The following is a 55,215-nucleotide window of genomic DNA, read 5'->3' on the forward strand; positions in this document are numbered from 1 at the left end:
TTTCAATGCGTTCCTTCCCAAATAAATTATGTCATCAACACCAGATTTACAAGCGAAAGAGGATATATTGTTGAGAGCAAACGCGGGGGCGGCGGTTACATCAGAATCATTAAAATTAAAATGAACAATGAAGTTGTCCTGATCAATAATATAATTTCTCAAATTAATACCCATTTGTCTCAAGCAGCCTCTGATGACATTATTTTAAGGCTATTAGAAGACAAGGTAATTTCAGAAAGAGAAGCAAAAATGATGGTCAGCGTAATGGACCGCTCAGTTTTACACATTGACTTACCTGAACGTGATGAATTAAGAGCGAGAATGATGAAGGCAATGCTGACTTCTTTAAAATTAAAATAAGCGGGTGAAAAGATTGATTTGTCAAGAGTGCCACGAGAGACCAGCCACTTTTCACTTTACAAAGGTTGTTAACGGAGAAAAAATAGAAGTTCATATTTGTGAACAATGTGCCAAAGAAAATAGTGATTCATATGGTATAAGTGCAAATCAGGGTTTCTCTATTCATAATTTACTTTCGGGTTTACTGAACATGGATTCTTCATTTCAAAATGCAGGAACTCAAATGTTCAGTCACTCGGAGCAAATATCTGCTTGTCCGAAATGCGGAATGACTTTTCAGCAATTCAGAAAAATTGGCCGTTTTGGATGTTCTGAATGTTACAAAACATTTCATAGCAACATTACACCAATCCTACGTAAAGTGCACAGCGGAAACACTGTGCATGCAGGTAAGATACCGAAACGAATAGGCGGCAATCTTCATGTCAGACGGCAGATTGATATGCTAAAAAAGGAATTAGAATCCTTAATCCATCAAGAAGAATTTGAAAATGCAGCTCATGTAAGAGATCAAATTCGTTTATTAGAACAATCACTCAAAAGTACAGATAGTGAGGAGGAACAGGAGTAATGTCGCTAAAGCATTTTATTCAGGACGCACTAAGCAGTTGGATGAAGCAGAAAGGACCTGAAAGTGACATTGTACTCAGCAGCCGCATACGTTTAGCAAGAAACTTTGAGCATATTCGGTTCCCTACGCGGTATTCCAATGAAGAAGCCTCATCCATCATACAGCAATTTGAAGATCAGTTTTCAGAGCAAGAAATTCCCGGAATCGGCAAATTTGTTTTGATTAGAATGAATGATGCACAGCCTTTAGAAAAGCGTGTACTTGTTGAAAAACATCTAATCAGCCCGAATTTGACAGAGTCTCCTTTTGGCGGCTGTTTGCTTTCTGAAAATGAGGAAGTAAGCGTCATGCTAAATGAAGAGGACCATATTAGAATTCAGTGTCTTTTCCCTGGATTTCAGCTTTTAGAAGCAATGAAAGCCGCAAACCAGGTCGACGACTGGATTGAAGAAAAAGTTGATTATGCATTCAATGAGCAAAGAGGATACTTAACCAGCTGTCCTACAAACGTAGGTACTGGTTTAAGGGCTTCGGTCATGATGCATCTGCCGGCGCTGGTTTTAACTAGGCAAATAAATCGAATTATACCGGCAATTAATCAATTAGGCTTAGTTGTTAGAGGAATTTATGGGGAAGGCAGCGAAGCAGTAGGGAATATCTTTCAAATTTCAAATCAGATCACGCTTGGTAAGTCAGAGCAGGATATTGTAGAGGATCTTAACAGTGTTGCTGCTCAGTTGATTGAACAAGAACGATCTGCCCGAGAAGCGATTTATCAAACTTCTAAAATCGAACTTGAGGATCGGGTATATCGGTCATATGGGGTCTTGTCTAATTGCCGGATGATAGAATCGAAAGAAACTGCAAAGTGCCTTTCAGATGTTCGGTTAGGCATAGACTTAGGCATAATAAAAGGACTTTCAAGCAACATACTTAACGAACTTATGATTTTGACGCAGCCAGGGTTTTTACAGCAATACTCGGGAGGCGCTTTGCGACCGAACGAAAGGGACATTCGAAGAGCGGCTCTCATCAGAGAACGGCTTCACTTAGAAATGAATGGGAAAAGACAGGAGGATGAATCGATATGATGTTTGGAAGATTTACAGAACGAGCTCAAAAAGTACTGGCGCTAGCACAGGAAGAAGCACTTCGGTTAGGTCATAATAACATTGGCACTGAGCATATTTTATTAGGACTGGTAAGAGAAGGAGAGGGCATTGCTGCTAAAGCTCTTCAAGCGCTTGGACTCGGTTCAGAAAAAATTCAGAAAGAAGTAGAAAGTTTGATCGGGCGCGGGCAGGAAATGTCTCAAACGATTCATTATACTCCTAGAGCTAAAAAAGTCATTGAGCTTTCAATGGATGAGGCAAGAAAACTCGGTCATTCTTATGTGGGAACAGAACATATTCTTCTTGGTCTGATTCGTGAAGGAGAAGGTGTTGCTGCGAGAGTTCTGAATAATCTCGGTGTCAGCTTAAATAAAGCAAGACAGCAGGTGCTCCAGCTTCTAGGAAGTAATGAAACAGGATCATCAGCGGCAGGAACAAACAGCAATGCGAATACGCCTACGCTTGACAGCTTGGCAAGAGACTTAACTGCTATTGCGAAGGAAGACAGCCTTGACCCTGTAATCGGCAGAAGCAAGGAGATCCAGCGTGTCATTGAAGTGTTAAGCCGCAGAACGAAAAACAACCCTGTTCTCATTGGGGAACCAGGTGTAGGTAAAACGGCTATCGCAGAAGGTTTGGCACAGCAAATTATCAATAATGAAGTACCCGAAATTTTGCGTGATAAACGTGTGATGACATTAGACATGGGAACAGTTGTTGCCGGCACAAAATACCGCGGAGAATTTGAGGATCGCCTGAAGAAGGTCATGGATGAAATTCGCCAGGCAGGAAATATCATTCTATTCATCGATGAGCTCCATACATTAATCGGGGCAGGCGGAGCAGAAGGTGCTATTGATGCATCTAATATTTTAAAACCTTCACTTGCTCGTGGCGAACTCCAATGTATTGGTGCAACGACTCTTGATGAGTACCGTAAATATATTGAAAAAGATGCAGCACTGGAACGCCGTTTTCAGCCGATTCAGGTTGATCAGCCATCTGTAGATGAAAGTATTCAAATTTTACAAGGTCTGCGTGACAGATACGAAGCCCACCACCGCGTTTCTATCACTGATGATGCCATTGAAGCTGCGGTTAAGCTTTCTGACAGATATATTTCTGACCGCTTCCTTCCGGATAAAGCAATTGACTTGATCGATGAAGCGGGTTCAAAGGTGAGACTGCGCTCATTTACAACGCCTCCTAACTTAAAAGAGCTTGAGCAGAAGCTTGATGAGGTTCGTAAAGAGAAGGATGCGGCAGTGCAAAGCCAAGAGTTTGAAAAAGCTGCTTCCTTGCGTGATACTGAACAACGCCTGCGCGAGCAAGTAGAGGATACGAAGAAATCATGGAAAGAGAAGCAAGGGCAGGAAAACTCAGAGGTTACTGTGGATGATATTGCGATGGTTGTATCCAGCTGGACCGGTGTGCCTGTATCTAAAATCGCCCAAACTGAAACTGATAAGCTTCTCAATATGGAAAACATTCTTCACTCCCGTGTCATCGGCCAGGATGAAGCAGTTGTAGCGGTTGCAAAAGCCGTCAGACGTGCAAGAGCAGGATTGAAAGATCCTAAACGCCCAATCGGCTCATTCATTTTCTTAGGCCCTACAGGTGTAGGTAAAACAGAACTTGCACGAGCACTTGCTGAATCCATTTTTGGCGATGAAGAATCCATGATCAGAATTGATATGTCTGAATACATGGAAAAACATTCAACTTCAAGACTTGTTGGTTCACCTCCGGGTTATGTGGGATATGATGAAGGCGGTCAATTGACAGAGAAAGTCAGAAGAAAACCTTACTCTGTCGTGCTTCTTGATGAGATCGAGAAAGCGCACCCTGATGTCTTCAATATCCTTCTGCAAGTTCTTGAAGACGGACGATTGACTGATTCTAAAGGACGCACAGTCGATTTCCGCAATACCATTCTGATCATGACATCAAACGTCGGAGCAAGTGAGCTAAAACGCAATAAATATGTCGGCTTTAACGTTCAGGATGAAACTCAAAATCATAAAGACATGAAAGATAAAGTGATGGGTGAATTAAAACGAGCGTTCAGACCTGAGTTCATCAACCGTATTGATGAAATCATTGTCTTCCATTCACTTGAGAAAAAACATCTCACTGAGATTGTGTCATTAATGTCTGATCAATTAACGAAACGCCTGAAAGAACAAGATCTTTCTATCGAATTGACAGATGCTGCAAAAGCGAAAGTCGCGGAAGAGGGCGTTGACCTGGAATACGGTGCCCGTCCGTTAAGAAGAGCGATCCAAAAACATGTCGAGGATCGTTTATCTGAAGAACTCCTCAGAGGAAATATTCATAAAGGACAGCATATTGTTCTTGATGTAGAAGATGGCGAATTTGTCGTAAAAACGACTGCTAAAACGAATTAATATAGAAGACGGAAATGAGGCATACAGCATGTAAGTGTATGCCTCACTTTCATATCAAGAAATAGAACAAGGGAGAGGTCTTACACTATATATGGCTAAAACAAAATCGAAGTTCATCTGCCAATCCTGCGGCTACGAGTCTCCAAAATGGATGGGGAAATGTCCGGGCTGTGGTGCTTGGAATACAATGGTGGAAGAAATGATTAAAAAAGCACCGGCCAATCGGAGAGCGGCTTTTTCTCATTCTGTTCAAACTGTACAGAAACCTTCACCTATTACATCAATCGAAACATCAGAAGAACCCCGCGTCAAAACCCAGCTTGGCGAGTTTAACAGAGTACTCGGCGGAGGTGTCGTTAAAGGCTCCCTCGTTTTAATTGGCGGTGATCCTGGTATCGGAAAGTCAACGCTATTACTGCAGGTTTCCGCTCAATTATCAGGCTCATCAAACAGTGTCCTGTATATTTCGGGAGAAGAATCTGTAAAGCAAACGAAGCTGCGAGCAGACCGTCTCGGCATTAATAATCCGTCACTGCATGTTTTATCTGAAACCGATATGGAGTATATTTCGTCTGCTATACAAGAGATGAATCCATCGTTTGTCGTTGTTGACTCTATTCAAACGGTTTACCAAAGCGATATTACATCTGCTCCAGGCAGTGTGTCACAGGTCAGAGAATGTACCGCTGAGCTGATGAAAATTGCAAAAACAAAAGGTATTCCGATTTTTATCGTAGGGCACGTGACGAAAGAAGGGTCTATTGCAGGTCCGAGACTGTTGGAGCATATGGTTGACACTGTTTTATATTTTGAAGGAGAACGCCACCATACTTTCCGTATTTTGCGGGCTGTAAAAAACCGTTTCGGATCTACAAACGAAATGGGCATTTTCGAAATGCGGGAAGAGGGGCTCACTGAGGTTTTGAATCCTTCGGAAATTTTCTTAGAAGAACGCTCTGCTGGTTCCGCAGGCTCGAGTATCACTGCCTCTATGGAGGGCACTAGACCGATTCTCGTTGAAATTCAGGCACTCATCTCGCCAACAAGTTTTGGCAACCCAAGGCGTATGGCAACGGGAATAGACCATAACAGGGTTTCTCTGTTAATGGCTGTGTTAGAAAAAAGAGTTGGACTGCTGCTGCAAAATCAGGATGCTTATTTGAAAGTGGCTGGCGGCGTTAAGCTTGATGAACCGGCAATTGATCTTGCGATTGTGATTAGTATTGCATCAAGCTTTAGAGACACACCTCCAAATCCTGCAGATTGTTTTATTGGAGAAGTGGGATTAACCGGAGAAGTCCGGCGGGTTTCAAGAATTGAACAGCGTGTGAAAGAAGCGGCAAAGCTTGGTTTTAAACGCATGATCATACCCGCGGCAAATCTGGATGGATGGACAAAACCAAAAGGGATTGAGGTTATCGGAGTAGCAAATGTTGCAGAAGCGCTTCGTACTTCATTAGGAGGATAATAGATGGAAAAAGAGAAAAAAGGGGCGAAACACGAGTTAGACCTGTCATCTATATTGCAGTTTGTTGCTCCGGGTACACCGCTCAGAGCGGGGATGGAAAACGTCTTGAGAGCAAATACAGGCGGTCTGATTGTTGTTGGATATAATGATAAAGTAAAAGAAGTGGTGGACGGCGGCTTTCACATAAACACGGCTTTTTCTCCGGCGCATTTATATGAGCTGGCTAAAATGGATGGAGCGATCATTTTAAGTGATTCTGGTCAAAAGATCCTATACGCGAATACTCAGCTGATGCCGGATGCCACAATTTCTTCATCAGAAACAGGAATGCGGCACAGAACTGCCGAAAGAGTAGCTAAGCAAACTGGCTGTCTTGTAATCGCCATTTCTGAAAGAAGAAATGTCATAACGTTATATCAGGAAAACATGAAGTATACACTAAAAGACATAGGATTTATTTTAACCAAGGCGAACCAAGCCATTCAAACACTTGAAAAATATAAGACAATCCTCGATAAAACGATTAATGCACTGAACGCGTTAGAGTTTGAGGAACTTGTTACCTTCAGTGATGTCTTGTCTGTCATGCATCGTTATGAAATGGTACTGAGAATCAAAAACGAAATTAATATGTATATCAAAGAGCTGGGGACAGAAGGGCATCTGATCAAACTGCAAGTCATTGAATTGATTACGGATATGGAAGAAGAGGCCGCTTTATTTATTAAGGACTATGTAAAAGAAAAGATTAAAGATCCGTTTGTTCTCTTGAAGGAGCTGCAGGATATGTCCAGTTATGATCTGCTGGATGATTCCATTGTGTATAAGCTTCTCGGTTACCCTGCTTCTACTAATCTTGATGATTATGTATTGCCGAGAGGATACAGGCTGTTAAATAAGATACCGCGTCTTCCGATGCCGATTGTTGAAAATGTTGTAGAAGCATTTGGAGTCCTGCCAAGGATTATTGAGGCGAGTGCAGAAGAATTAGATGAAGTAGAGGGAATCGGTGAAGTACGAGCCCAAAAAATCAAAAAAGGATTAAAACGCCTGCAAGAGAAGCATTATTTAGACAGACAACTGTGATTTCGGTTAAAACCTTATGAATACGGGTATATTAATGTTGGTTTTTGTTTATTCTGATATTCGTAGGATGCATAAGACTTTGTGAAATTAAAATGTTAAAAAAGGAGGTGGGGGTATGTTAAAACGAATAGTTCAGGCGTTCTTCATTATTTTTGGCGGCGTTGTTGGTATATTTTTGATACCTGAATTGTTTGTACTGTTAAATATACAGGACATACCTTTAATAACAAACGCATATACGTCTGCGGCAATAGGAGCAATTATCTTTTTTCTCATCAGTATATGGGGTACAGAATACGTTGTGAACTGGGTGAAGTGGATAGAGGATTCATTGTTAAAAGCGCCGGTTCCAGATTTGTTATTTGGAAGTCTTGGCTTAGTTTTTGGACTTATAATTGCTTATCTTATCGTAAATGTTATTCCTTTAGACAATATACCTTACCGCATATTCAGCACAATAATTCCTGTATTTTTGGCTTTCTTCCTCGGTTATCTCGGCTTCCAGGTGGGCTTTAAGAAAAAGGATGAATTGATCAGCCTGTTTTCCATTTCCGCCAGAATGCAAAAGAAAAAAGGAACAGCTGATGAAGAACATGAGGTTCAAGACAAGAAGCTGAAAATTTTGGACACTAGTGTTATTATTGATGGGAGAATAGCAGATATTTGTCAGACTGGTTTTTTAGAGGGAGTTATCGTGATTCCGCAGTTTGTCCTTGAGGAATTGCAGCATATTGCAGACTCTTCAGATGTTTTAAAACGAAACAGAGGACGCCGCGGTCTTGATATCCTGAACCGCATTCAGAAAGAATTAGACATTGAAGTTGAAATTTACGAAGGCGACTTTGAAGATATTCAGGAGGTTGACAGCAAGCTCGTCAAACTTGCTAAGCTGACATCCGGGGTCGTTGTGACGAATGATTTTAATTTAAATAAAGTGTGCGAGCTTCAGAAGGTAGCAGTATTAAACATTAATGACCTTGCCAATGCGGTTAAGCCTGTTGTGCTTCCTGGCGAGGAAATGAATGTTCAGGTCATTAAGGACGGGAAAGAGCATAATCAGGGAGTTGCCTACTTGGATGACGGTACGATGATTGTCGTTGAAGAAGGACGGAATTATATCGGCAAGCATATTGATGTACTCGTCACAAGTGTGCTGCAGACAGCAGCGGGACGAATGATTTTTGCGAAGCCTAAGCTGTTGGAGAAGGCGCTGTAAAGGGAGAAGAAACAATGAGTTATGATGTGGTGATTCCTGCAGCCGGACAGGGAAAGCGGATGAAGGCAGGGAGAAATAAACTGTTCATTGAGCTGAAGGGAGACCCGGTGATCATACACACGTTAAGAGTGTTTGACAGCCACCGGCAGTGCGATAAAATCATTTTGGTGATTAACGAGCAGGAGCGGGAGCACTTTCAGCAATTGCTGTCCGATTACCCGTTTCAAACTTCAATTGAGCTTGTTGCAGGCGGAGATGAGCGACAGCACAGTGTGTATAAGGGGCTGAAAGCCGTAAAGCAGGAAAAGATTGTCCTTGTACATGACGGTGCCCGTCCATTTATAAAACATGAACAAATTGACGAACTGATCGCAGAGGCGGAACAGACAGGAGCGGCCATCCTTGCTGTTCCGGTAAAAGATACGATTAAACGCGTTCAAGATTTACAAGTCAGTGAGACGATTGAACGTTCAAGCTTGTGGGCTGTCCAAACGCCACAAGCTTTTCGTCTTTCTTTATTGATGAAGGCTCACGCTGAGGCCGAGCGCAAGGGATTTTTAGGGACGGATGACGCCAGCCTCGTTGAACAGATGGAGGGCGGTTCGGTCCGTGTTGTAGAAGGCAGCTATACAAATATTAAGCTGACGACGCCAGACGATTTGACGTCAGCTGAAGCTATCATGGAATCAGAAAGTGGGAATAAACATGTTTAGAATTGGACAAGGATTTGATGTGCATCAATTAGTGGAGGGCCGTCCTCTCATTATTGGCGGAATTGAAATCCCGTACGAAAAAGGGCTGCTTGGCCATTCTGATGCAGACGTATTGTTGCATACCGTCGCTGACGCCTGCCTGGGAGCTGTGGGTGAAGGAGACATAGGCAAGCATTTTCCTGACACAGATCCCGAGTTCAAGGACGCAGATTCTTTCAAATTACTTCAGCATGTCTGGGGAATCGTGAAACAGAAGGGGTATGTCCTTGGGAACATTGATTGCACCATCATAGCGCAAAAGCCGAAGATGCTGCCGTACATAGAAGATATGAGAAAAAGAATTGCTGAAGGCCTTGAGGCAGATGTTTCTCAAGTAAATGTAAAAGCAACAACGACAGAAAAGCTTGGATTTACAGGCCGGGCGGAAGGAATAGCGGCTCAGGCGACAGTACTGATACAAAAAGGCTAACTTGTTTTGATGCCGGGTCTATTTGGTGGTAGAATAGATTCATACATTTTTGCCTGAGGCCATACATGACATGAAAGGAAGTATTTGAAAATGGGAAACGAAGTACGCGTCCGTTATGCACCGAGTCCAACCGGACATTTGCATATTGGAAATGCCAGAACGGCGCTTTTTAATTATTTATTTGCCCGCAATCAAGGCGGTAAGTTTATCATTCGAGTTGAGGACACAGATAAAAAGCGCAATATTGAGGGCGGAGAACAAAGCCAGCTGAATTATCTGAAGTGGCTAGGTATTGACTGGGATGAGAGTGTGGATGTCGGAGGAGAGTACGGTCCATACCGTCAGTCAGAGCGTAACGATATCTATAAAGTGTACTATGAAGAGCTTCTTGAAAAAGGGCTTGCTTATAAATGTTACTGTACGGAAGAAGAGCTTGAAAAAGAGCGTGAAGAACAGATTGCCCGCGGAGAAATGCCTCGTTATTCCGGAAAACACAGAGACCTGACTCAGGAAGAACAGGAGAAATTTATCGCCGAAGGCAGAAAACCAAGTATTCGTTTCCGTGTGCCGGAAGGAAAAGTCATCGCCTTCAACGACATCGTAAAAGGCGAAATTTCTTTTGAATCAGATGGCATCGGCGACTTCGTTATTGTGAAAAAGGACGGAACGCCTACTTATAACTTCGCGGTAGCTATTGATGACTACTTAATGAAAATGACACACGTGCTGCGCGGTGAGGATCATATTTCTAACACACCGAAACAGATTATGATCTATCAAGCATTCGGGTGGGATATTCCTCAGTTCGGACACATGACGCTGATTGTAAACGAAAGCCGTAAAAAGCTCAGCAAACGTGATGAATCCATTATTCAATTCATCGAGCAGTACAAAGAGCTTGGCTACCTGCCAGAAGCGCTGTTCAACTTTATCGGCTTGTTAGGCTGGTCACCGGTTGGAGAAGAAGAGCTTTTCACAAAAGAGCAGTTTATTGAAATTTTTGATGTAAATCGTTTATCTAAATCACCAGCTTTGTTTGATATGCATAAGCTAAAATGGGTTAACAACCAATATGTGAAGAAGCTGGATCTTGATCAGGTTGTTGAACTGACGCTTCCGCATTTGCAAAAAGCCGGCAAAGTTGGCACTGAGCTTTCTGCTGAAGAACAAGAATGGGTTCGTAAACTGATTTCCCTGTATCATGAGCAATTAAGCTACGGTGCGGAAATTGTTGAGCTGACTGATTTGTTCTTTACGGATGAGATCGAGTATAATCAAGAAGCGAAAGCTGTTCTGGAAGAAGAACAGGTTCCTGAAGTGCTCAGCACATTCGCAGCGAAGCTTGAAGAGCTTGAGGAGTTCACTCCGGATAATATCAAAGCATCGATCAAAGCAGTGCAGAAAGAAACTGGCCATAAAGGGAAAAAACTGTTTATGCCGATTCGTGTTGCTGTAACAGGGCAAACTCACGGTCCGGAACTGCCGCAATCAATTGAATTGATCGGTAAAGAGACTGCAATTCAGCGTTTAAAGAATATCTAAATAAATGATTGTTGACAGGGAAGAGTATAAAGCTTTAGGCCATTACAGAAAGGATCTTCATTGGCTGAGAGAGATCCATGAGCCGGGTTTTAGAAGTGCGCCCTTAAGACCTTTGAAGAACGTTTTTTGAAATCAGTATTCAAAGGCGGCCGCCGCCGTTACAGGCTGAAGTTGGGAGAGCAGAAGTCTGCTTTTCAAACAGAGTGGAACCGCGCGGTTAAAGCGTCTCTGTCATGTTTACATGCAGAGACGCTTTTTTTATTGGGTAGAGGAAATCAGATAGAGAAACGGGGGGAAGCATGTGTTTTTTAGAATGCTCAAAGAAGACATTGATACTGTGTTCGATCAAGATCCCGCAGCAAGAAGCTATTTTGAAGTGATTTTAACTTATTCCGGTTTACATGCTATATGGGCGCATCGGATTGCACATGCTTTATATAAACGAAAATTTTATTTCCTTGCACGCCTTATATCTCAAGTAAGCCGATTTTTTACCGGGATAGAAATCCACCCCGGCGCTACAATCGGGAGAAGATTTTTCATAGACCACGGCATGGGGGTTGTCATTGGGGAGACATGTGAAATCGGCAATAACGTAACCGTTTTTCAGGGGGTTACCCTCGGGGGAACGGGAAAAGAAAAGGGAAAAAGGCACCCAACGATTAAAGATGACGCATTGATAGCCACAGGTGCTAAAGTGCTCGGTTCTATTACGGTCGGTGAAGGCTCAAAGATTGGCGCTGGTTCAGTAGTGCTGCATGATGTTCCTGATTTTTCAACAGTTGTCGGTATCCCTGGACGGGTCGTTGTACAAAATGGCAAGAAAGTAAGACGCGATTTAAACCATCAGGATTTGCCCGATCCAGTTGCTGACCGCTTTAAGTCTTTGGAACAGCAGATTTTAGAGCTGAAGGCAGAACTTGAAGACAGAAAAGAAAGGATCAATCAAAAATGACAATCACACTTTATAATACATTGACTAGACAGAAGGAAACATTCGTTCCTCTTGAAGAGGGAAAAGTGAAAATGTATGTATGCGGACCCACGGTTTACAATTACATTCATATCGGGAACGCGCGTCCGGCAATCGTTTACGATACGGTTCGAAACTATTTAGAGTATAAAGGCTATGATGTGCAGTATGTCTCTAACTTCACAGACGTAGACGATAAATTAATTAAAGCGGCAAATGAACTCGGTGAGGATGTACCCACCATTTCAGAGCGTTTTATTAAAGCATACTTTGAAGACGTAGGTGCGCTCGGCTGCCGAAAAGCCGACCTTCATCCGCGAGTAATGGAGAACATGGATGCCATTATCGAATTCGTAGATCAGCTCGTGAAAAAGGGCTACGCATATGAATCAGAAGGTGACGTATATTTCAAAACCAGAGCATTTGAAGGGTACGGAAAGCTTTCTCAGCAATCAATCGATGAACTAAGATCAGGTGCACGCATCCGGGTCGGCGAGAAAAAAGAAGATGCTCTTGATTTCGCACTGTGGAAAGCGGCAAAAGAAGGAGAAATCTCTTGGGATAGCCCTTGGGGGAAAGGGCGTCCGGGCTGGCACATTGAATGCTCAGCAATGGTGAAAAAGTATCTCGGTGACCAGATTGATATCCATGCGGGCGGACAGGATTTAACATTCCCTCACCATGAAAACGAAATTGCGCAATCTGAGGCGCTGACAGGCAAAACGTTTGCGAAGTACTGGCTTCATAATGGTTATATCAATATTGATAATGAAAAAATGTCAAAATCACTAGGCAACTTTGTGCTTGTGCATGACATCATTAAACAGCATGATCCGCAGCTTTTGAGATTCTTTATGCTATCTGTTCATTATCGCCATCCGATTAACTATTCAGAAGAGCTTCTGGAGAATACGAAAAGCGCGTTCAGCCGTTTAAAAACAGCGTACAGCAATCTTCAGCACCGTCTGAACAGCAGTACGAATTTAACCGAAGATGACGATCAATGGCTTGAAAAGGTTGAAGAACACCGCAAAGCATTCGAAGAAGAGATGGACGATGATTTTAATACGGCGAATGCCATTTCAGTCTTGTTTGACTTAGCGAAACACGCCAATTATTATCTTCAGAAAGATCATACGGCTGATCATGTGATTACGGCGTTTATTGAGATGTTTGACCGCATTGTTTCTGTCCTCGGTTTTTCGTTGGGTGAGCAGGAACTTCTCGATCAAGAGATTGAAGACTTAATCGAAAAGCGAAATGAAGCGCGCCGGAATCGCGATTTTGCATTGTCAGACCAGATCCGCGACCAGCTGAAAAGCATGAATATCATTCTTGAAGATACGGCTCAAGGCACTCGCTGGAAACGGGGAGAATAACAGATGCTTGAATTTGATACGATAAAAGATTCTAAGCAGCTTAACGGTCTTGCGCTTGCTTATATAGGTGATGCCATTTTTGAAGTGTATGTCAGGCATCACCTGCTTAAGCAGGGCTTTACCAAACCAAATGATCTTCATAAGAAATCAAGCCGGATTGTTTCAGCAAAGTCACAGGCTGAGATCCTATTTTTTCTGCAGAATCAATCATTTTTTACGGAAGAAGAGGAAGCGGTGCTGAAAAGAGGCAGAAATGCCAAGTCAGGGACAACACCTAAAAATACAGATGTTCAGACGTACCGCTACAGTACAGCATTTGAAGCGCTTCTGGGCTACCTTTTTCTAGAGAAAAAAGAGGAACGACTTAGTCAGCTCGTAGCCGAAGCTATACAATTCGGGACGTCAGGGAGGAAAACAAATGAGTCAGCAACATGATTACGTCATAGGGAAAAATGCAGTGATCGAGACGTTAAAATCTGATCGGAAGCTGTATAAGCTGTGGATGGCGGAAAACACCGTAAAGGGACAAGCACAGCAAGTGATTGAGCTTGCCAAAAAGCAGGGAATCACGATTCAATACGTCCCGAGAAAAAAACTCGATCAAATGGTGACAGGACAGCATCAGGGCGTAGTGGCACAGGTTGCAGCGTATGAATATGCAGAACTGGACGATTTATATAAAGCAGCCGAAGAAAAAAATGAACAGCCTTTCTTCCTCATTCTGGACGAGCTTGAAGACCCTCATAATCTTGGTTCCATTATGAGGACAGCAGATGCGGTCGGCGCTCATGGCATCGTCATTCCAAAACGGAGAGCTGTCGGGCTGACAACAACAGTGGCAAAAGCTTCAACAGGAGCAATTGAGCACATTCCTGTAGCAAGAGTCACCAATTTGGCACGGACGTTAGAAGAGATGAAAGAGCGGGGAATCTGGGTTGTCGGAACGGATGCGTCCGCGCGTGAGGATTTCCGTAATATGGACGGCAATATGCCTTTGGCTCTAGTCATCGGAAGTGAAGGAAAAGGGATGGGCCGCCTTGTGAAGGAAAAGTGCGATTTTCTCATTAAACTCCCGATGGCCGGAAAGGTAACTTCACTAAATGCATCTGTCGCGGCTGGTCTTTTGATGTATGAAGTCTACCGGAAACGAAACCCTGTGGGAGAATAAAGACCCATGGATATCCTGTTAGTAGACGGGTACAACATGATTGGAGCCTGGCCGCAGCTGAAGGATTTAAAAGCGAACAGTTTTGAAGAGGCGAGAGACGTACTGATTCAGAAAATGGCGGAATATCAATCGTATACAGGAAACAGGGTTATTGTTGTTTTTGACGCGCATCTCGTAAAAGGGCTTGAGAAAAAACAGACCAACCATAGAGTTGAAGTAATTTTTACAAAAGAAAATGAGACGGCTGATGAGCGGATAGAAAAGCTCGCTCAGGCTTTGAATAATATTGCGACTCAAATTCACGTTGCGACCTCTGACTATACTGAGCAGTGGGCGATTTTCGGACAGGGGGCATTGCGGAAATCGGCCCGGGAGCTTCTGAGAGAGGTAGAAACGATTGAAAGGCGAATAGAGAGACGGGTAAGAAAAATCACTTCCGAAAAGCCGGCGGGTAAAATTGCTTTATCGGAAGAGGTTTTGAAAACGTTTGAAAAGTGGAGGCGGGGAGACTTAGATTAAGTTGACGCTTTTTTGCCCAATACTGTATAATATTTCTATCTACGTGCGCCGGGGGGATCGGAGTGAATCTACAGAACAACAAGGGAAAATTCAACAAAGAGCAGTTTTGCCAGTTGGAGGACGAGCAGGTCATTGAAAAGGTTCATGTTGGGGACAGTGATGCGTTAGATTACTTGATTACGAAGTACCGAAACTTTGTTCGGGCAAAAGCAAGATCCTATTTCTTAATAGGGGCGGACAGAGAGGATATTGTTCAGGAAGGCATGATAGGCCTCTATAAGTCTATTCGTGACTTCAAAGAGGACAAGCTTACCTCATTCAAAGCTTTTGCAGAATTATGTATTACCCGCCAAATTATTACCGCAATAAAGACAGCTACTCGCCAGAAACACATTCCTTTGAATTCCTACGTCTCATTAGATAAACCGATCTTTGATGAAGAATCAGACCGAACGCTGCTGGATGTCATTTCAGGAGCGAAAACCTTAAATCCTGAGGAAATGATCATTAATCAGGAAGAATTTGATGATATTGAAATGAAAATGGGAGAACTATTAAGTGATTTAGAGAGAAAAGTACTCGTCTTATATCTCGACGGGAGAAGTTACCAAGAGATTTCTGATGAACTGAACCGACATGTGAAATCGATCGACAATGCCCTTCAGCGTGTGAAACGCAAGCTGGAGAAGTACTTGGAAATTCGCGAAATCAGTTTGTAATAGGAATTTATGCTATATTGACAGTATTTTTCTGACTATGATATGTTACTAAAGATAAGAACTAATGTCTATTTAGAAAAAGGTGTAATGACATGAGAAAAAAGATTACGTTAGCATGCAAGACATGCGGAAACCGTAATTATACGACAATGAAGAGCTCTGCATCAGCGGCTGAGCGATTAGAAGTAAAGAAATACTGCAGTACTTGCAATTCACATACAGCTCATCTTGAAACAAAATAGTTTTTGCGCTTTTAAATTGTGGAGGTCTTTTACATGCGTATTATGAAATTCTTTAAAGATGTTGGGAAAGAAATGAAAAAGGTAAGCTGGCCTAAAGGAAAAGAGTTAACGCGTTATACCATTACGGTAATTTCAACAGTTATCTTTTTTGTTATCTTTTTTGCCCTCCTTGACACAGGAATTTCTCAATTAATTCGTTTAATAGTTGAATAATGATCAGCAATACGTGCTATAATAGATCATAATATTACTTGCCAAAACCCGTTCAGCGGGTTTTTTATTGTGGCTTAAAATGAAAGTTATCATAGGCTTGCCGCCTATTTTTTGAAGCGTTATGGTAATTCACTAAAACCAAATGCGGGGAGGGAAGGACTGGACAGTCCTGAATAGAATGGAAAAGAATTGGTATGTTGTTCACACGTACTCTGGTTATGAGAATAAAGTAAAAGCCAACTTGGAAAAGCGTGTTGAATCAATGGGGATGCAGGATAAAATTTTCCGTGTAGTCGTACCCGAAGAAGAAGAAACGGATATCAAAAACGGCAAGAAAAAAGTCGTGAAAAAGAAAGTATTCCCTGGTTATGTGCTTGTTGAAATTGTAATGACAGACGACTCTTGGTATGTCGTCCGCAACACGCCGGGCGTTACTGGATTCGTAGGATCTGCCGGGTCAGGTTCAAAACCGACGCCGCTTCTTCCGGGGGAAGCAGAAACCATTCTGAAGAGAATGGGCATGGATGAACGAAAAACTGATATTGACTTTGAACTGAAAGAGACAGTGAAAGTAATAGACGGACCTTTTGCTAACTTTACAGGATCAATTGAAGAGATTGATTATGATAAAAGCAAGGTCAAAGTTTTCGTTAATATGTTTGGCCGTGAAACGCCGGTTGAGCTGGAATTTACCCAAATCGATAAATTGTAATGTGAAAAAACTTGAAATTGCTATATATAAATGATAATATAGCAAAGGTACGTCTTGGACTTATCCAAGGCAACTAGCATGATATTTCGTCATTCATATAAAGAATGAAACCTTGAGTGGGAGGGTTTACCCTATTACCACATCACGGACTTAAGGAGGTGTGTCTCGTGGCTAAAAAAGTAGTTAAAGTTGTAAAATTGCAAATTCCTGCTGGAAAAGCTAACCCAGCACCACCAGTTGGACCTGCACTTGGTCAAGCCGGTGTTAACATCATGGGATTCTGTAAGGAGTTTAACGCTCGTACAGCTGACCAAGCTGGTTTAATCATTCCTGTTGAAATTTCGGTTTACGAAGACCGTTCATTTACATTTATTACAAAAACTCCACCTGCTGCAGTATTGCTTAAAAAAGCAGCTGGAATTGAGTCTGGTTCTGGTGAACCAAACCGTAATAAAGTGGCAACCGTTAAGCGCGATAAAGTACGCGAAATCGCTGAAACGAAAATGCCTGACTTAAACGCAGCAGACGTTGAAGCGGCAATGCGCATGGTTGAAGGTACTGCCCGCAGTATGGGTATTGTAATCGAGGATTAATTTGTTTCTTGTCGGGTTGCGAGTTTTAACAAGTTCGCAACCCTTATTCGTGGGAGGTTATTCCGCTATAACCACATAAGGAGGAAATTTTAAAATGGCTAAAAAAGGTAAAAAGTACGTTGAAGCTGCTAAGCTTGTAGACCGTTCTAAAGCTTACGACGTCTCTGAAGCAGTAGCTCTCGTTAAAAAAACAAACACAGCTAAATTCGACGCTACAGTTGAAGTGGCTTTCCGTTTAGGGGTTGACCCTCGTAAAAACGACCAGCAAATCCGTGGAGCAGTTGTGCTTCCAAACGGAACTGGTAAAACTCAGCGCGTTCTCGTTTTCGCAAAAGGCGAAAAAGCGAAAGAAGCTGAAGCTGCTGGTGCAGATTTCGTAGGCGATACTGACTACATCAACAAAATTCAACAAGGCTGGTTCGATTTCGATGTTATCGTAGCTACACCTGACATGATGGGTGAAGTTGGTAAAATCGGTCGTGTACTTGGACCAAAAGGTTTAATGCCGAACCCTAAAACTGGTACAGTTACTTTCGAAGTTGAAAAAGCTATCGGCGAAATCAAAGCTGGTAAAGTTGAATACCGCGTTGATAAAGCTGGAAACATTCATGTTCCTATCGGTAAAGTTTCTTTCGAGGATGAAAAACTTGTTGAGAACTTCACAACAATGTACGATACAATCCTTAAAGCTAAACCTGCTGCAGCTAAAGGCGTTTACGTGAAAAACGTTGCTGTAACTTCTACTATGGGACCTGGTGTCAAAGTAGACTCTTCAACTTTTAACGTAAAATAATATTGACATGACATCAACATTCTGATATTATTCAAAATGTTGTAAAATAGAATATCATTTATACCGTAGACAGTAGGGGCCTAACCGCTTAATTATCCTACCGAGGTGTATATTATCACAGCTATTACGTTACGTATGCTTGTATATACAGCCTCCATGTCTCATGGAGGCTTTTTATATGGAATCCGTCGTCTCAGTCGTGATCACCTAACGGTATAAGTGTTACACAAGAATCTACAGGAGGTGTAACCATGAGCAGCGCAATTGAAACAAAAAAAGTTGTTGTTGAAGAAATTGCTTCTAAACTGAAAGAAAGTAAATCAACGATCATCGTTGACTATCGCGGACTTAACGTTTCTGAAGTAACTGAACTTCGTAAACAGCTTCGCGAAGCTAACGTTGAGTTCAAAGTTTACAAAAATACGATGACTCGCCGTGCGGTTGAACAAGCTGAGCTTAATGGTTTGAATGATTTCTTAACTGGACCGAACGCGATCGCATTCAGCACTGAAGATGTTGTCGCTCCGGCTAAAGTTCTTAATGACTTCGCTAAAAATCACGAAGCTCTTGAAATCAAAGCTGGCGTTATCGAAGGTAAAGTTTCTACTGTTGAAGAAGTGAAAGCTCTTGCTGAACTTCCATCACGCGAAGGCTTGCTTTCTATGTTGCTTAGCGTACTTCAAGCTCCAGTTCGCAACCTTGCTCTTGCTGCAAAAGCTGTGGCAGAACAAAAGGAAGAACAAGGCGCTTAATCTAATCAGTTTTTCATAAATTAAAACAAAATGGAGGAATTACAAATGGCTTTAAATATCGAAGAAATCATTGCTTCCGTTAAAGAAGCAACTGTACTTGAATTGAACGACCTAGTAAAAGCAATCGAAGAAGAATTTGGCGTAACTGCTGCTGCTCCTGTAGCTGTAGCTGGCGGAGCTGCTGCAGGCGGAGCTGCTGAAGAGCAAAGCGAATTCGATCTTATCCTTGCTGGTGCAGGATCTCAAAAAATCAAAGTTATCAAAGTTGTACGTGAAATCACTGGTCTTGGCTTGAAAGAAGCTAAAGAACTTGTTGACAACACTCCAAAACCACTTAAAGAAGGTATTGCTAAAGAAGAAGCTGAAGAGCTTAAAGCTAAACTTGAAGAAGTTGGCGCTTCTGTAGAAGTTAAGTAATCTTCACTTACCTGTAGGGGAAGCTCGCTTTTATGAGGCGAGCTTTTTCTTTGCCATTCTTTAAGCCATGAAAAAAGGAGGTTCTAATAATGAGTGAGCACTATTATTCAGAAAAACCTTCAGTAAAAAGCAACAAGCAAACCTGGTCTTTTAGGCTTCGGAATAAAGATTTCACGTTTACCAGCGACAGCGGGGTTTTTTCTAAAAAAGAAGTTGATTTCGGCTCCCGCCTGCTGATTGATTCTTTTGAAGAGCCTGAGGTTGAGGGCGGCATTTTGGATGTAGGCTGCGGGTACGGCCCGATTGGTTTATCGCTCGCCAGCGACTTTAAAGACCGGACTATCCACATGATTGACGTTAATGAGAGAGCCGTAGAACTATCAAATGAAAATGCGGAACAAAACGGAATAACAAACGTTAAGATTTATCAAAGCGATTTGTTTTCAAACGTTGATTCTGCTCAAACATTTGCTTCTATTCTTACAAATCCCCCAATCCGAGCCGGAAAAAAAGTTGTCCATGCTATCTTTGAGAAAAGCGCTGAACACTTAAAAGCTTCAGGTGAATTGTGGATCGTCATACAGAAAAAGCAAGGCGCGCCTTCTGCCATTGAAAAGCTCGAGGAACTGTTCGATGAAGTTTCCGTCGTTCAAAAAAAGAAAGGCTATTATATCATAAAAGCAAAAAAAGTTTGACTCGGTATTTTAACTATGTTAATATTGTAAAATGCCAATGTATATATTTTGCTTGATATGATGAATTGTCAATATCTATGTATAAATTATACAAGTATGGAAATGCTAATAAAATCGGTATTTGTTTTTGGATGTGGTTTTCTTAATTAGAAACCCTTTTTTCTTTTGTCTTGTAAAAGTATTTTCTTTCTTTGGAAGAAATGCTTATTACACATATAATACGCATGATTTGAGGGGTGAATCAGTTGACAGGTCAACTAGTTCAGTATGGACGACACCGCCAGCGCAGAAGCTATGCTCGCATTAGCGAAGTGTTAGAATTACCAAATCTCATTGAAATTCAAACCTCTTCTTATCAGTGGTTTCTTGATGAGGGTCTTAGAGAGATGTTTCAAGACATATCACCAATTGAGGATTTCACTGGTAACCTCTCTCTTGAGTTCATTGATTATAGTTTAGGTGAGCCTAAATATCCTGTAGAGGAATCAAAAGAACGTGATGTGACTTACTCAGCTCCGCTAAGAGTGAAGGTTCGTTTAATTAACAAAGAAACTGGAGAGGTAAAAGACCAAGATGTCTTCATGGGTGATTTCCCTATTATGACAGATACAGGTACTTTTATCATTAACGGTGCGGAACGTGTTATCGTTTCCCAGCTTGTTCGGTCTCCAAGTGTATATTTCAGTGGTAAAGTAGACAAAAACGGTAAAAAAGGTTTTACCGCAACTGTCATTCCAAACCGTGGCGCATGGTTAGAATACGAAACTGATGCGAAAGATGTTGTTTATGTCCGCATTGATCGCACACGTAAGTTGCCGGTTACGGTTCTTTTGCGTGCTCTCGGCTTCGGCTCCGATCAAGAGATTCTTGATCTCATAGGAGAAAACGAATACCTGCGAAATACGCTTGATAAAGATAACACAGAAAACAGCGACAAAGCGTTGCTGGAAATTTACGAGCGTCTCCGTCCTGGAGAGCCGCCTACAGTAGAAAATGCGAAAAGCTTGCTTGATTCTCGTTTCTTTGATCCGAAACGATACGATCTTGCCAATGTAGGACGCTATAAAATTAATAAAAAACTTCATATTAAGAATCGCCTCTTCAATCAGAGACTTGCTGAAACGCTTGTTGATCCTGAAACAGGAGAAATCCTTGCTGAAAAAGGCCAGATTCTTGATAGAAGAACACTTGATAAAGTACTGCCATACTTAGAAAACGGAATCGGTTTTAGAAAGCTGTATCCGAATGGCGGCGTTGTTGAAGATGAAGTGACTCTTCAATCAATTAAAATCTTTGCTCCGACTGATCAAGAAGGAGAACAGGTTATTAATGTAATCGGCAATGCTTACATCGAAGAAGAGATTAAAAACATCACGCCTGCTGATATTATTTCTTCAATCAGCTACTTCTTCAACTTGCTGCACGGAGTAGGCGACACAGATGATATCGATCATCTTGGAAACCGCCGTTTACGTTCTGTAGGCGAGCTTCTTCAGAACCAATTCCGTATCGGTTTAAGCCGTATGGAGCGTGTGGTTCGTGAGAGAATGTCAATTCAAGATACGAATACAATTACGCCTCAGCAGCTGATCAATATTCGTCCTGTTATTGCGTCCATTAAAGAGTTCTTTGGAAGCTCACAGCTTTCTCAATTCATGGATCAGACGAACCCGCTTGCTGAATTAACGCACAAGCGTCGTCTGTCAGCATTAGGACCGGGCGGATTGACACGTGAGCGTGCCGGAATGGAAGTGCGTGACGTTCACTACTCCCACTATGGCCGTATGTGTCCGATTGAAACGCCTGAGGGCCCGAACATCGGTTTGATCAACTCACTATCATCTTATGCAAAAGTAAACCGTTTTGGCTTTATTGAAACGCCATATCGCCGCGTTGACCCTGAAACAGGGAAGGTAACGGGCAGAATCGATTACTTAACTGCTGATGAAGAGGATAACTATGTTGTCGCTCAAGCGAATGCTCGTCTTGATGACGAAGGCGCCTTTATTGATGACAGCATCGTAGCTCGTTTCCGCGGGGAGAACACTGTTGTTTCCAGAAACCGTGTAGACTACATGGATGTATCGCCTAAGCAGGTTGTATCTGCTGCGACAGCATGTATCCCGTTCTTAGAAAACGATGACTCCAACCGTGCCCTCATGGGAGCGAACATGCAGCGTCAGGCTGTGCCTTTGATGCAGCCGGAAGCTCCATTTGTTGGAACTGGTATGGAATACGTATCAGGAAAAGACTCTGGTGCCGCTGTTATTTGTAAACACCCTGGTATCGTTGAACGCGTAGAAGCGAAAAACGTTTGGGTTCGCCGTTATGAAGAAGTAGACGGTCAAAAAGTAAAAGGAAACCTGGATAAATACAGCCTGCTGAAATTTGTCCGCTCTAACCAAGGTACGTGCTACAACCAGCGTCCGATCGTAAGTGTCGGCGATGAAGTGGTAAAAGGAGAAATCCTTGCTGACGGTCCTTCTATGGAGCTTGGTGAACTTGCACTTGGCCGTAACGTAATGGTCGGCTTCATGACATGGGATGGCTACAACTATGAGGATGCCATCATCATGAGTGAACGCCTAGTGAAGGATGATGTTTATACATCTATCCACATTGAAGAATACGAATCAGAAGCACGTGATACGAAACTTGGACCTGAAGAAATCACTCGCGATATTCCAAACGTCGGTGAAGATGCGCTTCGCAATCTTGATGACCGCGGAATCATCCGTATTGGGGCAGAAGTAAAAGACGGAGATCTTCTTGTTGGTAAAGTAACGCCTAAAGGCGTAACTGAACTGACTGCAGAAGAACGCCTTCTTCACGCCATTTTTGGCGAGAAAGCCCGCGAGGTTCGTGATACTTCTCTTCGTGTGCCTCACGGCGGCGGCGGAATTATCCATGACGTTAAAGTCTTCAACCGTGAAGACGGAGACGAACTTCCTCCAGGTGTTAACCAGTTAGTACGCGTATATATCGTTCAGAAACGTAAGATTTCTGAAGGGGATAAAATGGCCGGTCGTCACGGTAACAAAGGTGTTATCTCTAAGATTCTTCCTGAAGAGGATATGCCTTACCTTCCTGACGGCACACCGATTGATATCATGCTTAACCCGCTGGGCGTACCATCACGTATGAACATCGGGCAGGTATTGGAACTTCACATGGGTATGGCCGCTCGTTACCTTGGCATTCACATTGCATCTCCTGTATTTGACGGAGCGCGAGAAGAGGATGTCTGGGAAACACTTGAAGAAGCCGGCATGTCTCGTGACGCCAAAACAGTGCTTTACGACGGACGTACTGGAGAGCCGTTTGATAACCGTGTATCTGTCGGTATCATGTACATGATCAAACTAGCTCACATGGTTGACGATAAGCTTCATGCACGCTCTACAGGCCCTTACTCACTTGTTACGCAGCAGCCTCTTGGCGGTAAAGCGCAATTTGGCGGACAGCGTTTTGGTGAGATGGAGGTTTGGGCACTTGAAGCTTACGGTGCGGCTTACACTCTTCAAGAAATTCTGACTGTTAAGTCTGATGACGTGGTTGGACGTGTGAAAACATACGAAGCCATCGTTAAAGGCGACAATGTTCCTGAACCAGGTGTTCCGGAATCATTCAAAGTATTAATCAAAGAACTTCAAAGCTTAGGTATGGATGTCAAAATCCTTTCTGGTGATGAAGAAGAAATAGAAATGAGAGATTTAGAAGACGAAGAAGATGCGAAACAAGCTGACGGCCTGGCATTATCAGGTGATGAAGAGCCGGAAGAAACAGCATCTGCAGACGTTGAACGCGATGTAGTAACAAAAGAATAATCTCTAGTTATAAAGGCAAGTGACATCGGTTAATCCGAAGATAAAAAGGGAGGTAGGCCCCTTGCTAGATGTGAACAATTTTGAGTATATGAACATCGGTCTTGCTTCACCAGATAAAATCCGTTCATGGTCTTTTGGTGAAGTGAAAAAGCCTGAAACGATAAACTATCGTACGTTAAAACCTGAAAAGGACGGTCTATTCTGCGAACGCATTTTCGGACCTACTAAGGACTGGGAATGTCATTGCGGGAAGTACAAGCGAGTTCGTTATAAAGGCGTAGTTTGTGACCGCTGCGGAGTCGAAGTAACACGGGCTAAAGTCCGTCGTGAGAGAATGGGGCACATTGAACTGGCTGCCCCAGTTTCCCACATTTGGTATTTCAAAGGTATTCCAAGCCGTATGGGTCTTGTGCTGGATATGTCACCTCGTGCTTTAGAAGAAGTCATTTACTTTGCTTCTTACGTTGTAACTGATCCGGCGAATACACCGCTTGAAAAGAAACAGCTTCTGTCTGAGAAAGAATACCGTGCTTATCTTGATAAATACGGTAATAAATTCCAAGCATCTATGGGTGCTGAAGCAATTCATAAACTTCTTCAAGATATCGATCTTGTAAAAGAAGTTGATATGTTAAAAGAAGAGCTGAAAACTTCACAAGGACAACGCCGTACTCGTGCGATCAAACGTCTTGAAGTTTTAGAAGCCTTCCGTAACTCAGGAAACAAGCCTTCTTGGATGATCCTTGATGTGCTTCCTGTTATTCCTCCGGAGCTTAGACCGATGGTTCAGCTAGATGGCGGACGTTTTGCGACTTCTGATTTGAATGACCTTTATCGTCGTGTCATCAACCGTAACAATCGTTTGAAACGCCTTTTGGACCTTGGTGCGCCTAGCATCATCGTTCAAAACGAAAAGCGTATGCTTCAAGAGGCTGTCGATGCCCTAATTGACAACGGCCGCCGCGGACGCCCTGTAACAGGTCCTGGAAACAGACCGTTAAAATCTCTTTCTCACATGCTGAAAGGGAAGCAAGGCCGTTTCCGTCAAAACCTTCTTGGTAAACGTGTCGATTACTCCGGACGTTCTGTAATCGTTGTTGGTCCTCATTTGAAAATGTACCAATGCGGATTACCGAAGGAAATGGCACTTGAACTTTTCAAACCTTTCGTTATGAAAGAACTTGTTGAAAAAGGTCTTGCTCACAACATTAAGAGTGCGAAACGCAAAATTGAGCGCGTACAGCCTGAAGTTTGGGATGTACTAGAATCAGTTATTAAGGAGCATCCGGTACTGCTGAACCGTGCCCCTACACTTCACAGATTAGGTATCCAGGCGTTTGAACCAACGCTTGTTGAAGGACGCGCAATCCGTCTTCACCCGCTCGTATGTACAGCTTACAACGCTGACTTTGACGGTGACCAAATGGCGGTTCACGTACCATTATCTGCTGAAGCACAAGCTGAAGCACGCATCTTGATGCTTGCTGCTCAAAACATCTTGAACCCTAAAGATGGTAAACCGGTTGTAACACCGTCTCAGGATATGGTACTAGGTAACTATTACCTGACACTTGAGCGTGCCGGTGCTGTCGGTGAAGGTATGGTCTTCAAGAATACAGACGAAGCGCTTCTTGCTTATCAAAACGGATATGTTCACCTTCATACGAGAGTAGCTGTTGCAGCTAACTCACTTAAGAATGTGACATTTACCGAAGAACAGCGCTCAAAATTGTTAATTACAACTGTCGGTAAGCTTGTCTTCAATGAAATTCTTCCGGAATCATTCCCTTACATGAATGAACCAACGAAGAGCAACATTGAAGAGAAAACACCTGACCGTTTCTTCTTAGAAAAAGGTGCTGATGTTAAAGCTGTTATCGCACAGCAGCCAATCAATGCGCCGTTTAAAAAAGGCATTCTGGGTAAAATCATCGCGGAAATCTTTAAACGATTCCATATTACGGAAACGTCTAAAATGCTTGACCGCATGAAAAACCTAGGTTTCAAATATTCAACTAAAGCTGGTATTACAGTTGGGGTTTCTGACATCGTCGTACTCGATGATAAACAAGAAATTCTTGAGGAAGCGCAAAGCAAAGTTGACAACGTTATGAAGCAATTCCGCCGCGGTCTTATCACTGAAGAAGAACGCTATGAGAGAGTCATCTCTATCTGGAGTGCTGCAAAAGACGTTATCCAAGGCAAACTGATGAAATCACTTGATGAACTCAACCCGATCTACATGATGAGTGACTCTGGTGCCCGTGGTAACGCATCTAACTTTACGCAGCTTGCCGGAATGCGCGGCCTGATGGCCAACCCGGCTGGACGTATCATTGAGTTGCCGATCAAATCAAGTTTCCGTGAAGGTCTGACAGTATTGGAGTACTTTATCTCCACACACGGTGCGCGTAAAGGTCTTGCCGATACCGCTCTTAAAACTGCTGACTCAGGTTACCTTACACGCCGTCTCGTTGACGTTGCTCAGGATGTTATCATCCGTGAAACTGATTGCGGAACTGACCGAGGCATTCTTGCTAAGCCTCTTAAAGAAGGAACTGAAACAATTGAGCGCTTAGAAGAACGCTTAATCGGACGTTTTGCAAGAAAACAAGTGAAGCACCCTGAAACAGGTGAAGTGCTTGTGAATGAAAACGAACTGATCGATGAAGATAAAGCACTGGAGATTGTCGAAGCCGGCATTGAAGAAGTGTGGATCCGTTCTGCCTTCACATGTAATACGCCTCATGGTGTATGTAAACGATGCTATGGCCGAAATCTTGCAACTGGCTCCGATGTTGAAGTCGGTGAAGCTGTCGGAATCATTGCTGCCCAATCAATCGGTGAGCCTGGTACACAGTTAACAATGCGTACATTCCATACAGGCGGGGTTGCCGGAGACGATATCACACAGGGTCTTCCGCGTATCCAAGAGCTTTTCGAAGCGCGTAATCCGAAAGGTCAGGCAACAATTACAGAAATCGACGGTACAGTCGTTGAGATCAATGAAGTTCGTGATAAGCAACAGGAAATTGTGGTTCAAGGCGCAGTGGAAACACGTTCTTATACGGCACCTTACAACTCCCGCCTGAAAGTAGCGGAAGGAGATAAAATTACTCGAGGCCAAGTACTGACAGAAGGTTCAATCGATCCGAAAGAACTTCTTAAAGTGACTGACCTGACGACTGTTCAAGAGTATCTTCTCCATGAGGTTCAAAAGGTTTACCGTATGCAGGGTGTTGAAATCGGTGATAAACACGTAGAAGTAATGGTTCGCCAGATGCTTCGCAAAGTACGCGTGATTGATGCCGGTGACACTGATGTGCTTCCAGGTACATTGCTTGATATTCACCAATTTACTGAAGCGAACAAAAAGGTATTGCTTGAAGGCAACCGACCAGCTACAGGCCGTCCTGTCTTACTCGGTATTACAAAAGCATCTCTTGAAACTGATTCATTCTTATCTGCTGCTTCCTTCCAGGAAACAACACGTGTCCTTACAGATGCAGCGATCAAAGGTAAGCGTGACGAGCTTCTCGGCTTGAAAGAGAATGTTATCATCGGTAAGCTTGTTCCAGCAGGTACAGGAATGATGAAATACCGTAAAGTAAAACCAGTATCAAATGTTCAGCCGACTGACGATATGGTCCCGGTTGAATAACTGATTTAACTCTGCTGAAAGACTGCAAAAACAGTCTTTCAGCAGATATATTTATGAAAAAGTCACTCTATGAGAAGAACGAATCTAAAAAATGTCATACCTTGTTGACATTCGTCTCCTAGAATGATAATATAACCAAGGTGCTCGAAATAAACCTGTTACTTTGGAGGATATGTTTATGTCTTATGATAAAGTATCACAGGCCAAATCAATTATTATTGGTACGAAGCAAACAGTGAAAGCTCTAAAGCGAGGTTCAGTAAAGGAAGTAGTCGTTGCAAAAGACGCAGATCCGATACTCACGTCAAGTGTTGTTTCACTTGCTGAAGATCAAGGTATCTCTGTCTCAATGGTTGAATCCATGAAAAAGCTCGGCAAAGCCTGCGGAATTGAGGTAGGAGCAGCCGCTGTTGCCATTATTTTATAACGTACTTTTGTTTTTGCGTAAGATTCCATCTTGTGTAAAGACATTGTTTTTTGCCTTTTGATGAACCACCTGGGTATGTGGGTTATAAAACGTAATGAAGGGAGGAAAAATTCATGCCTACAATTAATCAGCTAATTCGCAAAGGACGCGTGAGTAAAGTAGAAAACTCAAAGTCTCCTGCACTTAACAAAGGATACAACAGCTTTAAAAAAGAGCACACTAACGTATCTTCTCCACAAAAACGCGGGGTATGTACTCGTGTTGGTACAATGACACCGAAAAAACCGAACTCAGCACTTCGTAAATATGCTCGTGTTCGTTTGACTAACGGAATCGAGGTTACTGCTTACATTCCTGGTATCGGTCACAACCTGCAAGAGCACAGTGTTGTACTTATCCGCGGCGGACGTGTAAAAGACTTACCAGGGGTACGTTACCACATCGTTCGTGGTGCGCTTGATACTGCTGGAGTTGAAAACCGTGCACAAGGCCGTTCTAAATACGGTACGAAAAAACCTAAAGCAAAATAATATACGAAAATACGCATAATTGATGAAGGGAGGATATTCAGATGCCACGTAAAGGTCCTGTAGCAAAAAGAGATGTTTTACCTGATCCGATTTACAACTCTAAGCTTGTATCTCGTTTAATCAACAAAATGATGATCGATGGTAAAAAAGGTAAGTCTCAAACGATCCTATACAAGTCATTCGATATCATTAAAGAACGTACTGGCAATGATGCAATGGAGGTTTTCGAACAAGCATTGAAAAACATCATGCCTGTACTTGAAGTAAAAGCACGCCGTGTAGGTGGTGCGAACTACCAAGTTCCTGTAGAAGTTCGTCCTGAACGTCGTACGACTCTTGGACTTCGCTGGTTAGTTAACTACGCTCGTCTTCGTGGAGAAAAAACGATGGAAGAGCGTTTAGCTAACGAAATCCTTGACGCAGCTAACAACACTGGTGCTGCTGTTAAGAAACGTGAAGACACTCATAAGATGGCTGAAGCAAACAAAGCATTTGCTCACTATCGCTGGTAGGATTTATAGATTAACAAAACACAATTTCCTAATAAGGAAGGAGAAATTACCCAATGGCAAGAGAGTTCTCCTTAGAAAAAACTCGTAATATCGGTATCATGGCTCACATCGATGCCGGTAAAACGACTACTACAGAACGTATCTTGTTCTATACTGGTCGTATCCACAAAATTGGTGAAACTCATGAAGGAGCTTCACAAATGGACTGGATGGAGCAGGAACAAGAACGTGGTATCACAATCACTTCCGCTGCGACTACTGCACAGTGGAAAGGATACCGCGTAAACATCATCGATACTCCAGGACACGTAGACTTCACAGTTGAAGTTGAACGTTCTCTTCGTGTACTTGATGGTGCTGTTGCTGTACTTGACGCGCAATCAGGCGTTGAGCCTCAAACAGAAACTGTTTGGCGTCAGGCAACAACTTATGGAGTACCGCGTATCGTTTTTGTTAACAAAATGGACAAAATCGGTGCAGACTTCCTTTACTCTGTAGGAACTTTAAGAGACCGTCTTCAAGCAAACGCTCATGCAATTCAATTGCCGATCGGTGCTGAAGATAACTTCGAAGGTATCATTGACCTTGTAGAAAACGTTGCGTATTTCTACGAAGATGACCTCGGAACTCGTTCTGATGCAAAAGAAATCCCTGAAGAGTACAAAGAGCAAGCTGAAGAGCTTCGCAACAGCCTTATTGAAGCTGTATGTGAGCTTGATGAAGAGCTTATGGATAAGTACCTTGAGGGTGAAGAAATCACAATTGACGAGTTAAAAGCAGGAATTCGTAAAGGTACATTAAATGTTGAATTCTACCCTGTTCTTGTTGGTTCTGCCTTCAAAAACAAAGGTGTTCAACTAGTACTTGATGCTGTTCTTGACTACCTTCCTGCACCAACTGACGTTGCTGCAATCAAAGGTACACGTCCTGATACAAATGAAGAGATTGAGCGTCATTCTTCTGACGAAGAGCCATTCTCTGCATTAGCATTTAAAGTTATGACTGACCCTTACGTTGGTAAGTTGACGTTCTTCCGTGTGTACTCTGGAACACTTGATTCTGGTTCATACGTGAAAAACTCTACTAAAGGCAAACGTGAGCGTGTTGGACGTATTCTTCAAATGCACGCTAACAGCCGTGAAGAAATCTCTACTGTATACGCAGGGGATATCGCAGCTGCTGTAGGTCTAAAAGATACAACTACTGGAGATACTCTATGTGATGAGAAGGATCTTGTTATCCTTGAGTCAATGGAATTCCCAGAACCAGTTATCGACGTTGCTATTGAGCCTAAATCAAAAGCTGACCAAGATAAAATGGGTATCGCTTTAGCGAAACTTGCTGAAGAAGATCCTACATTCCGTACTCAAACAAACCCAGAAACTGGCCAAACGATCATCTCTGGTATGGGTGAACTTCACCTTGATATCATTGTTGACCGTATGAAACGCGAATTTAAAGTAGAAGCCAATGTTGGTGCTCCTCAAGTTGCGTACCGTGAAACATTCCGTACCGGTGCAAAAGTTGAAGGTAAATTCGTACGTCAGTCTGGTGGACGCGGTCAGTTCGGACACGTTTGGATCGAATTCGAACCAAACGAAGAAGGCGCTGGCTTTGAATTTGAAAATGCGATTGTCGGTGGGGTCGTTCCTCGTGAATACATCCCAGCTGTTCAAGCAGGTCTGGAAGATGCACTCGAAAATGGTGTACTAGCAGGCTTCCCGCTTATCGACATTAAAGCTAAACTTTTCGACGGTTCTTACCATGATGTTGACTCAAACGAAATGGCATTTAAAGTCGCTGCTTCTATGGCATTGAAAAATGCAGTCAGCAAATGTAACCCAGTTCTTCTTGAACCAATCATGAAAGTGGAAGTGGTTATTCCAGAAGAATATATGGGAGATATCATGGGTGATATCACTTCACGTCGCGGACGCGTAGAAGGTATGGAAGCACGCGGTAACGCTCAAGTTGTTCGTGCTATGGTTCCTCTTGCTGAAATGTTCGGTTACGCTACTGCACTTCGTTCTAATACGCAAGGTCGCGGTACGTTCACTATGCACATGGATCACTACGAAGAAGTGCCGAAGAGCGTCGCAGAAGAAATTATCAAAAAAAATAAAGGCGAATAATTGATTTTGCCGCTTAACTCAAGTATAACTACTATTGTAAGATGAGGAAGTGAAAGCTTTCTTTCACTTCCTATCACTCTATACATTACTAATTAAAAGCTCTTAAGGAGGATTTTAGAATGGCTAAAGAAAAATTCGACCGTTCCAAATCACATGCCAATATTGGTACAATTGGACACGTTGACCATGGTAAAACAACTTTAACTGCTGCTATCACAACAGTACTTCATAAGAAATCTGGTAAAGGTACAGCTATGGCGTACGATCAAATTGATGGTGCTCCAGAAGAACGCGAGCGCGGTATCACAATCTCTACTGCACACGTTGAGTACGAAACTGAAACTCGTCACTATGCACACGTTGACTGCCCAGGACACGCTGACTATGTTAAAAACATGATCACTGGTGCTGCGCAAATGGACGGAGCTATCCTTGTAGTATCTGCTGCTGATGGCCCAATGCCACAAACTCGTGAGCACATCCTTCTTTCTAAAAACGTTGGTGTACCATACATCGTTGTATTCTTAAACAAATGCGACATGGTAGACGACGAAGAGCTTCTTGAACTAGTTGAAATGGAAGTTCGCGATCTTCTTAGCGAATACGACTTCCCTGGTGATGATGTACCAGTTGTTAAAGGTTCTGCTCTTAAAGCTCTTGAAGGAGACGCTGAGTGGGAAGCTAAAATCTTCGAACTTATGGATGCGGTTGATGAGTACATCCCAACTCCAGAACGCGACACTGAAAAACCATTCATGATGCCAGTTGAGGACGTATTCTCAATCACTGGTCGTGGTACAGTTGCTACTGGCCGTGTAGAACGCGGACAAGTTAAAGTCGGTGACGAAGTTGAAATCATCGGTCTTCAAGAAGAGAACAAGAAAACAACTGTTACAGGTGTTGAAATGTTCCGTAAGCTTCTTGATTACGCTGAAGCTGGTGACAACATTGGTGCCCTTCTTCGCGGTGTATCTCGTGAAGAAATCCAACGTGGTCAAGTACTTGCTAAACCAGGTACAATCACTCCACACAGCAAATTCAAAGCTGAAGTTTACGTTCTTTCTAAAGAAGAGGGTGGACGTCATACTCCATTCTTCTCTAACTACCGTCCTCAGTTCTACTTCCGTACAACTGACGTAACTGGTATCATCCATCTTCCAGAAGGCGTAGAAATGGTTATGCCTGGAGATAACACTGAAATGAACGTTGAACTTATTTCTACAATCGCTATCGAAGAAGGAACTCGTTTCTCTATTCGTGAAGGCGGACGTACTGTTGGTTCAGGCGTTGTTTCTACAATCACTGAGTAATAGTATGGTTTTAAACGAGACCCCTGTGGGTCTCGTTTTTTGTTTGCTTATCTTTTTCTTGTATAATAGGATCTATCATATTCGAGGGGTTAATATTTATGATTCCTGAAAAGAAATCAATCGCAATCATGAAAGAACTAAGCATTGGAAATACAAAGCAAATGCTGATGATTAATGGAGTTGACGTGAAAAATCCATTGCTGCTTTTTTTACATGGCGGGCCGGGAACGCCGCAAATCGGATATGTTAGACATTATCAAAAAGAGCTGGAACAGTATTTTACAGTAGTTCATTGGGATCAGAGAGGATCGGGGCTTTCTTATTCTAAGCGAATTTCGCATCACTCTATGACAATAAATCACTTCATTAAAGATACAATCCAAGTCACTCAATGGCTTTTAGCTCATTTTTCAAAATCAAAACTTTACCTAGCCGGTCATTCTTGGGGATCAATACTGGCGCTTCATGTGCTGCAGCAGCGTCCTGATTTATTTTACACGTATTATGGAATCAGCCAGGTTGTTAACCCGCAAGATGAAGAATCAACTGCTTATCAACATATTCGTGAAATTTCCGAATCAAAAAAAGCCAGCATATTATCTTTCCTTACACGTTTCATTGGTGCTCCGCCTTGGAAGCAGGATATCCAGCACCTTATCTATCGGTTTTGTGTTGAGCTAACCAGGGGAGGATTCACTCACCGTCATCGTCAATCTCTCGCTGTATTATTTCAAATGCTTACTGGCAATGAGTATGGAGTGCGGAACATGCACAGCTTCCTTAATGGATTGCGCTTCAGTAAAAAACATTTAACTGATGAGTTGTACCGGTTTAATGCTTTTACATCAGTTCCTTCTATTAAAGTACCGTGTGTTTTCATTTCAGGGAAACATGACTTAATTGTTCCTGCAGAAATATCGAAACAGTATTATCAAGAACTTGAGGCACCTGAAAAGCGCTGGTTTCAATTTGAGAATTCAGCTCACACCCCGCATATTGAGGAGCCATCATTATTCGCGAACACATTAAGTCGGCATGCACGACACCATTTATGATAGATCCTTGATAAATAAGAAAAACCCCTGTATAATAAAAAAAGTGTGCAAATCATGCATATTTTAAATAAGTCTTGCAACATGCGCCTATTTTCTGTATAATGGTGTATGTTGGTCTTTGACTGCGATGAAGTGAGAGGTTGCTGACACACCCGGCCGCTTTGCCATGGCAAGGTGTTCAGGTTTTTCTCACGGAGAACTGTCTAACGTGATGTAGGCGAAAAGGAGGGAAAATAATGGCAAAACAAAAAATTCGTATTCGTTTGAAAGCATATGATCATAGAATCCTTGATCAATCTGCAGAGAAGATTGTTGAAACGGCAAAACGTTCTGGTGCCAGCGTATCTGGTCCGATTCCGTTGCCAACTGAAAAATCAGTTTACACAATCCTTCGTGCGGTGCACAAATACAAAGATTCTCGTGAGCAATTTGAAATGCGTACACATAAACGTTTAATCGACATTGTGAACCCAACACCACAAACTGTTGATGCTCTTATGCGATTAGACTTACCATCTGGTGTCGATATCGAAATTAAACTTTAATTCTAAAATATAGAATGATCTTAATAGGAGGTGTGACGAATGACCAAAGGAATCTTAGGAAGAAAAATTGGTATGACGCAAGTATTCGCTGAGAATGGTGATCTTATTCCGGTAACTGTTATCGAGGCTGCTCCAAACGTTGTTCTTCAAAAGAAAACAGCTGAAAACGACGGTTACGAAGCAATCCAGCTTGGTTTTGACGACAAGCGTGAAAAGCTTTCTAACAAACCTGAAAAAGGGCACGTTGCAAAAGCGGAAACTGCTCCTAAGCGCTTCGTTAAAGAATTACGCGGAGTGGAAATGGATGCGTATGAAGTTGGTCAGGAAGTCAAGGTTGAAATTTTCTCTGCTGGAGAAATCGTAGATGTAACAGGAGTATCTAAAGGTAAAGGTTTCCAAGGTGCGATCAAGCGCCACGGACAATCTCGCGGACCTATGTCTCACGGTTCACGCTACCACCGTCGTCCTGGTTCAATGGGACCTGTAGATCCTAACCGTGTATTCAAAGGTAAATTATTACCTGGACGTATGGGCGGAGAGCAAATCACTGTTCAAAACCTTGAAATCGTAAAAGTTGATGCAGAACGCAATCTTCTTTTGATCAAAGGTAACGTACCTGGTGCGAAGAAATCTTTAATCACTGTTAAAAGTGCTGTTAAATCTAAATAATTCTCTTAGGAAAGGAGGAAATTGATTATGCCAAAAGTAGCATTATACAACCAAAACGGTTCTACTGCTGGTGACATCGAATTAAACGCTTCTGTATTTGGTATCGAACCAAATGAGAGTGTTGTATTCGACGCTATTCTTATGCAAAGAGCTTCCTTACGTCAAGGAACTCACAAAGTAAAAAATCGTTCTGAAGTACGCGGCGGAGGTCGTAAACCATGGCGTCAAAAAGGTACTGGACGTGCCCGTCAAGGTTCAATCCGTTCACCGCAATGGCGCGGAGGTGGTGTCGTATTCGGCCCAACACCACGCAGCTATTCTTATAAATTACCTAAAAAAGTTCGCCGCTTGGCAATCAAATCAGTATTGTCTTCTAAAGTGATCGACAACAACATCATCGTTCTTGAAGATCTTACTCTTGATACGGCTAAAACAAAAGAAATGGCAGCTATCCTTAAAGGATTATCTGTTGAGAAAAAAGCTTTAATCGTAACTGCGGATGCAAACGAAGCAGTAGCATTATCTGCTCGTAACATTCCTGGAGTTACTGTTGTTGAAGCTAACGGAATCAACGTTTTAGACGTTGTCAACCACGAGAAGCTTCTGATTACAAAAGCAGCGGTTGAAAAAGTAGAGGAGGTGCTTGCATAATGAAAGATCCTCGTGATGTTCTAAAGCGCCCCGTCATTACTGAACGTTCTGCCGATTTAATGACTGAAAAAAAATATACTTTTGAAGTTGATGTAAGAGCTAACAAAACAGAAGTGAAAGACGCGGTTGAAAGCATCTTTGGAGTGAAAGTTGACAAAGTCAACATCATGAACTACAAAGGCAAATCAAAACGTGTTGGACGCTACACTGGTATGACTAGCCGTCGCAGAAAAGCGATCGTAAAACTTACTGCAGACAGCAAAGAAATCGAAATTTTTGAAGCTTAATTATCTGTAAAAAGAAGGAGGGAAATTCAAAATGGCGATTAAAAAGTATAAACCGACCTCTAATGGACGTCGTGGCATGACAACTTCAGATTTTGCTGAAATCACGACTGACAAGCCGGAAAAATCCTTGCTTGCTCCCCTTCACAAAAAAGGCGGACGTAACAACCAAGGTAAATTGACTGTACGTCACCAAGGTGGCGGACATAAACGCCAATACCGTGTTATCGACTTCAAACGCGATAAAGATGGTATACCTGGACGCGTTGCTACAGTTGAATACGATCCAAACCGTTCAGCTAACATCGCTCTAATCAACTATGCAGACGGAGAAAAACGTTACATTCTTGCTCCTAAAGGAATTCAAGTAGGTACTGAAATCATGTCAGGTCCTGAAGCTGACATTAAAGTAGGTAATGCACTTCCACTTATCAACATCCCTGTTGGTACAGTTGTGCATAACATTGAATTAAAACCTGGTAAAGGCGGACAGCTTGTACGTTCAGCTGGTACATCTGCTCAGGTTCTTGGTAAAGAAGGTAAATACGTTCTTGTACGTCTTAACTCTGGTGAAGTTCGCATGATCCTTTCTGCTTGCCGTGCTTCTATCGGTCAAGTAGGTAACGAACAGCACGAACTTATCAACATTGGTAAAGCTGGACGTTCTCGCTGGAAAGGCATCCGTCCTACAGTTCGTGGTTCTGTAATGAACCCTAACGATCACCCACACGGTGGTGGTGAAGGACGTGCGCCAATCGGACGTAAATCACCAATGTCTCCATGGGGCAAACCAACTCTTGGATTCAAGACTCGTAAGAAAAAGAACAAATCCGATAAATTTATCGTACGTCGTCGTAAAAATAAATAACGGGGTTGTCTACGGTTCTTTTCGGACCGTAGTGCAATCACGAAGGGAGGTTCCAAAATGGCTCGCAGCTTAAAAAAAGGACCATTTGTCGATGGACACTTGATGACTAAAATCGAGAAATTAAATGAAACAGACAAGAAACAAGTCGTAAAAACTTGGTCTCGTCGTTCTACTATTTTCCCACAGTTTATTGGTCACACAATCGCAGTCTATGACGGACGTAAACACGTGCCTGTATTCATCTCTGAAGATATGGTAGGGCACAAGTTGGGTGAATTCGCTCCAACTCGTACGTACAAAGGTCATGCTAGTGATGACAAAAAAACAAGACGCTAAGAGAGGAGGCTTTTAAATGCAAGCTAAAGCTGTTGCAAGAACAGTCCGTATTGCTCCTCGTAAAGCACGTCTAGTAATGGACCTGATTCGAGGCAAGCAAGTAGGTGAGGCAGTATCAATCTTGAACCTTACACCAAGAGCTGCTTCTCCAATTATCGAGAAAGTATTAAAATCCGCTATTGCAAATGCTGAGCATAACTATGAAATGGACGCTAACAACCTGGTTATTTCTCAAGCATTCGTTGACGAAGGCCCTACGTTAAAAAGATTCCGCCCACGTGCTATGGGACGTGCGAGCCAAATCAACAAACGTACGAGCCACATTACAATCGTTGTATCAGAAAAGAAGGAGGGATAAGTAGTGGGTCAAAAGGTAAATCCAGTCGGTCTTCGTATCGGAGTCATTCGTGATTGGGAATCTAAGTGGTACGCTGGTAAAGATTACGCTGACTTCCTGCACGAAGATTTAAAAATTCGTGAATACATTAGCAAACGCCTTTCTGACGCTTCTGTTTCTAAAGTAGAAATTGAGCGTGCAGCAAACCGCGTTAACATTACGATCCACACAGCTAAGCCTGGTATGGTTATCGGTAAAGGCGGTTCTGAAGTCGAAGCACTTCGCAAAGCCCTTAACAGCCTTACTGGCAAGCGTGTACACATTAACATTCTTGAAATCAAAAGAGCAGATCTTGATGCACAGCTAGTTGCTGACAACATCGCTCGTCAATTAGAAAACCGTGTTTCTTTCCGCCGTGCGCAGAAACAACAAATCCAACGTACTATGCGTGCTGGAGCACAAGGTGTGAAAACAATGGTTTCTGGTCGTCTTGGCGGTGCAGATATCGCTCGTTCTGAATACTACAGTGAAGGAACTGTTCCATTGCACACATTACGTGCGGACATTGACTATGCAACATCTGAAGCTGATACTACTTACGGTAAGCTTGGTGTAAAAGTCTGGATCTATCGTGGAGAGGTTCTTCCTACTAAGAAGAAAAATGAGGAAGGAGGAAAATAATATGTTATTACCAAAACGCGTTAAATATCGCAGAGAGCATCGCGGAAAAATGCGTGGCCGTGCGAAAGGCGGTACTGAAGTACATTTCGGAGAATTCGGTATCCAAGCTCTAGAAGCTTCTTGGATTACTAACCGTCAAATCGAAGCTGCACGTATTGCGATGACTCGTTACATGAAACGTGGCGGTAAAGTTTGGATCAAAATTTTCCCTTCTAAACCTTACACTGCTAAACCACTTGAGGTACGTATGGGATCCGGTAAAGGGGCTCCAGAAGGTTGGGTAGCTGTTGTAAAACCGGGCAAAGTTTTATTTGAAATTTCTGGTGTGTCTGAAGAGGTTGCTCGTGAAGCGCTTCGCCTTGCATCTCACAAATTGCCAATTAAAACGAAGTTCGTAAAACGTGAAGAAATTGGTGGTGAATCAAATGAAAGCTAATGAAATTCGTGACCTTACCACTGCTGAAATTGAACAAAAAGTAAAGTCTCTTAAAGAAGAACTTTTCAATCTTCGCTTTCAATTAGCGACAGGACAACTTGAAAATACTGCTCGCATTCGTGAAGTGCGCAAAGCTATCGCGCGCATGAAAACTGTGATTCGTGAAAGAGAAATTGCTGCTAATAAATAATCACTGAGGGGAGGTCGTGAGCATGAGCGAACGTAACCAACGCAAAGTTTACCAAGGCCGTGTTGTTTCTGACAAAATGGATAAAACCATTACTGTTGTTGTTGAGACATACAAAAAACATACACTTTACGGTAAACGCGTAAAATACTCAAAAAAATTCAAAGCACATGATGAAAATAATCAAGCTAAAATCGGTGACATCGTTAAGATCATGGAAACTCGTCCATTGTCTGCAACTAAGCGTTTCCGTCTAGTTGAAGTTGTCGAAGAAGCTGTTATTATCTAATAAAGTTCGGAATTCTTTTTCCGAAGGGAGGTAACAAATAATGATTCAACAAGAGACTCGTTTAAAAGTAGCTGACAACTCTGGCGCACGTGAAGTACTTACTATTAAAGTTCTTGGTGGTTCTGGACGTAAAACAGCTAACATTGGTGATGTAATTGTTTGCACGGTTAAACAAGCAACACCAGGAGGCGTTGTCAAAAAAGGTGAAGTCGTAAAAGCTGTTATCGTTCGCACTAAAAGCGGAGCGCGCAGAAGTGACGGTTCATACATCAGCTTCGATGAGAATGCATGTGTTATCATCCGTGACGACAAGAGCCCACGCGGAACTCGTATCTTCGGACCAGTTGCTCGTGAATTGCGTGAAAACAACTTTATGAAAATTGTTTCTCTAGCTCCAGAAGTTATCTAATTGAAATAAATGCCTTACTCAAGGAGGTGCGATCAGGATGCATGTAAAAAAAGGCGATAAAGTTATGGTTATCTCTGGTAAAGATAAAGGCAAACAAGGAACAATCCTTGCTGCTTTCCCTAAAAAGGACCGCGTTTTAGTTGAAGGTGTTAACATGGTAAAGAAACACTCTAAACCAACTCAAGCTAACCCTCAAGGCGGTATTTCTAATCAAGAGGCGCCAATTCATGTATCAAACGTTATGCCGCTCGATCCTAAAACAGGTGAAGTGACTCGCGTAGGATACAAAGTGGAAGATGGCAAAAAAGTTCGTGTAGCAAAAAAATCTGGGCAAGTTCTAGATAAATAGTATTAAAAGGAAGGGAGGTCTATCTCATGAACCGCCTTAAAGAAAAGTACAATAAAGAAATTGCACCTGCTTTAATGACTAAGTTCAACTATGATTCAGTCATGCAAGTGCCTAAAATCGAAAAAATCGTAATCAACATGGGTGTTGGTGACGCTGTTCAAAACGCCAAAGCAATCGACAGTGCTGTTGAGGAATTAACGTTTATCGCAGGTCAAAAACCTGTCGTTACTCGTGCGAAGAAATCAATTGCTGGATTCCGTCTTCGTGAGGGAATGCCTATCGGTGCGAAAGTAACTCTTCGCGGAGAGCGCATGTATGATTTCCTTGATAAACTTATTTCTGTATCTTTACCGCGTGTACGTGACTTCCGCGGGGTTTCTAAAAAATCTTTCGACGGTCGCGGTAACTACACACTTGGTATCAAAGAACAGTTAATCTTCCCTGAAATTGACTACGATAAAGTAACAAAGGTTCGCGGAATGGACATCGTTATCGTAACAACTGCTAATACTGACGAAGAAGCTCGTGAGCTATTAACTCAAGTAGGTATGCCGTTCCAGAAATAATCAATGAAAGGGAGGCGAAATCGTGGCTAAAAAGTCTATGATTGCGAAACAACAACGTACACCAAAGTTTAAAGTACAAGAGTACACACGCTGTGAACGCTGCGGACGTCCGCATTCAGTCATTCGTAAATTTAAACTTTGCCGTATTTGTTTCCGTGAGCTTGCATATAAAGGACAAATTCCTGGCGTGAAAAAAGCCAGCTGGTAATCCCCAAGAAAGGGAAGGAGGTAATTATATAATGGTTATGACAGATCCAATTGCAGATATGCTAACTCGTATTCGCAATGCAAACATGGTACGTCATGAGAAGCTTGAAATTCCTGCTTCTAAATTGAAAAGAGAAATTGCTGAAATTTTAAAGCGTGAAGGTTTCATTCGTGACGTTGAGTTCGTAGAAGACAGCAAACAAGGTATCATCCGCGTTTTCTTGAAATACGGACAAAACAACGAGCGCGTTATCACTGGTCTTAAAAGAATCAGCAAGCCTGGTTTGCGTGTTTATGCTAAATCTAATGAAGTACCTCGCGTACTTAACGGTCTTGGAATCGCGATTATTTCTACATCACAAGGTGTTTTAACGGACAAAGAAGCCCGTGCAAAACAAGCTGGTGGAGAAGTTCTAGCATACGTTTGGTAAGAAGTTTAACATGAATGGAGGTGTTTGGTATGTCTCGTGTAGGTAAGAAGCTACTTGAGATTCCTTCTGATGTTACAGTAACGTTAAATGATAACAACACTGTAGCTGTGAAAGGACCAAAAGGAGAATTAACTCGTACGTTTCACCCTGATATGGAGATTAAAGTAGAGGACAATGTGCTTACAGTCGCTCGTCCTTCTGATCAAAAAGAGCACCGTGCCCTGCATGGTACGACTCGCAGTCTGCTTGGCAACATGGTTGAAGGTGTATCTAAAGGATTTGAAAGAGGTTTGGAATTAGTCGGTGTCGGTTACCGTGCTTCTAAATCCGGAAATAAACTTGTTTTAAACGTTGGATACTCTCATCCTGTTGAGATCGTTCCTGAAGAAGGCATCGAAATCGAAGTTCCTTCTCAAACAAAAGTAGTTGTAAAAGGTACAGACAAAGAACGTGTAGGAGCTATTGCTGCTAACATCCGCGCTGTACGTTCTCCAGAGCCTTACAAAGGTAAAGGAATCCGCTACGAAGGTGAAGTTGTTCGCCGTAAAGAAGGTAAATCTGCTAAGTAAGATCGCTTAAAGTGAAGAAAGGAGTGACCTAGATGATTACGAAAACTAGCAAAAATGCTGCTCGTCTTAAAAGACACGCTCGTGTTCGCGCTAAACTTTCCGGTACTGCTGAAAGACCGCGCCTGAACGTTTTCCGTTCTAACAAGCACATTTACGCTCAAATCATCGATGATGTAAATGGTGTAACACTTGCTAGTGCATCTACTCTCGATAAAGACTTGAACGTTGAAAGCACTGGAGATACTTCTGCTGCTACTAAAGTTGGAGAATTAGTTGCAAAACGCGCTGCTGAAAAAGGCATTTCTGACGTAGTATTTGACCGTGGCGGATACTTATACCATGGACGTGTAAAAGCTTTGGCTGATGCCGCTCGTGAAGCTGGACTTAAATTTTAATAAAAGAAGGAGGGACACATGATTATGCGTCGTATTGACCCAAGCAAATTAGAGTTAGAAGAACGCTTAGTTACGGTTAACCGCGTAGCGAAAGTTGTTAAAGGTGGTCGTCGTTTCCGCTTCGCAGCTCTAGTCGTTGTCGGTGACAAAAACGGACACGTAGGATTCGGTACTGGTAAAGCACAAGAAGTACCAGAAGCGATCCGCAAAGCTGTTGAAGATGCGAAAAAGAATTTGATTGAAGTACCAATGGTTGGAACTACAATTCCACACGAAATCATCGGACGTTTCGGTGCAGGTAACATCTTGTTAAAACCTGCTTCTGAAGGTACTGGAGTTATCGCTGGAGGCCCTGTACGTGCGGTACTTGAGCTAGCTGGTGTAGCTGATATCCTTTCTAAGTCTTTAGGTTCTAACACACCGATCAACATGATTCGTGCAACACTTCAAGGTTTAAGTGAACTTAAACGTGCTGAAGACGTTGCGAAGCTTCGTGGAAAATCTGTAGAAGAACTGTTAGGATAAGGAGGGAACATTAATGGCTAAATTAGAAATTACCCTCAAACGAAGTGTAATCGGTCGCCCGGAAGACCAACGCGTTACTGTAAGAACACTTGGTTTAAAGAAAACAAACCAAACTGTTGTTCATGAAGACAACGCTGCGATCCGTGGTATGATTAATAAAGTATCTCATTTAGTTTCTGTTAAAGAACAATAAAAATATTTGATCGGATAAGGAGGTGTCCTAATGAAACTTCATGAATTAAAACCTTCAGAAGGTTCACGCAAAACGCGTAATCGCGTAGGTCGTGGTATTGGTTCTGGCAACGGTAAAACAGCTGGTAAAGGTCACAAAGGTCAAAACGCTCGTTCTGGCGGCGGTGTACGCCCTGGATTCGAGGGGGGACAAATGCCTTTATTCCAACGTCTTCCTAAACGCGGTTTCACTAACATCAACCGCAAGGAATACGCTGTAGTCAACCTAGACAAATTGAACGGTTTTGCAGAAGGAACGGAAGTCACTCCTGAACTTCTTCTAGAGACTGGTGTTATTAGCAAACTTAATGCAGGAGTAAAGATTCTTGGCAACGGTAAATTAGAGAAAAAATTAACTGTAAAAGCCAATAAATTCTCTGCTTCTGCGAAAGAAGCTGTTGAAGCTGCTGGCGGTACAGCTGAGGTGATCTAACTTGTTTAAAACAATCTCCAACTTTATGCGTGTGAGTGATATCAGGAATAAAATCATATTCACTTTACTCATGCTTATCGTCTTTCGCATAGGTGCGTTTATTCCTGTGCCTTACGTTAACGCTGAAGCGTTACAGGCGCAGTCTCAAATGGGTGTTTTTGATCTCCTTAATACATTCGGCGGCGGTGCGCTTTACCAATTTTCCATTTTCGCAATGGGAATTACTCCTTATATCACGGCTTCGATCATCATTCAGCTGCTTCAGATGGATGTTGTACCGAAGTTTACCGAGTGGTCTAAGCAAGGTGAAGTTGGCCGCCGTAAATTAGCTCAGTTCACAAGGTACTTTACGATTGTGCTTGGTTTCATCCAAGCGTTAGGTATGTCATATGGATTCAACAATCTGGCAAACGGTATGCTGATCGAAAAATCCGGTGTATCGACATATCTTATCATTGCTTTAGTGCTCACTGGCGGAACTGCCTTTTTAATGTGGCTTGGGGAACAAATTACTTCTCATGGAGTAGGCAACGGAATATCGATCATTATCTTCGCGGGGATTGTGTCAAGTATTCCAAAAACAATTGGGCAAATATATGAGACTCAATTTGTCGGCAGCAACGATCAGTTGTTTATTCATATTGTGAAAGTCGCACTTCTTGTGATTGCGATTTTAGCAGTTATTGTTGGAGTTATTTTCATTCAGCAAGCCGTACGGAAAATTGCGATTCAATATGCTAAAGGCACAGGTCGTTCACCTGCTGGCGGAGGTCAGTCTACACACCTTCCATTGAAAGTGAATCCTGCAGGGGTTATTCCGGTAATCTTTGCGGTTGCGTTTTTGATAACGCCGCGGACGATCGCGTCATTCTTTGGAACAAACGATGTGACAAAGTGGATTCAAAACAACTTTGATAATACGCATCCGGTGGGTATGGCGATATATGTTGCGTTGATTATTGCCTTTACGTACTTTTATGCTTTTGTACAGGTAAACCCTGAACAAATGGCTGATAACCTTAAAAAACAGGGTGGCTATATCCCGGGGGTTCGTCCAGGGAAAATGACTCAAGATAGAATTACGAGCATTTTGTATCGACTTACGTTTGTGGGTTCTATATTCTTAGCCGTGATTTCCATTCTTCCTATCTTTTTCATTCAATTCGCTGGATTGCCTCAAAGTGCACAAATTGGCGGAACATCTTTGTTAATTGTTGTCGGGGTAGCCTTGGAGACAATGAAACAACTAGAAAGCCAGTTGGTGAAACGAAACTACCGTGGATTTATGAAAAACTAGAGGAAATGGATTTATCCATTCCCTCTTAATAAAGAGAGGACGGGGGAAATCCGAATGAACTTAGTCTTAATGGGGCTTCCTGGTGCCGGTAAAGGCACACAGGGCGAACGAATTGTTGAGGATTATGGGATTCCTCATATCTCAACAGGAGATATGTTCCGTGCTGCTATGAAAGAAGAAACACCACTCGGACTCGAAGCAAAATCTTATATTGATAAGGGAGAGCTCGTACCTGACGAAGTCACAATCGGAATTGTAAAAGAGAGACTTGGCAAAGATGATTGTGAAAGAGGTTTTCTTCTGGACGGATTTCCGCGAACAGTCGCTCAAGCCGAAGCTCTTGAAGAAATTCTTGAGGAATACGGCAAGCCGATTGATTATGTCATTAACATTGAAGTCGACAAAGACGCTCTTATGGAACGTCTGACTGGACGCAGAATTTGCAGTGTTTGCGGCACAACCTATCATTTAGTCTTTAATCCGCCGAAAACGCCGGGTATTTGTGATAAAGACGGAGGCGAACTCTATCAACGGGCAGATGATAATGAGGAAACAGTCTCTAAACGGCTTGAGGTAAACATGAAGCAAACTCAGCCTTTACTCGATTTCTATTCAGAGAAAGGTTATCTTGCAAACGTGAATGGCCAGCAGGACATTCAAGACGTTTATGCAGATGTGAAGGATCTTCTTGGAGGATTAAAAAAATGATTATCTGTAAAACCCCACGTGAACTTGGTATCATGCGGGAAGCAGGGCGAATCGTGGCTTTAACTCATGAAGAGTTAAAAAAGCACATTAAACCAGGAATCTCGACAAAAGAATTGGATCAAATTGCCGAACGTTTTATTAAGAAGCAGGGTGCAATCCCATCTTTTAAGGGGTATAATGGGTTTCGCGGGAGCATTTGCGTATCAGTTAATGAAGAACTCGTTCACGGCATACCTGGCAGCAGGGTGCTGAAGGACGGTGACATCATCAGTATTGATATCGGTGCTAAATTAAATGGTTATCATGGTGACTCTGCATGGACATATCCGGTAGGAAACATCAGCGATGATGACAAAAAACTTCTGGAAGTGACAGAGGAGTCTTTATATAAAGGCTTGCAGGAAGCAAAACCAGGTGAACGTTTGTCGAATATTTCCCACGCAATACAAACGTATGTCGAAAATGAGCAGTTTTCAGTTGTTAGGGAGTATGTCGGACATGGTGTTGGTCAAGACTTGCATGAGGACCCGCAAATTCCTCATTACGGTCCGCCCAACAAAGGACCACGGCTTAAACCTGGCATGGTTCTCGCTATTGAACCTATGGTGAACGCTGGCAGCCGCTACGTGAAAACATTGGCTGATAACTGGACGGTTGTAACGGTAGATGGGAAAAAGTGTGCTCATTTTGAACATACGATTGCGATTACGGAAACGGGTTTTGATATACTGACGAGAGTCTAGATGATGAAAATAATTCCGAAGACAGATGTTTTTCAAGCTTGATAGGGCAGAAAGCTTGGGTGAACATTGGCAAGACTGAATTCATCTTGCTGCTTGTCGTTGGAATTTTAACCATCATCAATGTACTAACAGCAGACGGAGAAAAGCGTACATTTCATTCTCCTAAGAAAAAGAATATCAATCATTTAACCCTTTATGATTGCGTATCTCCGGAAGTTCAGAACAGTATAAACGAAACAGGGCGTGTGACAAACTTCTTTTGAAATTTGTCAGAAAGCAAGTTACTGATTTGAAGAAGGGAGAACACTTGAATGGCGAAAGACGATGTAATTGAAGTGGAAGGTACTATAGTCGAAACACTGCCAAACGCGATGTTCAAAGTTGAACTTGAAAATGGCCACACTGTTTTGGCTCATGTATCTGGTAAAATCCGCATGCACTTCATTCGCATTTTACCTGGAGACAAAGTTACGGTAGAATTATCTCCATATGACTTAACTCGTGGCAGGATTACGTACCGTTACAAATAAAGCACTCCGGAAACTGAAGGAGGTTGGAAACACATGAAAGTGAGACCATCAGTTAAACCAATCTGCGAAAAATGTAAAGTTATTCGCAGAAAAGGAAAAGTAATGGTGATCTGTGAAAATCCAAAGCATAAACAAAAACAAGGATAATTTATAAGGAGGTGCCCAGAGAATGGCTCGTATTGCTGGTGTAGATATCCCACGTGACAAACGTGTTGTTATTTCTTTAACATACATCTTCGGAATTGGCCGCACAACGGCTCAGCAAGTTTTAAAAGAAGCTGGAGTTTCAGAAGATACTCGTGTGCGCGATCTTACTGAAGAAGAACTTGGTAAAATCCGTGATATTATTGACAAACTGAAAGTAGAAGGTGACCTTCGCCGTGAAGTTTCTCTTAATATCAAACGTCTGATCGAAATCGGAAGCTACCGCGGAATCCGTCATCGCAGAGGATTACCTGTTCGCGGACAAAACTCTAAAAACAATGCGCGTACTCGTAAAGGTCCGCGTCGTACTGTAGCTAACAAGAAAAAATAAGTAAGGGAGGTTCTTAAACAATGGCTGCTGCTCGTAAATCTAACACGCGTAAACGTCGCGTGAAAAAGAATATTGAGTCTGGAATTGCTCATATTCGTTCAACTTTCAATAACACGATCGTTACGATCACTGACACTCATGGTAATGCTATTTCTTGGTCTAGTGCCGGAGCTTTAGGATTCAGAGGTTCTCGTAAATCTACTCCTTTTGCTGCGCAAATGGCTGCAGAAACAGCTGCTAAAGGTTCAATCGAACATGGTCTTAAAACTCTAGAGGTTACTGTTAAAGGACCTGGTTCAGGCCGTGAAGCTGCAATCCGTGCACTTCAAGCTGCTGGACTAGAAGTCACTGCTATCAGAGACGTAACTCCTGTTCCTCATAACGGATGCCGTCCACCAAAACGTCGCCGCGTGTAATTTGTTTGTATAGATTTTGTGTCCCTGTCAATAATGGGTTATGATACAGTTATTTATGAAACGAATGCACCGACTCGTTGCCTGAGCACATACGGGACTAAACAATGGGGAATTTCGGATGGAATCTCATATGATTCTATTCGAGGTTTCGACGTTTTGAAGGAGGGTTTTAAGTAATGATCGAGATTGAAAAACCAAAAATCGAAACGGTTGAAATCAGCGACGATGCCAAATTTGGTAAGTTTGTCGTAGAGCCACTTGAGCGTGGATATGGTACAACTCTGGGTAACTCCTTACGTCGTATCCTCTTATCCTCACTCCCTGGTGCCGCTGTAACATCAATCCAGATAGATGGTGTACTGCACGAATTCTCGACAATTGAAGGCGTTGTGGAAGATGTTACAACGATTATCTTACACATTAAAAAGCTTGCATTGAAAATCTACTCTGATGAAGAGAAGACGCTAGAAATTGATGTACAGGGTGAAGGAACTGTAACGGCAGCTGATATTACACACGATAGTGATGTAGAGATCTTAAATCCTGATCTTCATATCGCGACTCTTGGTGAGAATGCGAGTTTCCGAGTTCGCCTTACTGCTCAAAGAGGACGTGGGTATACGCCTGCTGACGCAAACAAGAGAGACGATCAGCCAATCGGCGTGATTCCGATCGATTCTATCTATACGCCAGTTTCTCGTGTATCTTATCAGGTAGAGAACACTCGTGTAGGCCAAGTTGCAAACTATGATAAACTTACACTTGATGTTTGGACTGATGGAAGCACTGGACCGAAAGAAGCAATTGCGCTTGGTTCAAAGATTTTAACTGAACACCTTAATATATTCGTTGGTTTAACTGACGAAGCTCAACATGCTGAAATCATGGTTGAAAAAGAAGAAGATCAAAAAGAGAAAGTTCTTGAAATGACAATTGAAGAATTGGATCTTTCTGTTCGTTCTTACAACTGCTTAAAGCGTGCGGGTATTAACACGGTTCAAGAGCTTGCGAACAAGACGGAAGAAGATATGATGAAAGTTCGAAATCTAGGACGCAAATCACTTGAAGAAGTGAAAGCGAAACTAGAAGAACTTGGACTCGGACTTCGCAAAGACGATTGACTAGTTTCCCATGTGAACTAGGATTTTCGTGTGTTTATTATTCAGAAACAGCATTCCAATAAAGGAGGGGACATCACATGTCATACAGAAAACTAGGACGTACGAGTGCACAGCGTAAAGCTATGCTTCGTGATCTTACAACTGATTTGATCATCAACGAAAGAATCGAAACAACTGAAACACGTGCGAAAGAACTTCGCTCTGTAGTTGAAAAAATGATCACGCTTGGCAAACGCGGTGATCTTCACGCTCGCCGTCAAGCTGCTGCATACATCCGCAACGAGGTTGCAAACGAAGAAAATAACCAAGATGCACTTCAAAAATTATTCTCTGACATTGCAACTCGTTACGAGGAGCGCCAAGGCGGATACACACGTATTATGAAGCTTGGTCCTCGCCGTGGTGACGGAGCACCAATGGCAATTATCGAATTGGTTTAATCACATATTTTTGTGTATCTAAAGAAGGGCGGGACAGTTTCTAACTGGATCTATGCCCTTTTTTTAGATACTGCAACTTTTAATAGAGAGAAAAGCAGAGCATTAGCTGAGAGGAGGCCGGTTTTCCATGAATCAAAATCAGTTGATATCGGTAGAGGATATCGTATTTCGATATCGGAAGGACGCAGAAAGACGAGCACTAGACGGCGTCTCCCTGCAGGTGTATGAGGGTGAATGGCTTGCAATCGTAGGTCATAACGGTTCAGGGAAATCAACACTGGCCCGGGCATTGAATGGTTTAATTCTTCCTGAATCAGGCGACATTGAGGTTGCCGGGATTCAATTGACAGAGGAATCTGTTTGGGAAGTGCGTAAGAAGATAGGTATGGTCTTTCAAAATCCGGATAACCAATTTGTCGGAACGACTGTTCGCGATGATGTGGCTTTTGGTTTAGAAAACAATGGTGTACCGCGGGAAGAAATGATTGAGAGAGTAGACTGGGCAGTAAAACAGGTGAATATGCAAGATTTTCTCGATCAAGAGCCGCACCATCTCTCCGGAGGCCAAAAGCAGAGAGTTGCGATTGCGGGGGTTATTGCCGCACGTCCTGATATTATTATCTTAGATGAAGCAACATCCATGCTTGATCCGATCGGGCGAGAAGAAGTGCTTGAAACGGTAAGACATTTAAAAGAGCAGGGCATGGCGACTGTCATATCCATTACACATGATCTGGATGAGGCAGCAAAAGCAGACAGGATCATTGTCATGAATGGCGGTAAAAAATATGCTGAAGGGCCGCCTGAAGAGATTTTTAAATTGAATAAAGAACTTGTTCGAATTGGGCTTGATTTACCCTTCTCATTCCAGCTTAGCCAGCTTTTAAGAGAAAATGGACTGGCTTTGGAAGAAAACCATTTGACTCAGGAAGGGCTGGTGAAAGAGCTGTGGACATTACAATCAAAGATGTAGAGCATCGTTATCAGATGAAGACGCCGTTTGAGCGCCTAGCACTGTATGATATCAATGCATCGATTAAAGAAGGAAGCTACGTAGCCGTTATCGGACATACAGGCTCTGGCAAGTCCACTCTTCTTCAGCACCTAAATGGTCTCCTGAAGCCGACGAAGGGACAGATATCACTAGGCAGCACTGTCATTCAGGCAGGGAAAAAGAATAAAGATCTGAAAAAACTTCGTAAAAAAGTCGGAATCGTTTTCCAATTTCCTGAGCATCAATTATTCGAAGAAACAGTTCTTAAAGATATTTCATTCGGACCGATGAACTTTGGTGTTAAAAAAGAAGATGCTGAACAAAAAGCGAGAGAGATGCTGCAGCTTGTAGGTTTATCAGAAGAGCTTTTGGACAGGTCACCCTTTGAATTAAGCGGGGGACAAATGCGCAGAGTTGCAATTGCCGGCGTACTTGCAATGGACCCTGAAGTGCTTGTTCTGGATGAACCGACTGCAGGATTGGACCCAAGAGGGCGAAAAGAGATTATGGACATGTTTTATGAGCTTCATCAACGTGGGAACTTGACGACGATCCTTGTGACACACAGCATGGAGGATGCAGCTGCATACGCTGATGAAATGATTGTTATGCATAAAGGAACGATACAAGCATCAGGCAGTCCGCGTGATCTGTTTTTAAAGGGTGAAGAGATGGCCGGCTGGGGGCTGGATCTTCCTGAAACAATAAAATTCCAAAGACACCTTGAAGCTGTACTGGGTGTGAGATTTAATGAGCCTATGCTCACAATCGAAGATGCCGCTGCTGAAATCCGTGCTCTTTTTCAGGGGGAGAAGACTTTATGATGGACAGCATGATTATCGGCAAGTATGTACCGGGGACTTCACTTGTGCACCGGCTTGACCCCAGAACAAAACTGATCACGATCTTTTTATTTGTCTGCATTGTATTCTTAGCCAATAATGTTCAGACATATGCGTTGCTTGGTTTATTTACAATTGGCGTCGTTTCTTTAACAAGAGTTCCTTTCTCTTTTTTAATGAAAGGGCTGAAGCCAATCATCTGGATTGTCCTTTTTACGTTCCTTCTTCACATCCTTATGACACATGAAGGACCGATTATCTTTCAAATAGGTTTTTTCAAAGTCTATGAGGGCGGTCTGGTTCAGGGGATATTCATTTCTCTTAGATTCGTCTATTTGATTTTAATCACAACCTTATTAACGCTTACGACCACACCGATTGAGATTACCGATGGAATGGAGCAGCTGCTGAACCCATTGAAAAAATTAAAGCTTCCTGTTCATGAGCTGGCTCTTATGATGTCAATTTCTTTACGGTTTATTCCGACACTGATGGAGGAGACAGATAAGATCATGAAGGCTCAGATGGCGCGAGGCGTTGATTTTACAAGCGGGCCTGTCAAAGATAGAGTGAAGGCTATTGTCCCGCTTCTTGTCCCGCTCTTCGTCAGTGCATTTAAACGCGCCGAAGAGCTTGCGGTGGCAATGGAAGCAAGAGGCTATCAAGGCGGAGAAGGACGTACGAAATATAGAAAGCTTGTATGGACAGGAAAAGACACTTCTGTCATTGTCAGCTTAATTGTATTAGCTGCTTTGTTATTTTTCTTAAGGGCTTAGAGGTGCTGTATGAGACTGAAATGCACGATTTCTTATGACGGACATTTGTTTAACGGTTATCAGGTTCAGCCGGGCAAAAGAACGGTTCAGGATGAACTGGAGAAGGCTTTGGCTGTCCTGCATAAGTCAAAAGACAGAATTCCGGTCGTTTCGTCTGGAAGAACAGACAGCGGGGTTCACGCAGCCGGACAGGTGATTCATTTTGACACTCCGCTGTCTATCCCGGCTGAGAGATGGCCATATGCCTTAAATGCACTGCTTCCGGACGATATCGCAGTCAAACAGGCAGAAATTGCGGATGATGGGTTCCATGCACGATTTAGCGCAGTCAAAAAAGAATATCGCTACTTTGTATACACGGAGAAACACCCGGACGTATTTAAACGGCATTACGCTTACCATTTTTCATATCGCCTTAATGTGCAGGACATGAGAGAAGCGGCAAAGCATCTTATAGGGACACATGATTTTACGAGCTTTTGCGCGGCTAAAACAGAAGTGCAGGACAAGGTAAGAACGATATACGAACTTGATTGGACTGAGACGGCTGACGGCCTGCAAATGCGGATCACAGGCAGCGGTTTCTTATATAATATGGTCAGAATTATTGCGGGTACTTTGCTTGATGTAGGTATTGGAAAAATTTCTTCCGATAAGGTGAAATCCATGCTGGAAGCGAAGGATCGCGAAGCGGCAGGGCGCACAGCGCCGGGGCACGGGCTATATTTATGGAACGTTTACTATGACAACTAAACCAGGTGTATAATATTTTCTTGACAGAGTCTGCATAAAGTTATAAGATATCATATGGTATGTATTTCAACCCCACGATAAGCCCCGGAACTTATTGTGTTGTGAAATAGAACGTAATCGAAGTTTATTGAAAATGACAGATCATTTAGGAGGGAAATTCAATGCGTACAACACCTATGGCTAACGCAAGTACTATTGAACGCAAGTGGTTAGTTGTTGATGCTGCTGGCAAGACTTTAGGTCGTCTTTCTTCAGAAGTTGCAGCTATCCTTCGCGGAAAACACAAACCAACTTACACACCACACGTTGATACTGGAGATCATGTGATCATCATCAACGCTGAAAAAATCGAGTTAACTGGTAAAAAGTTAACTGACAAAATCTACTACCGTCACACTCAACATCCAGGCGGATTAAAATCAAGAACTGCTCTTGAAATGCGTACAAACTACCCTGAGAAAATGCTTGAGCTTGCTATCAAAGGCATGCTTCCAAAAGGTTCTCTAGGTCGTCAAATGTTCAAAAAATTGAACGTATACCGTGGTTCTGAGCATCCACACGAAGCACAAAAACCTGAAGTTTACGAACTTCGCGGTTAATTAAAAAGGAGGTTACCAATTTGGCACAGGTTCAATATTACGGTACTGGCCGTCGTAAAAGCTCTGTAGCGCGTGTGCGTTTAGTTCCAGGAGAAGGCCGTATCGTCGTTAATAATCGTGAAATCAGCGAACATATCCCATCTGCAGCTTTAATCGAAGATATCAAACAACCATTAACTTTGACTGAAACAGCTGGCACTTATGATGTTTTAGTAAACGTACATGGAGGCGGCTTATCTGGTCAAGCTGGAGCAATCCGTCACGGTATCGCTCGTGCTTTGCTTGAAGCAGATCCAGAATACCGTACAACTCTTAAACGTGCAGGTCTTCTGACTCGTGACGCTCGTATGAAAGAACGTAAAAAATACGGTCTTAAAGGCGCTCGTCGTGCACCTCAGTTCTCAAAACGTTAATTTTACGTTTTCAAAAAGCTCTCGACCTTGGGTTGGGAGCTTTTTTCTTTCAATAAAACGTGGCAGCCTCGCATAAAAATAACAACTGAATGGACGCTTGGCGGGGTTAAGCAAATTGTTTGTTTATAAACGGTCTCTTTGTAATAATCATGATAGCTTTCATTCTTATTCAATTGGAAGTTCGGTCAATGTTTATTATCGTTATGTGCTCAGCCCAGCTTCATCTAACCACTGTATCTCATCCGTTAAAGTTCACTGCTGATTCTTAACCCGGAGAAACAATAGCTCTCATTGCTAATGGCTTTATGTAACGAAGTAAAAGTAAATCTGATGATATAAATCACATATCTCCTTTGTGATTTTTTTGCGTTTTTATGAACTTTTTTCTAAATATGCAAAGGGAAAGCGATATCAATCTAGAAATATTTGTTATACTCTATACATTAAAGTAAGGAGAAGATTCATGAATGCGTTAGTAGCTCATAATAGCAAAGCCTGGGATAAAAAAGTAGAAACAGGCAATGAATGGACTGTTGCTGTTGAACAGCAGGTTATCGAACAAGCAAAAAAAGGCAATTGGGATATAAGGGTAACACCAATGAAAGATGTACCGAAGGATTGGTTTCCGCCTATCAAAGGTCTGAAAGTACTCTGTTTAGCATCAGGCGGCGGCCAGCAGGGTCCAGTTTTGGCAGCCGCAGGCGCGGATGTCACCGTATTAGATAACTCAGAAAAACAGCTGAATCAGGATAAAATGATTGCTGAGCGAGATGGTCTCACGATACACACTGTCAAAGGAAGCATGGACGATTTAAGTGTATTTAATGATGAATCATTTGATGTCATTGTACATCCTGTTGCCAATGTTTTTGTTGAGAATGTCCTCCCGGTATGGAAGGAAGCGTACCGTGTGTTGAAAAGGAACGGCATTCTAATCTCGGGTTTTGTCAATCCTGTTGTATTTCTGTTTGATACAGAATTAGAACAGCAAGGTGTTTTAAAAGTAAAACACTCCATTCCATACGCTGACCCAGAAGATCTTCCGAAACATAAAGTGAAAAAACTGATCGAAAATAATGAGGCTCTGGAATTCGGCCATTCCTTAGAAGACCAAATCAAAGGCCAGATTGATGCCGGTTTTATCGTTACTGGTTTTTATGAAGATAAAGGCGGGTTTGTATTAGACCAATATATCCATACATATTCTGCAACAAGAAGCGTGAAAGTATGAAAAGCAGCGACCTGTTAGAGGGGCTGCTTTTTTCATAACCAATTACAGAACGTTTGTTCCGCACCCTGCGGAAAGCTGATTTTTTATCGATTTTACACCTTCATTTGGGCGAATTTCCAACCGAATTCGGGCATTGTTTCATCATCCAAACCTCAAAATAATCGGTAAAAGGAGAGTGAATTTATATGGCAGAAGTACTGTCTTTTATGGATGTGAAACGCCAAAAGGATTTTGAATTAGAAAAGAACTTGCTCAAAGAACTCTCTCTGAGACAAATTATCCAGTCTGTTAAGGATTGTTTGGAACCATTGTTTCCATTTTTACATGATGAGCGAGATATTATTACCGAAGGCTGTATTGATTTTGCTATAGAAGCCTATTTGTTAGGCGGGCGTTTTGGGATATTCGGCTATTACGGAGAATCCATGCAGAGTATCAGTGCACGCTCTGCAAGAGAAGAAGAAGAGCTTCGTATGGAGTTTTTTGATTATCTCTATAATTGGATACACGAGCAATACGCAACATTTGATAAAAACACGGTTTATGAAGCGGCACGCAAGTTCATTAAAGATTGGTGGACAGCGGGGTTTGTTCAAAGAGAAAAACAGTGTAAGCTTCGCATGCGGTAATCATATTTCCCGGCCCTGTCCCATAGTTATGTAATAACGGACAAGCGGGAGGGGAAGGGATGAGGAAAAAGCTTAAATGGCTCAGTTTTTTGCTAGGCTTCATCGTATTACTATTTCTGTTCAAATATCAGTTCAGCAATAACGACTCTTGGAAGCCGTGGAGCCTGCCCTTGAGCGGTAAAATCATTTATCTAGATCCAGGTCATGGCGGGCCTG

At 42.5% G+C, this 55,215-nt stretch carries 71 protein-coding genes, 1 pseudogene and 2 other annotated features (2 of these 74 running past the window's edge); all 72 genes and pseudogenes read left to right on the forward strand.

The window, feature by feature from the left end; translation table 11 throughout:
- Window positions 1-360: the 3' portion of a transcriptional regulator CtsR gene (ctsR, locus tag QF06_RS19485; RefSeq protein ID WP_003225724.1), read on the forward strand. Its footprint begins 105 nt before the window's first position; the window shows 360 of its 465 coding nt (coding positions 106-465); the start codon falls outside the window, past its left edge; it ends in the stop codon at window positions 358-360.
- 13 nt (window positions 361-373) lie between these two features.
- Window positions 374-931, forward strand: coding sequence for a protein-arginine kinase activator protein McsA (gene mcsA, locus QF06_RS19490; RefSeq protein ID WP_009966297.1), 558 nt, complete (start codon window positions 374-376; stop codon window positions 929-931).
- Window positions 931-2,022 (forward strand): protein-arginine kinase McsB, encoded by a 1,092-nt coding sequence (locus QF06_RS19495; RefSeq protein ID WP_003235007.1) that lies wholly within the window; start codon window positions 931-933, stop codon window positions 2,020-2,022. The genes mcsA and QF06_RS19495 overlap by 1 nt, the downstream gene beginning before the upstream one ends.
- Window positions 2,019-4,451, forward strand: coding sequence for an ATP-dependent protease ATP-binding subunit ClpC (gene clpC, locus QF06_RS19500; RefSeq protein WP_003235011.1), 2,433 nt, complete (start codon window positions 2,019-2,021; stop codon window positions 4,449-4,451). Before QF06_RS19495 ends, clpC begins: the two co-directional genes overlap by 4 nt.
- A 91-nt stretch (window positions 4,452-4,542) precedes the next feature.
- Entirely contained in the window at window positions 4,543-5,919 is a 1,377-nt protein-coding gene (gene radA / locus QF06_RS19505; protein WP_004399687.1) for a DNA repair protein RadA, read from the forward strand.
- A gap of 3 nt (window positions 5,920-5,922) precedes the next feature.
- Window positions 5,923-7,005: a DNA integrity scanning diadenylate cyclase DisA gene (gene disA, locus QF06_RS19510; protein ID WP_003225736.1), complete on the forward strand. Its 1,083-nt coding sequence runs from the start codon at window positions 5,923-5,925 to the stop codon at window positions 7,003-7,005.
- A 115-nt stretch (window positions 7,006-7,120) separates the two neighbouring features.
- A complete protein-coding gene (locus QF06_RS19515; RefSeq protein ID WP_003235014.1) occupies window positions 7,121-8,221 on the forward strand; it encodes a PIN/TRAM domain-containing protein in 1,101 nt (366 codons plus the stop codon).
- A 14-nt stretch (window positions 8,222-8,235) separates the two neighbouring features.
- The gene (gene ispD / locus QF06_RS19520) at window positions 8,236-8,934 is read left to right on the forward strand and encodes a 2-C-methyl-D-erythritol 4-phosphate cytidylyltransferase (RefSeq protein ID WP_003235019.1); all 699 of its coding nucleotides are present in this window, start codon (window positions 8,236-8,238) and stop codon (window positions 8,932-8,934) included.
- On the forward strand, window positions 8,927-9,403 hold the full coding sequence (ispF, locus tag QF06_RS19525) for a 2-C-methyl-D-erythritol 2,4-cyclodiphosphate synthase (RefSeq protein WP_003225745.1): 477 nt from the start codon (window positions 8,927-8,929) through the stop codon (window positions 9,401-9,403). The genes ispD and ispF overlap by 8 nt, the downstream gene beginning before the upstream one ends.
- A gap of 90 nt (window positions 9,404-9,493) precedes the next feature.
- A complete protein-coding gene (gene gltX / locus QF06_RS19530; protein ID WP_004399675.1) occupies window positions 9,494-10,945 on the forward strand; it encodes a glutamate--tRNA ligase in 1,452 nt (483 codons plus the stop codon).
- Window positions 10,946-10,947: 2 nt separating this feature from the next.
- Window positions 10,948-11,178: a binding site (T-box leader), on the forward strand.
- 68 nt (window positions 11,179-11,246) lie between these two features.
- Complete coding sequence (gene cysE, locus QF06_RS19540) at window positions 11,247-11,900, forward strand: serine O-acetyltransferase (RefSeq protein ID WP_003225749.1); 654 nt, start codon at window positions 11,247-11,249, stop codon at window positions 11,898-11,900.
- Complete coding sequence (cysS, locus tag QF06_RS19545; RefSeq protein ID WP_004399682.1) at window positions 11,897-13,297, forward strand: cysteine--tRNA ligase; 1,401 nt, start codon at window positions 11,897-11,899, stop codon at window positions 13,295-13,297. Before cysE ends, cysS begins: the two co-directional genes overlap by 4 nt.
- Before the next feature lie 3 nt (window positions 13,298-13,300).
- The gene (locus tag QF06_RS19550) at window positions 13,301-13,732 is read left to right on the forward strand and encodes a mini-ribonuclease 3 (RefSeq protein WP_004399685.1); all 432 of its coding nucleotides are present in this window, start codon (window positions 13,301-13,303) and stop codon (window positions 13,730-13,732) included.
- Window positions 13,716-14,465 (forward strand): 23S rRNA (guanosine(2251)-2'-O)-methyltransferase RlmB, encoded by a 750-nt coding sequence (gene rlmB / locus QF06_RS19555; protein WP_004399684.1) that lies wholly within the window; start codon window positions 13,716-13,718, stop codon window positions 14,463-14,465. Before QF06_RS19550 ends, rlmB begins: the two co-directional genes overlap by 17 nt.
- A gap of 6 nt (window positions 14,466-14,471) precedes the next feature.
- The gene (gene rae1, locus QF06_RS19560) at window positions 14,472-14,984 is read left to right on the forward strand and encodes a ribosome-dependent mRNA decay endonuclease Rae1/YacP (protein ID WP_003235032.1); all 513 of its coding nucleotides are present in this window, start codon (window positions 14,472-14,474) and stop codon (window positions 14,982-14,984) included.
- 62 nt (window positions 14,985-15,046) lie between these two features.
- A complete protein-coding gene (sigH, locus tag QF06_RS19565) occupies window positions 15,047-15,703 on the forward strand; it encodes an RNA polymerase sporulation sigma factor SigH (RefSeq protein WP_003225758.1) in 657 nt (218 codons plus the stop codon).
- A 92-nt stretch (window positions 15,704-15,795) separates the two neighbouring features.
- Window positions 15,796-15,945 (forward strand): 50S ribosomal protein L33, encoded by a 150-nt coding sequence (gene rpmG / locus QF06_RS21650; protein WP_003156421.1) that lies wholly within the window; start codon window positions 15,796-15,798, stop codon window positions 15,943-15,945.
- A gap of 33 nt (window positions 15,946-15,978) precedes the next feature.
- Window positions 15,979-16,158, forward strand: a complete 180-nt coding sequence (secE, locus tag QF06_RS19570; RefSeq protein WP_004399676.1) for a preprotein translocase subunit SecE — start codon at window positions 15,979-15,981, stop codon at window positions 16,156-16,158.
- A gap of 178 nt (window positions 16,159-16,336) precedes the next feature.
- Entirely contained in the window at window positions 16,337-16,870 is a 534-nt protein-coding gene (gene nusG, locus QF06_RS19575; protein WP_003225764.1) for a transcription termination/antitermination protein NusG, read from the forward strand.
- Between the two features lie 167 nt (window positions 16,871-17,037).
- Entirely contained in the window at window positions 17,038-17,463 is a 426-nt protein-coding gene (gene rplK / locus QF06_RS19580) for a 50S ribosomal protein L11 (protein WP_003156430.1), read from the forward strand.
- Between the two features lie 94 nt (window positions 17,464-17,557).
- Window positions 17,558-18,256: a 50S ribosomal protein L1 gene (gene rplA / locus QF06_RS19585; RefSeq protein ID WP_003235040.1), complete on the forward strand. Its 699-nt coding sequence runs from the start codon at window positions 17,558-17,560 to the stop codon at window positions 18,254-18,256.
- Window positions 18,257-18,301: 45 nt separating this feature from the next.
- Window positions 18,302-18,442: a sequence feature (ribosomal protein L10 leader region), on the forward strand.
- A 65-nt stretch (window positions 18,443-18,507) separates the two neighbouring features.
- Window positions 18,508-19,008 (forward strand): 50S ribosomal protein L10, encoded by a 501-nt coding sequence (gene rplJ / locus QF06_RS19590; RefSeq protein WP_003235042.1) that lies wholly within the window; start codon window positions 18,508-18,510, stop codon window positions 19,006-19,008.
- 45 nt (window positions 19,009-19,053) lie between these two features.
- Window positions 19,054-19,425 carry a 50S ribosomal protein L7/L12 gene (rplL, locus tag QF06_RS19595; protein ID WP_003156436.1) on the forward strand — a complete coding sequence of 124 codons (372 nt, stop codon included), beginning with the start codon at window positions 19,054-19,056 and terminating at the stop codon, window positions 19,423-19,425.
- An 89-nt stretch (window positions 19,426-19,514) separates the two neighbouring features.
- Entirely contained in the window at window positions 19,515-20,120 is a 606-nt protein-coding gene (locus QF06_RS19600; RefSeq protein ID WP_003235045.1) for a class I SAM-dependent methyltransferase, read from the forward strand.
- 245 nt (window positions 20,121-20,365) lie between these two features.
- A complete protein-coding gene (gene rpoB, locus QF06_RS19605; protein ID WP_009966326.1) occupies window positions 20,366-23,947 on the forward strand; it encodes a DNA-directed RNA polymerase subunit beta in 3,582 nt (1,193 codons plus the stop codon).
- Window positions 23,948-24,008: 61 nt separating this feature from the next.
- Window positions 24,009-27,608: a DNA-directed RNA polymerase subunit beta' gene (gene rpoC / locus QF06_RS19610; RefSeq protein WP_004399688.1), complete on the forward strand. Its 3,600-nt coding sequence runs from the start codon at window positions 24,009-24,011 to the stop codon at window positions 27,606-27,608.
- Window positions 27,609-27,786: 178 nt separating this feature from the next.
- The gene (locus tag QF06_RS19615; protein WP_003225778.1) at window positions 27,787-28,035 is read left to right on the forward strand and encodes a 50S ribosomal protein L7ae-like protein; all 249 of its coding nucleotides are present in this window, start codon (window positions 27,787-27,789) and stop codon (window positions 28,033-28,035) included.
- 113 nt (window positions 28,036-28,148) lie between these two features.
- Entirely contained in the window at window positions 28,149-28,565 is a 417-nt protein-coding gene (rpsL, locus tag QF06_RS19620) for a 30S ribosomal protein S12 (RefSeq protein ID WP_003225781.1), read from the forward strand.
- A 41-nt stretch (window positions 28,566-28,606) separates the two neighbouring features.
- A complete protein-coding gene (rpsG, locus tag QF06_RS19625; RefSeq protein ID WP_003225784.1) occupies window positions 28,607-29,077 on the forward strand; it encodes a 30S ribosomal protein S7 in 471 nt (156 codons plus the stop codon).
- 53 nt (window positions 29,078-29,130) lie between these two features.
- Window positions 29,131-31,209, forward strand: a complete 2,079-nt coding sequence (gene fusA, locus QF06_RS19630) for an elongation factor G (protein ID WP_003235056.1) — start codon at window positions 29,131-29,133, stop codon at window positions 31,207-31,209.
- Between the two features lie 119 nt (window positions 31,210-31,328).
- Window positions 31,329-32,519 (forward strand): elongation factor Tu, encoded by a 1,191-nt coding sequence (gene tuf / locus QF06_RS19635; RefSeq protein WP_003235058.1) that lies wholly within the window; start codon window positions 31,329-31,331, stop codon window positions 32,517-32,519.
- Between the two features lie 98 nt (window positions 32,520-32,617).
- A complete protein-coding gene (locus QF06_RS19640) occupies window positions 32,618-33,574 on the forward strand; it encodes an alpha/beta fold hydrolase (RefSeq protein WP_003235060.1) in 957 nt (318 codons plus the stop codon).
- A gap of 236 nt (window positions 33,575-33,810) precedes the next feature.
- Window positions 33,811-34,119, forward strand: coding sequence for a 30S ribosomal protein S10 (gene rpsJ, locus QF06_RS19645; RefSeq protein WP_003156464.1), 309 nt, complete (start codon window positions 33,811-33,813; stop codon window positions 34,117-34,119).
- 39 nt (window positions 34,120-34,158) lie between these two features.
- Window positions 34,159-34,788, forward strand: coding sequence for a 50S ribosomal protein L3 (gene rplC, locus QF06_RS19650; protein ID WP_004399671.1), 630 nt, complete (start codon window positions 34,159-34,161; stop codon window positions 34,786-34,788).
- A 27-nt stretch (window positions 34,789-34,815) separates the two neighbouring features.
- The gene (rplD, locus tag QF06_RS19655; protein WP_004399658.1) at window positions 34,816-35,439 is read left to right on the forward strand and encodes a 50S ribosomal protein L4; all 624 of its coding nucleotides are present in this window, start codon (window positions 34,816-34,818) and stop codon (window positions 35,437-35,439) included.
- A complete protein-coding gene (gene rplW / locus QF06_RS19660; RefSeq protein ID WP_003156467.1) occupies window positions 35,439-35,726 on the forward strand; it encodes a 50S ribosomal protein L23 in 288 nt (95 codons plus the stop codon). Before rplD ends, rplW begins: the two co-directional genes overlap by 1 nt.
- Window positions 35,727-35,757: 31 nt before the next feature.
- On the forward strand, window positions 35,758-36,591 hold the full coding sequence (gene rplB / locus QF06_RS19665; RefSeq protein ID WP_003225795.1) for a 50S ribosomal protein L2: 834 nt from the start codon (window positions 35,758-35,760) through the stop codon (window positions 36,589-36,591).
- A gap of 57 nt (window positions 36,592-36,648) precedes the next feature.
- Window positions 36,649-36,927, forward strand: coding sequence for a 30S ribosomal protein S19 (rpsS, locus tag QF06_RS19670; protein ID WP_003156472.1), 279 nt, complete (start codon window positions 36,649-36,651; stop codon window positions 36,925-36,927).
- A gap of 16 nt (window positions 36,928-36,943) precedes the next feature.
- Window positions 36,944-37,285, forward strand: coding sequence for a 50S ribosomal protein L22 (gene rplV, locus QF06_RS19675; protein ID WP_003156475.1), 342 nt, complete (start codon window positions 36,944-36,946; stop codon window positions 37,283-37,285).
- A gap of 3 nt (window positions 37,286-37,288) precedes the next feature.
- Window positions 37,289-37,945, forward strand: coding sequence for a 30S ribosomal protein S3 (gene rpsC / locus QF06_RS19680; RefSeq protein WP_003235068.1), 657 nt, complete (start codon window positions 37,289-37,291; stop codon window positions 37,943-37,945).
- 1 nt (window position 37,946) lies between these two features.
- Complete coding sequence (gene rplP, locus QF06_RS19685) at window positions 37,947-38,381, forward strand: 50S ribosomal protein L16 (protein WP_003225801.1); 435 nt, start codon at window positions 37,947-37,949, stop codon at window positions 38,379-38,381.
- Window positions 38,371-38,571, forward strand: a complete 201-nt coding sequence (gene rpmC, locus QF06_RS19690) for a 50S ribosomal protein L29 (protein WP_003156482.1) — start codon at window positions 38,371-38,373, stop codon at window positions 38,569-38,571. The genes rplP and rpmC overlap by 11 nt, the downstream gene beginning before the upstream one ends.
- A gap of 22 nt (window positions 38,572-38,593) precedes the next feature.
- Window positions 38,594-38,857, forward strand: a complete 264-nt coding sequence (rpsQ, locus tag QF06_RS19695) for a 30S ribosomal protein S17 (RefSeq protein WP_003225804.1) — start codon at window positions 38,594-38,596, stop codon at window positions 38,855-38,857.
- A 40-nt stretch (window positions 38,858-38,897) separates the two neighbouring features.
- Window positions 38,898-39,266, forward strand: a complete 369-nt coding sequence (rplN, locus tag QF06_RS19700; RefSeq protein WP_003225805.1) for a 50S ribosomal protein L14 — start codon at window positions 38,898-38,900, stop codon at window positions 39,264-39,266.
- Between the two features lie 37 nt (window positions 39,267-39,303).
- On the forward strand, window positions 39,304-39,615 hold the full coding sequence (gene rplX, locus QF06_RS19705; RefSeq protein WP_003156486.1) for a 50S ribosomal protein L24: 312 nt from the start codon (window positions 39,304-39,306) through the stop codon (window positions 39,613-39,615).
- A 26-nt stretch (window positions 39,616-39,641) separates the two neighbouring features.
- The gene (gene rplE / locus QF06_RS19710) at window positions 39,642-40,181 is read left to right on the forward strand and encodes a 50S ribosomal protein L5 (protein ID WP_003225809.1); all 540 of its coding nucleotides are present in this window, start codon (window positions 39,642-39,644) and stop codon (window positions 40,179-40,181) included.
- Window positions 40,182-40,203: 22 nt separating this feature from the next.
- Window positions 40,204-40,389, forward strand: a complete 186-nt coding sequence (rpsN, locus tag QF06_RS19715; RefSeq protein ID WP_003156488.1) for a 30S ribosomal protein S14 — start codon at window positions 40,204-40,206, stop codon at window positions 40,387-40,389.
- A 31-nt stretch (window positions 40,390-40,420) separates the two neighbouring features.
- On the forward strand, window positions 40,421-40,819 hold the full coding sequence (gene rpsH / locus QF06_RS19720; protein ID WP_003241998.1) for a 30S ribosomal protein S8: 399 nt from the start codon (window positions 40,421-40,423) through the stop codon (window positions 40,817-40,819).
- Window positions 40,820-40,848: 29 nt separating this feature from the next.
- A complete protein-coding gene (gene rplF, locus QF06_RS19725; protein ID WP_004399690.1) occupies window positions 40,849-41,388 on the forward strand; it encodes a 50S ribosomal protein L6 in 540 nt (179 codons plus the stop codon).
- 32 nt (window positions 41,389-41,420) lie between these two features.
- Window positions 41,421-41,783: a 50S ribosomal protein L18 gene (rplR, locus tag QF06_RS19730; protein WP_003225816.1), complete on the forward strand. Its 363-nt coding sequence runs from the start codon at window positions 41,421-41,423 to the stop codon at window positions 41,781-41,783.
- Between the two features lie 24 nt (window positions 41,784-41,807).
- Window positions 41,808-42,308: a 30S ribosomal protein S5 gene (gene rpsE / locus QF06_RS19735; RefSeq protein WP_003328273.1), complete on the forward strand. Its 501-nt coding sequence runs from the start codon at window positions 41,808-41,810 to the stop codon at window positions 42,306-42,308.
- A 13-nt stretch (window positions 42,309-42,321) separates the two neighbouring features.
- Window positions 42,322-42,501 carry a 50S ribosomal protein L30 gene (gene rpmD, locus QF06_RS19740; RefSeq protein WP_003156497.1) on the forward strand — a complete coding sequence of 60 codons (180 nt, stop codon included), beginning with the start codon at window positions 42,322-42,324 and terminating at the stop codon, window positions 42,499-42,501.
- 30 nt (window positions 42,502-42,531) lie between these two features.
- Window positions 42,532-42,972: a 50S ribosomal protein L15 gene (gene rplO, locus QF06_RS19745; protein WP_003225819.1), complete on the forward strand. Its 441-nt coding sequence runs from the start codon at window positions 42,532-42,534 to the stop codon at window positions 42,970-42,972.
- Between the two features lies 1 nt (window position 42,973).
- Complete coding sequence (gene secY, locus QF06_RS19750; RefSeq protein WP_004399662.1) at window positions 42,974-44,269, forward strand: preprotein translocase subunit SecY; 1,296 nt, start codon at window positions 42,974-42,976, stop codon at window positions 44,267-44,269.
- Between the two features lie 54 nt (window positions 44,270-44,323).
- Entirely contained in the window at window positions 44,324-44,977 is a 654-nt protein-coding gene (locus tag QF06_RS19755) for an adenylate kinase (RefSeq protein WP_003241987.1), read from the forward strand.
- Window positions 44,974-45,720, forward strand: coding sequence for a type I methionyl aminopeptidase (gene map / locus QF06_RS19760; protein WP_003225828.1), 747 nt, complete (start codon window positions 44,974-44,976; stop codon window positions 45,718-45,720). Before QF06_RS19755 ends, map begins: the two co-directional genes overlap by 4 nt.
- Before the next feature lie 65 nt (window positions 45,721-45,785).
- Window positions 45,786-46,054 (forward strand): annotated as a pseudogene (locus tag QF06_RS19765) (ribosome-binding protein ybzG).
- Entirely contained in the window at window positions 46,032-46,250 is a 219-nt protein-coding gene (gene infA, locus QF06_RS19770; RefSeq protein ID WP_003156508.1) for a translation initiation factor IF-1, read from the forward strand. The pseudogene QF06_RS19765 and the gene infA overlap by 23 nt, the downstream one beginning before the upstream one ends.
- 33 nt (window positions 46,251-46,283) lie before the next feature.
- Window positions 46,284-46,397: a 50S ribosomal protein L36 gene (gene rpmJ / locus QF06_RS19775; protein WP_003156543.1), complete on the forward strand. Its 114-nt coding sequence runs from the start codon at window positions 46,284-46,286 to the stop codon at window positions 46,395-46,397.
- Between the two features lie 22 nt (window positions 46,398-46,419).
- Complete coding sequence (gene rpsM, locus QF06_RS19780) at window positions 46,420-46,785, forward strand: 30S ribosomal protein S13 (protein WP_003235095.1); 366 nt, start codon at window positions 46,420-46,422, stop codon at window positions 46,783-46,785.
- Between the two features lie 20 nt (window positions 46,786-46,805).
- Window positions 46,806-47,201 (forward strand): 30S ribosomal protein S11, encoded by a 396-nt coding sequence (gene rpsK / locus QF06_RS19785; RefSeq protein ID WP_009966385.1) that lies wholly within the window; start codon window positions 46,806-46,808, stop codon window positions 47,199-47,201.
- Window positions 47,202-47,377: 176 nt separating this feature from the next.
- Window positions 47,378-48,322, forward strand: coding sequence for a DNA-directed RNA polymerase subunit alpha (locus QF06_RS19790; protein ID WP_003225835.1), 945 nt, complete (start codon window positions 47,378-47,380; stop codon window positions 48,320-48,322).
- 77 nt (window positions 48,323-48,399) lie between these two features.
- The gene (gene rplQ / locus QF06_RS19795) at window positions 48,400-48,762 is read left to right on the forward strand and encodes a 50S ribosomal protein L17 (protein WP_003225836.1); all 363 of its coding nucleotides are present in this window, start codon (window positions 48,400-48,402) and stop codon (window positions 48,760-48,762) included.
- Between the two features lie 127 nt (window positions 48,763-48,889).
- On the forward strand, window positions 48,890-49,735 hold the full coding sequence (locus tag QF06_RS19800) for an energy-coupling factor ABC transporter ATP-binding protein (protein ID WP_014478629.1): 846 nt from the start codon (window positions 48,890-48,892) through the stop codon (window positions 49,733-49,735).
- Window positions 49,711-50,580 (forward strand): energy-coupling factor ABC transporter ATP-binding protein, encoded by an 870-nt coding sequence (locus tag QF06_RS19805; protein ID WP_031600082.1) that lies wholly within the window; start codon window positions 49,711-49,713, stop codon window positions 50,578-50,580. Before QF06_RS19800 ends, QF06_RS19805 begins: the two co-directional genes overlap by 25 nt.
- Window positions 50,577-51,374, forward strand: a complete 798-nt coding sequence (locus QF06_RS19810; protein WP_029317183.1) for an energy-coupling factor transporter transmembrane component T family protein — start codon at window positions 50,577-50,579, stop codon at window positions 51,372-51,374. Before QF06_RS19805 ends, QF06_RS19810 begins: the two co-directional genes overlap by 4 nt.
- A gap of 9 nt (window positions 51,375-51,383) precedes the next feature.
- A complete protein-coding gene (gene truA / locus QF06_RS19815) occupies window positions 51,384-52,127 on the forward strand; it encodes a tRNA pseudouridine(38-40) synthase TruA (RefSeq protein ID WP_041850240.1) in 744 nt (247 codons plus the stop codon).
- 161 nt (window positions 52,128-52,288) lie between these two features.
- Window positions 52,289-52,726 carry a 50S ribosomal protein L13 gene (gene rplM / locus QF06_RS19820; RefSeq protein ID WP_003241966.1) on the forward strand — a complete coding sequence of 146 codons (438 nt, stop codon included), beginning with the start codon at window positions 52,289-52,291 and terminating at the stop codon, window positions 52,724-52,726.
- A 20-nt stretch (window positions 52,727-52,746) separates the two neighbouring features.
- A complete protein-coding gene (rpsI, locus tag QF06_RS19825; RefSeq protein WP_004399691.1) occupies window positions 52,747-53,139 on the forward strand; it encodes a 30S ribosomal protein S9 in 393 nt (130 codons plus the stop codon).
- A gap of 463 nt (window positions 53,140-53,602) precedes the next feature.
- Window positions 53,603-54,370: a class I SAM-dependent methyltransferase gene (locus tag QF06_RS19830; protein ID WP_003235115.1), complete on the forward strand. Its 768-nt coding sequence runs from the start codon at window positions 53,603-53,605 to the stop codon at window positions 54,368-54,370.
- Between the two features lie 185 nt (window positions 54,371-54,555).
- Window positions 54,556-54,999: a YbaK family protein gene (locus QF06_RS19835; RefSeq protein WP_003235118.1), complete on the forward strand. Its 444-nt coding sequence runs from the start codon at window positions 54,556-54,558 to the stop codon at window positions 54,997-54,999.
- Window positions 55,000-55,058: 59 nt separating this feature from the next.
- On the forward strand, window positions 55,059-55,215 hold the 5' end (the start) of the coding sequence (gene cwlD, locus QF06_RS19840) for an N-acetylmuramoyl-L-alanine amidase CwlD (protein WP_015252979.1). Its footprint extends 557 nt past the window's final position; only the first 157 of its 714 coding nucleotides appear in the window; its start codon is at window positions 55,059-55,061; the stop codon falls past the right edge of the window.

Origin of the sequence: Bacillus sp. YP1, assembly GCF_000877815.1 — a bacterium.
GTDB classification, from domain to species: domain Bacteria; phylum Bacillota; class Bacilli; order Bacillales; family Bacillaceae; genus Bacillus; species Bacillus subtilis.

What these genes read in the sequence shown, in the direction of transcription:
- QF06_RS19495 (WP_003235007.1), top strand. Translation starts at nt 931, where the DNA reads ATGTCGCTAAAGCATTTTATTCAGGACGCACTAAGCAGTTGGATGAAG.
- clpC (WP_003235011.1), top strand. Translation starts at nt 2,019, where the DNA reads ATGATGTTTGGAAGATTTACAGAACGAGCTCAAAAAGTACTGGCGCTA.
- radA (WP_004399687.1), top strand. Translation starts at nt 4,543, where the DNA reads ATGGCTAAAACAAAATCGAAGTTCATCTGCCAATCCTGCGGCTACGAG.
- disA (WP_003225736.1), top strand. Translation starts at nt 5,923, where the DNA reads ATGGAAAAAGAGAAAAAAGGGGCGAAACACGAGTTAGACCTGTCATCT.
- QF06_RS19515 (WP_003235014.1), top strand. Translation starts at nt 7,121, where the DNA reads ATGTTAAAACGAATAGTTCAGGCGTTCTTCATTATTTTTGGCGGCGTT.
- ispD (WP_003235019.1), top strand. Translation starts at nt 8,236, where the DNA reads ATGAGTTATGATGTGGTGATTCCTGCAGCCGGACAGGGAAAGCGGATG.
- ispF (WP_003225745.1), top strand. Translation starts at nt 8,927, where the DNA reads ATGTTTAGAATTGGACAAGGATTTGATGTGCATCAATTAGTGGAGGGC.
- gltX (WP_004399675.1), top strand. Translation starts at nt 9,494, where the DNA reads ATGGGAAACGAAGTACGCGTCCGTTATGCACCGAGTCCAACCGGACAT.
- cysS (WP_004399682.1), top strand. Translation starts at nt 11,897, where the DNA reads ATGACAATCACACTTTATAATACATTGACTAGACAGAAGGAAACATTC.
- QF06_RS19550 (WP_004399685.1), top strand. Translation starts at nt 13,301, where the DNA reads ATGCTTGAATTTGATACGATAAAAGATTCTAAGCAGCTTAACGGTCTT.
- rlmB (WP_004399684.1), top strand. Translation starts at nt 13,716, where the DNA reads ATGAGTCAGCAACATGATTACGTCATAGGGAAAAATGCAGTGATCGAG.
- rae1 (WP_003235032.1), top strand. Translation starts at nt 14,472, where the DNA reads ATGGATATCCTGTTAGTAGACGGGTACAACATGATTGGAGCCTGGCCG.
- rpmG (WP_003156421.1), top strand. Translation starts at nt 15,796, where the DNA reads ATGAGAAAAAAGATTACGTTAGCATGCAAGACATGCGGAAACCGTAAT.
- secE (WP_004399676.1), top strand. Translation starts at nt 15,979, where the DNA reads ATGCGTATTATGAAATTCTTTAAAGATGTTGGGAAAGAAATGAAAAAG.
- nusG (WP_003225764.1), top strand. Translation starts at nt 16,337, where the DNA reads ATGGAAAAGAATTGGTATGTTGTTCACACGTACTCTGGTTATGAGAAT.
- rplA (WP_003235040.1), top strand. Translation starts at nt 17,558, where the DNA reads ATGGCTAAAAAAGGTAAAAAGTACGTTGAAGCTGCTAAGCTTGTAGAC.
- rplJ (WP_003235042.1), top strand. Translation starts at nt 18,508, where the DNA reads ATGAGCAGCGCAATTGAAACAAAAAAAGTTGTTGTTGAAGAAATTGCT.
- rplL (WP_003156436.1), top strand. Translation starts at nt 19,054, where the DNA reads ATGGCTTTAAATATCGAAGAAATCATTGCTTCCGTTAAAGAAGCAACT.
- QF06_RS19600 (WP_003235045.1), top strand. Translation starts at nt 19,515, where the DNA reads ATGAGTGAGCACTATTATTCAGAAAAACCTTCAGTAAAAAGCAACAAG.
- QF06_RS19615 (WP_003225778.1), top strand. Translation starts at nt 27,787, where the DNA reads ATGTCTTATGATAAAGTATCACAGGCCAAATCAATTATTATTGGTACG.
- rpsL (WP_003225781.1), top strand. Translation starts at nt 28,149, where the DNA reads ATGCCTACAATTAATCAGCTAATTCGCAAAGGACGCGTGAGTAAAGTA.
- rpsG (WP_003225784.1), top strand. Translation starts at nt 28,607, where the DNA reads ATGCCACGTAAAGGTCCTGTAGCAAAAAGAGATGTTTTACCTGATCCG.
- fusA (WP_003235056.1), top strand. Translation starts at nt 29,131, where the DNA reads ATGGCAAGAGAGTTCTCCTTAGAAAAAACTCGTAATATCGGTATCATG.
- tuf (WP_003235058.1), top strand. Translation starts at nt 31,329, where the DNA reads ATGGCTAAAGAAAAATTCGACCGTTCCAAATCACATGCCAATATTGGT.
- QF06_RS19640 (WP_003235060.1), top strand. Translation starts at nt 32,618, where the DNA reads ATGATTCCTGAAAAGAAATCAATCGCAATCATGAAAGAACTAAGCATT.
- rpsJ (WP_003156464.1), top strand. Translation starts at nt 33,811, where the DNA reads ATGGCAAAACAAAAAATTCGTATTCGTTTGAAAGCATATGATCATAGA.
- rplC (WP_004399671.1), top strand. Translation starts at nt 34,159, where the DNA reads ATGACCAAAGGAATCTTAGGAAGAAAAATTGGTATGACGCAAGTATTC.
- rplD (WP_004399658.1), top strand. Translation starts at nt 34,816, where the DNA reads ATGCCAAAAGTAGCATTATACAACCAAAACGGTTCTACTGCTGGTGAC.
- rplW (WP_003156467.1), top strand. Translation starts at nt 35,439, where the DNA reads ATGAAAGATCCTCGTGATGTTCTAAAGCGCCCCGTCATTACTGAACGT.
- rplB (WP_003225795.1), top strand. Translation starts at nt 35,758, where the DNA reads ATGGCGATTAAAAAGTATAAACCGACCTCTAATGGACGTCGTGGCATG.
- rpsS (WP_003156472.1), top strand. Translation starts at nt 36,649, where the DNA reads ATGGCTCGCAGCTTAAAAAAAGGACCATTTGTCGATGGACACTTGATG.
- rplV (WP_003156475.1), top strand. Translation starts at nt 36,944, where the DNA reads ATGCAAGCTAAAGCTGTTGCAAGAACAGTCCGTATTGCTCCTCGTAAA.
- rplP (WP_003225801.1), top strand. Translation starts at nt 37,947, where the DNA reads ATGTTATTACCAAAACGCGTTAAATATCGCAGAGAGCATCGCGGAAAA.
- rpmC (WP_003156482.1), top strand. Translation starts at nt 38,371, where the DNA reads ATGAAAGCTAATGAAATTCGTGACCTTACCACTGCTGAAATTGAACAA.
- rpsQ (WP_003225804.1), top strand. Translation starts at nt 38,594, where the DNA reads ATGAGCGAACGTAACCAACGCAAAGTTTACCAAGGCCGTGTTGTTTCT.
- rplN (WP_003225805.1), top strand. Translation starts at nt 38,898, where the DNA reads ATGATTCAACAAGAGACTCGTTTAAAAGTAGCTGACAACTCTGGCGCA.
- rplX (WP_003156486.1), top strand. Translation starts at nt 39,304, where the DNA reads ATGCATGTAAAAAAAGGCGATAAAGTTATGGTTATCTCTGGTAAAGAT.
- rplE (WP_003225809.1), top strand. Translation starts at nt 39,642, where the DNA reads ATGAACCGCCTTAAAGAAAAGTACAATAAAGAAATTGCACCTGCTTTA.
- rpsH (WP_003241998.1), top strand. Translation starts at nt 40,421, where the DNA reads ATGGTTATGACAGATCCAATTGCAGATATGCTAACTCGTATTCGCAAT.
- rplF (WP_004399690.1), top strand. Translation starts at nt 40,849, where the DNA reads ATGTCTCGTGTAGGTAAGAAGCTACTTGAGATTCCTTCTGATGTTACA.
- rplR (WP_003225816.1), top strand. Translation starts at nt 41,421, where the DNA reads ATGATTACGAAAACTAGCAAAAATGCTGCTCGTCTTAAAAGACACGCT.
- rpsE (WP_003328273.1), top strand. Translation starts at nt 41,808, where the DNA reads ATGCGTCGTATTGACCCAAGCAAATTAGAGTTAGAAGAACGCTTAGTT.
- rpmD (WP_003156497.1), top strand. Translation starts at nt 42,322, where the DNA reads ATGGCTAAATTAGAAATTACCCTCAAACGAAGTGTAATCGGTCGCCCG.
- rplO (WP_003225819.1), top strand. Translation starts at nt 42,532, where the DNA reads ATGAAACTTCATGAATTAAAACCTTCAGAAGGTTCACGCAAAACGCGT.
- QF06_RS19755 (WP_003241987.1), top strand. Translation starts at nt 44,324, where the DNA reads ATGAACTTAGTCTTAATGGGGCTTCCTGGTGCCGGTAAAGGCACACAG.
- map (WP_003225828.1), top strand. Translation starts at nt 44,974, where the DNA reads ATGATTATCTGTAAAACCCCACGTGAACTTGGTATCATGCGGGAAGCA.
- infA (WP_003156508.1), top strand. Translation starts at nt 46,032, where the DNA reads ATGGCGAAAGACGATGTAATTGAAGTGGAAGGTACTATAGTCGAAACA.
- rpmJ (WP_003156543.1), top strand. Translation starts at nt 46,284, where the DNA reads ATGAAAGTGAGACCATCAGTTAAACCAATCTGCGAAAAATGTAAAGTT.
- rpsM (WP_003235095.1), top strand. Translation starts at nt 46,420, where the DNA reads ATGGCTCGTATTGCTGGTGTAGATATCCCACGTGACAAACGTGTTGTT.
- rpsK (WP_009966385.1), top strand. Translation starts at nt 46,806, where the DNA reads ATGGCTGCTGCTCGTAAATCTAACACGCGTAAACGTCGCGTGAAAAAG.
- QF06_RS19790 (WP_003225835.1), top strand. Translation starts at nt 47,378, where the DNA reads ATGATCGAGATTGAAAAACCAAAAATCGAAACGGTTGAAATCAGCGAC.
- rplQ (WP_003225836.1), top strand. Translation starts at nt 48,400, where the DNA reads ATGTCATACAGAAAACTAGGACGTACGAGTGCACAGCGTAAAGCTATG.
- QF06_RS19800 (WP_014478629.1), top strand. Translation starts at nt 48,890, where the DNA reads ATGAATCAAAATCAGTTGATATCGGTAGAGGATATCGTATTTCGATAT.
- QF06_RS19810 (WP_029317183.1), top strand. Translation starts at nt 50,577, where the DNA reads ATGATGGACAGCATGATTATCGGCAAGTATGTACCGGGGACTTCACTT.
- truA (WP_041850240.1), top strand. Translation starts at nt 51,384, where the DNA reads ATGAGACTGAAATGCACGATTTCTTATGACGGACATTTGTTTAACGGT.
- rplM (WP_003241966.1), top strand. Translation starts at nt 52,289, where the DNA reads ATGCGTACAACACCTATGGCTAACGCAAGTACTATTGAACGCAAGTGG.
- QF06_RS19830 (WP_003235115.1), top strand. Translation starts at nt 53,603, where the DNA reads ATGAATGCGTTAGTAGCTCATAATAGCAAAGCCTGGGATAAAAAAGTA.
- QF06_RS19835 (WP_003235118.1), top strand. Translation starts at nt 54,556, where the DNA reads ATGGCAGAAGTACTGTCTTTTATGGATGTGAAACGCCAAAAGGATTTT.